The following is a 57,671-nucleotide window of genomic DNA, read 5'->3' as shown; positions in this document are numbered from 1 at the left end:
CAACAGATCATAGATTCGCTGATGATCCCTTACCATGGCGATTCTGGATGCGTCTTCCACACCTGTATTTTCGTCAAGGATAATCGGATTTCCGTCCATCAGTTTTGACACAGGACGTTTCCAATACAACGGAACGCCGTATTGGGAGGCCAGCGCCTGAAACAGTTTTTCCCGCATGATTAAACCGATCGGCCGGCCTTCACGAACAATCACGACACCACTTTCGTCTTCAAAGCGATTAAAGTAGGACACGATCTCCTGCGTCACGGTCCCCTCTTCAAACGTTTTGACAGGACGGACAATATCTTTCAAAGCGCCGGAATATCCCTGCGTTGTCGGCACATATTGATTTCGCTTGATCAGCTTGACAATTTCAGCAGAAACTTCCTCAAATCCCGCCTTCGGACGGCCCAGCAGGTATCCTTGACCGCAATGAACCCCGATTTTGAGAACCGTGTTCAGTTCCTGTGTGGTTTCAATACCTTCGGCAATAATTTTACAGTTCATTTTTGTCGCAAACGTTACCAGTGTCTCCAACAGAATCCGTTTGGCATGATGACTGTCAATCTGATGGATGATTGATCGGTCGATTTTGATATAGTCGGGACGTATTTCCGCAATCGCTTGTAAGGAGGAATAGCCCGCCCCCGCATCATCAATTGCGATCCGATACCCCTGTTTGCGGTAATAATTGATTGCTTTAACGAATGACGGAAAATCTTCGATTGATTGTCGCTCCGTGATTTCAAAAACGATCTGCTGTGGTGTCAAATTCACTCTGCGTAATAACTTTGCCGTTTCACCCGCAGTAAAAAACGGATCATTGATCACGTTTGCGTTTAGGTTGATAAACAGCTTACTGTTTGTTTCCCCACACCGAAATCCGGAAATCGCTTGTTCCCGGGCAACTTTTTCAAGATGATACAAGCTGTCCATCTGTTCCGCATATGAAAACATGTCGAGCGGAGCTTCAAAACCGCTTCCCTGCGGCCCTCTTGCCAAAGCTTCATATCCGTAGACCGCACCGGTTAACAGCGATATAATCGGCTGATAGACAGCTCGAATCAATTTTTGCTCAAGAATTCGGAAAAATTCCTTCCGTCGCTCAATCTGTTCCAGTTGAGCTTCATTTTTCGCATCCTGCATCGCCTGTTTCAAACCGCGGTACAGTTCGTTTGAGATGTTTTTCGAAGATACGGAATGAAAGATCGATGTTCCTACATATAATTCCAGTTCCTTTTCGGGAAGATTCAATTCCGCATTCAGTTGTTGTTCCACTTCGGTCCGCAATCGGTACGCAAAATCAGAAAACAGATCCACTTTTTGATCTGGCAAAAGAAAAAATAAAAACAGATCATCCCCTAACATTCGCCGGGAGAAACATCCTTCCCATTTTTCCTGTTCGAACCTCAAAATGATCTGGTTGAGCGTCTGCAATACACGATTGCAAAATAGCTGTCCACGGGTCTGGTACACATCACCAAATCGTTTGATGTCCAGATAAATGAATCCCACTTGACCTTTTTTCAATTGTCCATTCAATCGTTTTAAAAACCTTTCGTTTATAAAACTATCATCCAGCAACAAAATACTCTTCTGTCGATTCCCCATCGTTCTCTCCGCCCTCTTCGACAAAATTCCACATTTTGTCTTATCAGTATACCGATGGAGTTTATTTAAATGGTTAATTATTTGTAAATTTAAGTAAAAATCCTTATTGTACGGTCATAGAAGAACTTTGGCACAGTCATGCCAGCCAAAGCGGGACCGCTGTCCCCAATACAGCGCCGATCGCCACATCTGACGGATAGTGCAGTCCCAAATATACACGTGAACTGGCGGTTAAAGCCGCAAGTGCATACAAACCCGGAGACAAGACGGGAAACGCAATTGACAAAACAGTCGCCGAGCAAAAGGCGGCTGTTGAATGGCCAGATGGAAATGATGCATCTGTCAGAAGTTTTCGTCCCGTAAATACATTCTCCAGAACCTGATAGGGACGATGGCGCGGCAGCAGCTTTTTACAAGCGGCCACAATCAGATGGCTAAACAACAGGCTGATCGCCAAATGAACCCCTTCATAGCGCCAATACGGATCACTCTGCAGCAAAAAAACCAGCGACATGCCAATCGAGAAAACAGTTCCACCCAGATGTGTAACTACAGGCATCAACTGTTCAAAGAACGAACATTTGCAGGCGCCATTAATCCAGCGGAACGCCCGGATGTCTCTTCCGACCATCCATTCAGCCATACGCTGCATAATTTCACTCCTCAAAATTCTCTTCTATAAGGATAGCATTAAAGTATTAAGTTTTTATAAAAATCGTGTGAAAGGGTGATGAAAAACAAAAACAGCGAAAACACAAACTAAGAGGTTCCTTGGAATAAGGAACCTCTTAGTTTGTGGGGGGTAGGGGGATTCCAAAAGGGTCAATGAGGAAACCTTTTGGGGGATTGAGCAATTCACCCGGAACAATCAGCAGCCTGGCTATCATTGCTTTGGGGAAGCTTTAGACCCATGGCTTTGCGTCCCTGTCTTTCGACGAGGTTTGCCCTTGATGATTGACTCGCTCCTTGTCTTTAATTTTACATGTGTCGACAAAATAGTACATAGGTCTGCACGACTATTTTTATACAAATTCCTCATTAACCGAAAACCCTTTTAAAATAAGGGATAATTCTTTTGGTGTTTTTCCAGCTCCGAAGATCATATAGGGCAAAAGGACTATCCTGATCTGCTGATGACCACACAGATTCCAGCAATCCCCCGTCGTATTCCCGGTCAGTTCCGATCAATTCAATTCTTGAATAATTCTCCTGCAAACGACTGACAATTTCCCGGGTCGAATCCTCTGAGCCGGTATCCACCACAAGGATATGAAGATCATTTTTTAAGAAAAACGAACGCACCAACAAAAAACGCAGTAAACCTTCCACGTACGCTTCTCCGTTGCGAACCACCAATACTAACGTAAACCTGTGACCTTCACTGATCGAAGGGGATTCATAAAGTCGAACCACCTGATAGAGCGCGGCGACAATCCCGTAAGCAGCGAACGCCCAAATCAAAAGAGCGAGCATACCGAACACCTCCCTTGTGGTGTCACTATATGCGCGCCCTCTATTAGGCGTTCGTCATAACCTTACCCAACCGTTCCTGGCTGCTGCAATGACCGCCTGCGTGCGGTCGTCTACATTAAGTTTACCTAAAATAGAAGAGACATGATTTTTCACTGTTTTTTCAGATATGAATAACGCCTCACCAATCATTCGGTTGCTTTTTCCTTCCGCCATTAAACGAAGGATTTCCATCTCTCGAATCGTCAAAAGCTCCCGCCATGTCTCCTGTTCAACGGCTGCCGCCGCCTCCTCATGAGCGGATGCGTGATCAGTTGCGTTGTAGCTCAGACGTTTAAACTCGTTTAATAATTTGGTGGTAATCTGAGGGTGAATGAACGCTGTTCCATTTGCAACTTGCCGGACAGCTTCTACTAACACTTCCGATTCGACATCTTTTAAAAGATAACCGTTGGCACCGGCCCGAATGGATTCAAAAATATATGCCTCATCATCATGAATGGATAATATCAAAATTTTAACGGCAGGGTAGGCTTGCTTAATCAACTTGGTTGCTTCCACGCCGCTTTTTTGGGGCATATTGATGTCCATCAGGATAACATCCGGCTGCAGGTTGGCAGATAGCGTCACCGCCTGCTGTCCGTCTACCGCTTCTCCCAAAATGGTAAAATCGTCTTCCAATTCAAAAATTCTTCTTAGTCCCTGACGAAAGAGTGCATGGTCATCCGCCAGTACAATTTTGATCGGACTATGGGGAGTCAACTTGAACGCCTCCTTGATTCGTTATCGGAAGAGTAATAATCACTTTGGTTCCCTCTCCGATCCTGGTTCGGAACTCAACCTTACCCCCTAGCAGTTGAATTCTCTCTTGCATCCCCAACAACCCGTAATGACCCTGTTCTTTCTTGCCTCTCGATGTTTTCAAATCAAATCCCTTGCCGTTATCAAGGATGTGCACAAGAATCTCCGGATTTTCCAACTCCAGCTTAACGGAAGCGAGCGTTGCTTCGGAATGTTTCGCTATATTGTTAAGGGCTTCCTGAACAGAACGAAAAATGGCCACTTCAAACGCCCCTGACAGCCTTCGCTCTTTGCCGACCAGGGCAAAATCGGTCTGGATCCCGTATTTTTCCTGAAATTTCGTCAGATAACGGCGCAATGTGGGGGCAAGTCCCAAATCATCCAATTCCATGGGCCGCAAGTCAAAAATGGTTTGCCGAACTTCCGCCAGGCTGTCCCGCACCATCTGTTTCAGATCTTGCAGTTCTTCCCGGACGCGGTCAATGTCCCGATCCAGCACTTTCTCGCATAATTCCGCACGCAACACTACATTCGCCATCATTTGGGCAGGCCCATCGTGAATCTCCCGCGCCAACCGCCGGCGTTCTTCCTCTTGCGCCTGAATCATCCGGCTGCCCAAGTATTGTTTTTCCTCAACGGTCTGCAGCATCACGTCGATCTCTTTTTGTTCACCCGACAGGTAGTTAAAAGCAACACCAAGCTGGGTCACAAGTTCCTCCGCTTTCGAAACCAGATCCCCCAAGTTTTTGAGCCGGAGCGACAGTTCATCTCTCCTCCGCCGAAGACGTTTTTCTTTTTCCTGTGCAGCAAGAAGTTCATGTTGCACTTTTTCTGCTTCTATATAAACTTCTCGCACCTGCTCTTCCGAGTGTTGCGCGTGATTTTTACTGACAAGCGCCAATCGCTGCCGTGCTTTCCGCAGTGCGCTCTCCAGTCGGTCGACGTTTTTCACCGTCTCGTAAACCTGCAATTGAACAGCGGCCAAATCCCGTTCCAATGCTTGATACTCACTGCGCGATACATCCGCGATTTCATAAATTTGGTACTTCCCCTGTTCAATTGCACGCAGAGTCGCTGATATGGCGTTGTCGAGGATTCGTGTGTCAAGTTGTGGCGACACGTATCGAAACCTCCTCTACTTCTTTTGACCTATTTATTCAATACCAGAGACCTATTTTCCTGCAATCTGGTTCTGTTTTTTGTCAACCAATACCATACAATGTCGAAAAAAGTCTGAGGGCACGGCGTAAATGCCATGCCCTCAGTGCAATGGGGTAAGGGTGATATGCTATAGAAATTCGGTGGACAATTTTGTTTTTGGGGGTGACACCAAAAAAATTTTATCCGTTTATGATAGTCCCGCCTGTTGTCGGAGAGTCGCCGCCTTATCTGTACGCTCCCAAGGCAGATCCAAATCGGAACGGCCAAAATGACCGTAAGCGGCTGTCTGACGATAAATTGGACGCCGCAAATCAAGCTCCTTAATGATGCCTGCCGGACGCAAATCAAAGTTATTCTTTATCAGGCCAACGATCAGTTCATCATCCACTTTCCCCGTCCCAAACGTGTCAACCATGATCGATACAGGGCGCGCTACGCCGATTGCATACGCGAGCTGCACTTCGCATTTGTCAGCTAGGCCGGCAGCCACGATATTTTTAGCCACATAACGGGCTGCATAGGCAGCAGAGCGATCCACTTTTGTCGGATCTTTGCCCGAGAACGCGCCGCCGCCATGACGCGCGTATCCGCCATATGTGTCGACAATGATTTTCCGTCCGGTCAAACCGGCATCCCCCTGCGGACCGCCGATTACGAAACGGCCTGTAGGATTGATAAAATATTTGGTTTGATTATCCAACAAATCCGCCGGAACAACCGGTCGAATGACATGTTCGTGCAGATCTTTGTCGATCTGTTCCTGGCTGATCTCTTCCGAATGCTGGGTAGAGATTACAATGGTATCGATACGAACCGGTTTGTTGCCTTCATACTCGACCGATACTTGCGTCTTCCCGTCCGGACGCAGGTAATCCAGGGTTCCATTTTTACGTACCTCTGACAGACGGCGAGCCAGTTTATGCGCCAATGAAATCGGCAGCGGCATCAATTCTTCCGTCTCATTGACAGCAAATCCGAACATTAAGCCTTGGTCGCCTGCACCAATCGCTTCAATTTCTTCTTCTGTCATCTGCCCTTCCCGTGCTTCCAACGCTTTATTGACGCCCATGGCAATATCGGCGGACTGCTCGTCTATCGATGTAATGACCGCACAGGTATCTGCGTCAAATCCGTATTTGGCGCGCGTATATCCAATAGAACGAATCGTTTCGCGGACCACTTTTGGGATGTCCACATATGTACTTGTGGTGATTTCCCCAGCCACCAGCACCAACCCTGTAGTAACGGAGGTTTCACAGGCAACCCGAGCGTTAGGATCTTTCGACAATATGGCATCCAGCACGGAATCAGAAATTTGGTCGCATATTTTATCCGGATGTCCTTCCGTCACAGACTCGGATGTAAATAAGTAACGACGTATCGTCACAGGAATCCCCCCTGTTGTATACTGTCAAATTAGAATGGTTTAAGTCGATTTATCATGTTATCCTAAATTTTACCGGCTGTCAATCGTTCTTTGCATCGCAAATTTATCGTTCTTCATTGGCCAAAAAGATATTCGCAAAAGAAAAGGGAGCCACGATATCGGCAAGGCTCCCCCTCTTCGGTATGGTAGTTTGTTCCTTCACAGCCGCAATCGCTTTCGAATCACAATCCAGGCAAAATGCGGAAGCACCAGTTGCCGCCTCCAACGGCTCGGCTGCTTCAATAACCGATACAGCCATTCCAATTGCAATTTGCGCCATACAAGCGGGGCCCTGCGGACCGTTCCGGCATAAATATCAATGCACCCGCCAACACCGATCGATACCGGCACATGCAATTGTTTAAGATAACGAGCAATAAATTTCTCCTGCTTGCCTAACCCCAATCCGACAAGCAACAACCGGGGGGTAAAGCTCCGTATCTCTTCCAATATGGAGGGGATTTCCTGATCGCTGAAAAATCCATCCCTGCCCTTAAATAAAGCATTCGGATACAATCGGGAAAGGTTTTCAATGGCCCGGCGGTTCGATTCCGGAGAAGCGCCTAACAGATATACAGGCCATTTGGATTGATTGGCTGTCTCAAACAGGAAGGGCAAAATATCAATTCCGGTCACCCGGTCAACAGATGCCTTTTCCAAAATTTTGGCCGCGTATACAATCCCGATTCCGTCAGGCGTCACAAGATCTGCCTGCTGCAGAAGCTTCAAAAAATCGGGGTCACGTCTCGCCAACATCACAATTTCCGGATTGGCCGTTACAATTTGGCGAGGTTCGCTGCCCCCCATCCAGTCTCGAATCAAAGCGATTGTTTCATCAAAAGAAAGCGAGCTAAAAGGTACCCCTAAAATATTTACCGCCGATTTCAATCCAAATTCCCCCGCAACCATTGAGCCACCATTTTCCGGATACGCTCTTGTTCATCCTTCTCGACAAAAAAATACCATATTCCATCCTGCGGGGCTACCCGATTCACTCCTTTAATCGTTTCCACATGCGTCTGTTTTGCATCCATGGATAGCCCGCTTCGCAGCAACTGTGCGACTTCTCCAATCGACATGGAGGTTTGCAGATGTTTCCCAAGAAGTGATTGTATTTTGGGCAGTTTTGGCACAGTGTGGATCGACAGGCTTTTCTCACCCAGAGCGAAAAGCACTTGCCGCTGCCGACGCATTCTACCGGTATCGGCTTCCGCGTCGTGCCGATAACGGACAAAATCCAATGCCTGCTTGCCGTTCAATACTCGCTCACCCGCTTTGAGGTGAATGGATGTGCCGTCCGTCGGATCTTCATAGTCCATATTTTTGTCTATACGCACAGGTACGCCACCCAGCAAATCAATCAGCTGGCGAAATCCATCAAAATCAATCACAGCCGTATGATCGATGTCGGTCTGCAACCAGTTTTCAACCGTTTGCTTCAGCAAGGGGACTTGACCGTATGACATCGCATGATTGATTTTGGTATAACCGTGCCCTTTGACGGGTACATACGTATCACGCGGTATCTGAAGTATTCGCACTTCACCCCGAGCGGGGTTTACAACGGAGAATAACAGGCTGTCGGAACGTGCCGGTTCACCTGCACGGGAATCAATTCCAACAACCAACAGTGAAAACGGTTTGCCAAAATTGGGGAGCCACTGCAAAGGAAACACATTGTCAGCTTTTTGCGATGCGTCCAGCTGCTGCGGGACATCTGCAGCCTGTTGAGGGAACTTATCGGCAGGAAGTTGATTCGGAGGAATGGGAATGGGATCCGCCGAGTGAACTTCCGAATGTATGGCAGTGCGATATATCGAAGAGCGGCTTTCCAAATGCTGATTGGGGACGAAAAATGACAGCCCTGCGGCCATCAGGCAGATAGACCATATCCTGTTGCGCAGCCTCATTTTTTCCTCCCCCTGCCGTTTAAAAAATGGATCGGTTGCTTTATTTTTCCCTTCATTCCGCAGGAGTTACCATGTATGATTTACCTATTCCGTCAAATCGAACTTTCCAGATGAAAACGAAATTGATATACTTATCCTGTGTTTTTTCGTATTTTTTTGTCGAAAGAGGGTGGACAAGTTGCCAAGAATTCTCATCTCCGGTTATTACGGATTTGATAATTTGGGAGATGATACCGTATTGTTTGGCATCTTGTCGGCCATTCAGAAACTGCGGCCAGACGCGGAACCGGTTGTGCTTTCCAATCAACCGGAACGAACACAAGAGTTGTTTAAAATTCCCGCGTTTAACCGATGGAGCCCGATTGAAATTATCCGTCAGTTGTCCCGTTGCGATCTGCTGCTTATGGGAGGCGGGTCGCTGTTGCAGGACGTAAGCAGTCCCCGCAGTGTGATTTATTATTTGGGGATTGTTGAGCTTGCCAAACGGATGCGAAAACCGGTGGTGTTTTATGCACAGGGTGTGGGACCGGTCCATCGCCCATTTTCCAAGTATCTGATTCGCCGAATTGTAAACAAAGTGGACCTGATTACGGTGAGGGACGACAAATCGCATGACGATTTGCGCAAAATAGGGGTTTTGAAACCGCCGATTCATGTGACGGCTGATCCGGCATTAGCTATCGATACCTCCCTGTTTTCCAAACAGCACGGAGCTCAGATTTTGCAGGAATTCGGCGTTATGCCAAACGACACGGGCACTCGCAAAAAATTGGCCGGGATTGCCGTGCGGGCATGGAATACGTCTCATCCTTACCGGCAAATTCTTGCCCAAACCTGCGATGCACTGTATGATCGCGGTTGGCAAATCCTTTTTTTACCGATGCAATATCCTGGTGATGTGGAGGTTTCCCAGCAGGTTGTGAACCTGATGAATCGGCCGGCTGTGATTCTTGATCGGAAGTTTTCATTCCGTGACATTTCAAGCCTGATTGCCAATTTTGACATGATTGTCGGCATGCGCCTTCATTCGCTTATTCTGGCCGCTCTGCATGAAGTCCCTTTTGTGCCTGTTTCCTACGACCCTAAAATCGACCGATTTGTCCATCGGTTAGGTTTGCCGCCGGCCGAACGCGTGACGGAAACCACGTTTGAACAGTTGAACGAACGAATTCGCGCGGTTGAAAACGACTTGCAGCCATTTAAACAACAGATTCGCGAACCGCTCTCCCTCCTGCGGAAAGAAGCGGAAAAGAGCGGCGAACTGGCTGTCCGATTTTTGCAAAAAAGATGTAAAGGAAACTAGGCTTCGCCAAGCCTAAGCGCAGGCGAACCTTAGTTGGCCTTTCGATTGATTCGTTTTCATCAATCTTCGTCAAACAGATCTCCCAATTCGCCTAAAATGCTGCCCTCTTCTGACCGACGCCCGCCAGTCTGCGGTGCCGCCGCAAATACCCGGCTCGCCAAACGGCTAAACGGCAAGGATTGCACCCATACTTTGCCTGGTCCCCGCAATGTGGCGAAAAACAAACTGCATGTCATCGCCATGGATCTTATAATCAATTTCATGTGCGTTCATTGCTTGCCCTCCCATATGAATGGTTCATTGTCTTGTCCGTTCATCAACTTTTTATCAATCGGGGCCAGCGTTCCAACAACCGTGCCAGCCGCCCGCCAATTTTTGGAATATAGGAGATCTCCGTTTTGGAAACGCTGCCGATTAACAACGTTACAATGACGTAGAATATACCGCCAACCAGCAGTACAATCATCAGTTCCAGCGTAACCAGCAGGCGCGGCGAAGCAAACATATGACTCAGGAAACGGTGCAGCAATGCGTAGCTTCCCCATATAAAACCTCCGAACAGAACCGACGCGGTTAACGGACGTGTCAGCATCAAAGCCCATTCCAAACGGACGCCTGTTAACCGAAATACACTTCGCACATTCAGCCAGGATGAAACGGCATACGCGAGCGAGGCGGAAATGGCAGCCCCTGTAATGCCCAGAAAAGGGATGAACAGCAAGTTCAAAATCAGTTTGCATCCTGTTCCGATGAGCATATTGCGCACCGGCAGATACATTTGTCCGATCCCTTGCAGCATAAATGTGGTGATCAGTTCAAACGACATGAAAATTCCCATGAACGAGACGATCTGAATGACTCTTGCCCCATTTGTATGACCGAACAACATGAGGTCGATCGGAGCCGCCAATACTACCATCACTGCCGTCGACGGCAAAATCAACAGACTGATTAATCGGAACGAAATGGTTACGCGGTCATGCACCAAACTTTGATTTTTTAAAGCGATCGCTTCAGAAACAGCGGGCAGGAGCGAATAACCAATCGCGGTGGCAAACGAAACGGGAAGCTGAATCAGCCGGTATCCGTCGTTTGTTAAAATCCCGAACGCCTCGGTCGCCGCCTCCCGGGTTACCCCGCTCCACTTCAGCAAATTGACAACCGTATTCGTATCGACCTGCTGTGCAATGGGCAGCACCAAACCGGCAAGTGATATGGGAATCGCATAACTTACCAGTTTTTTTAAAATCGGCCAAACATCGATCCGGTTCTGACCGGTCATTTTATGTTGAAGTTGTTTTCTCATTTTGAAAGCAAAGTAAACCACGATCAAGAGACTGGCAATCGCGCCCACCGCGCCGCCAAACGTAGCAGCCGCCGCTCCATATGCGACGCCATACCCCGCCTTCAAAACGAGATAGGTCCCCGACAGAATCACGATCACCCGCACCAGCTGTTCAATCACCTGTGACGTGCCGGACCAACCCATATTTTGATGTCCCTGCAGATAACCGCGAAATGCAGCCAGCAGGGGCACCACCAGAATTGCGATAGAAAGCGCGCGGATAGCCAATGAGGCCTCCGAATTACCCGCCATGGCGGCAAATAATGGGGCTCCGAAAAACAGAATGAGAAATGCGGTAATTCCTGTAAACGTCATGAGACGAAGCGACAGCCCGAAAATTCGGTCCGCTCCATCATAATCCGCCACGGCTACCCGCTCTGCTACCGCTTTTGACAGCGCCAGAGGAAATCCGGCCGTAGCGATCGTCAACATGGTCAGGTACCACGGATAGGCGATTTGATAAAGCCCCATTCCGTAACTTCCGATCATATTATAAAGCGGCACCGCATAGATCACCCCGAGAAATTTCGAGATTAATCCGGCCAGTGCCATGAAAAAGGCGCCTTTTACAAACGTTTGGCTTTGCGTTGACATAAATCCTCCCAGATGTCTTTTGCTGCTATCACTATACTACAGTTTCAGGCCGTCCCTTCAAACTTATTCAAATCTACGCATAGGCAGTTTTGACATTGAGTTCCTGCTTCGCAGAGGCCGGTTTCACACGATCCGATTGGAACATGCCAGAGCCTTCCTCTCCACAGGCTGTCACCGTGGAACTCACGGCCAATTTCATCAGATTCCTTGCAGCATTCAAGTCCCGATCATGATGGGTTCCGCACTCAGAGCATGTCCACTCGCGTATCGACACCCTCGTCCCGTCCGATAAGGCGGCAAGACGATTGACACCTAAATCCGCACCGACGATAGCCTGGCTTTCGCACATTGGCGGCGCGTCTCTGGTGTCCACCGTGATACTGACAAACCACTTGTCGGCCTTACACGAAATGGCGGTTGAGTGCGGTTTCCGATGGCTTTCCACCCGCTTCATACCTTCAATGAGCTTCTGGTTCTTGCGTGAACGCGAACCCTTTCCAATTTATCAGATTATAACGAGGTTCCGCCGACTTCCATCTCGATCAGGCGGTCGCTTTGCCTGACTTGATCGGGTTGCAGAACGGCTTTTACAGCATCCAGAGAAATAAAAGTAATTCCATCTTTTGCGAGAAACGGTTGCGGCAAATCCATGACCTGTCCGTTGACAGTTAGCGTACCGTCCGACGCAGACAATTCTACATAACGGTTGTTATATTGGAAGGATTCGTCCCCTTCCGGTTTCCAGTTCACTTCTGAACCGAACGCCTCCACAAGAAAACGAAGCGGCAGAAAGACTTGACCGTCTGGTCGTTGTACAACTGTTTGTTGGGGAACTTCCCAATGGTTCACATACGTTTTCTGATTGTCCAGATCGAATTTTACACTTCTGATTTTTGACGGATGAAGCGTTTCTAAAGCAGTGACCAATTGCAGCGCCGGACTGGCAACCACCACATCCGGCTGCAGACCCAATTTGTTTGGAGACGAACCGTCAGCAAAGTAATACTGGGCAAAAGTGAGCTTCAAAACATCTCCGTTTGCGGTAGGAACCACCGTTTGCACCACACCTTTGCCAAACGTTTTTTGCCCAATCAATTTGGCACGTTTTTGCGTTTGTAGCGCTCCCGCCAACAATTCCGAAGCGCTGGCTGTATCCGCATCGACAAGAATGACCAAAGGCATCTTAAGACTTCCTGGTTGAGCCGTGATCTCTTCCTCTCCTATACGGGTTTTTATACGGGTAATCAATCCGCCATCCAAAAATCGGTCCGCGATCCGTATCGCCGAATCAATCAGGCCTCCCCCGTTGCCTCTGAGATCCAGTATCAGGGAATCGATCCCCTTCTTCTGCAGATCGGTTAGCGCACTGCCAAAATCCTTGTCTTCATTCCCACCAAATGTCAGAAGATGTATATAGCCTGTTTTTTGATCTAAAATCCGGGACGTCAGAGTCGGCAACGAAATCGGCTTTCGGGTAAGGGTTACCGTAAAGGACGGCTTATCATCGCGTTCCACCTGCAAGGTGATTGACGATCCTGCCGCCCCCCGCAAATTACCCGACACCTGGTCCACTGTCAATCCAAATGTCGATTTGCCGTTAACCGCCACAATCCGGTCTCCCACATGCAAACCGGCAGATTCTGCAGGAGAGGACGGAAACACAGCTTCCACGTGGAAACCGTTTGTCCCTTCCCCTACACGGATACCGATTCCGTCATAACTTTGGTTGACCTGACGCACAAAGTTTTGATACTCTTCCGCCGTCATATATTGGGTATACGGATCATCAAGCGTTTCCAGCATTCCCTTGATAGCCCCATTTAACAAATCTTTCTCATTTGGTTGCGGCCAGTGCTGATCGCGCAAAAGATCGTATATCTGCAACAAAGAGGCTTCGTTCGCTGATACTTGAAACTGCTGCTGTAGGCCATCTGGCTGTTTCGCTAATGCGGCATCTGGTTCCAATACCCCTGCGATTGGAACTGTAACGGCAATGATCACCGCAGCAGCCCAAGCTCTTCTCGATGAAAGCGATTGCCCCATGCTCTCTCCCCCTTTTTGTAGAACGGTGAACTGCAGACATAGATCAGACAAACGATCAGCCTGATTATTCTGTTGCTAATGAATTCGACGTGCCCCTACGAGTTCCTCCCCCGTATTGCACCGCATCTTTGATATAGTAGAGATAGCCGTGAATCCAAAGGGAAGGAAGAAAAACGAATGAGAAGGAAAGAGTATCAGGAACTGCTGCACGGGATTTTTATCGGTGGTGCTTTCGATACCGAATCGATGGTCGAAAACGAACAGGTTGATCTGATCGTAGATCTTCGCGTAGAAGCTCCTTTTTTGACTGTTTCAGATTCGGATGTTCAGCGGGTACATATACCACTGACAGACGGAGCCACAGACCAAACCGAGTCTTTGAAGCGAGCAATCGATACCATTGTGGACGCAAATCGATCCGGAAAAAAAATCGGCTTTCATTGAGCTGGCGGAAAAAACCGCGCTGGCAGCGTGGCGATCGGCGTATTATTAAAACTTGGCAAGGCCCGAACGATAGACGAGGCAGAAAAAATGATCCAGACAATTCGTCCACAAGTATCGGTCAGTGATCTTTTAAAGAGGGACCTGAAAAAGCTGTTTCCCGATGCGTAAAGAAAAAACCGATACCCATCCAATCACGGTGGGTATCGGCTATCTTTTTACTGTACCTGAGATGCAGTGGAACTGCTGCCTGCTGAAGTTTGTGTTGTGTTATCCGTTGTTGTATTCGGATCGGTTACGGTAATCAGCTTCGTTTCCGGATCATATACCACTTTTTGTTTTAAAATCTCGGATAAGAAGCGCAGCGGCACCACCGTCCGGCCTTCCGTAATTTCAGCCGCCGTATCAATTGTCTGCTTTTGTCCGTTGACTGTCACTGTCGGTTCGCCAATCGGAAGTTCAATTTTGACATTTCCCTTGTTGATCGTGACCGTCCTGCTGTCCGGGTCCCAGTTCACATTTGCCCCCAACGATTTTACGATCACGGCAACCGGCACAAGAGTTCTTCCTTCTTTAATAATCGGTTTTACATCCGTTTGCAGCGGTTGACCCTGTACATATACTTTTGCGTTCTGAGTATCGCCTTGCTGTTTCAATACCTTGCTTAACAATTTATAAAGCTTATCGGATTGCGCATTGTGGCGAAGGGCTTTTTCCAAATCATGCCTTGCTTCCGACAACTTATTATCCTGCATTTTGGCAGTTACAAGAACCTCAACAGTCTGCTCATCCGCTGTGCCATTGTCCACTTGTTGGCCTAGCGTAGCTTCCACTTGCTGCTGTGCCTCTTCTTTCGTGTTTGCTTCGCCATCTTCCACCAGGCGAGCTTTCAGTTTCTCGATAACAGCATCCAAAGCATCGTCGCTTGCTGCACCCTTCCCATCCTGACGAGCTTTCAGCAAACTTTCAATGGCGTGCTCAATTCCATGATTCGATTTTGCGTGTTTGCGATACACTGACTGAGCAACGGTTTGATCAGACTGTTGCTGCCCCTGATCTTCATCACTAAAATCTTTATGATCATTATTTTCATGATCAGACTCTTCATTATCTGAGTGCTCCGTTGCCAAAGAAGGAAACTCGGTTTGTTGAGAATGTTGCTTCAGCGAAGAATCAATCACCGTTTGATCAGATCGTTCCCTGAACCCGCCCCATTTTTCTTTTGCAAAAGCTGCATTGTTGACTACAGGGATGGAGGCTGCAAGGACCAATCCTGTGGCCCAAGCCAGAAGTTTTTTCATATGTGTCCACCTTCCTAATTACTTTTTTGGTAATCGCCAAATCTAAAAAGAACAGGCTTGTACCTTTACAATATACCGCAACCCGCTGTTCCGATCATGGGTCCCGAGTAGTGAATTTATTTTTCTTAAAGTGTCAAAAGTCACACCCCCAAAAATAAAGTTCGTTTCGAAGTCCGTCTATCGGAACCGGATGTGGTATCTTAAAAATGGGAAGGGAAAACAGGATTTTTAGTAATGTTCATCGAATATGTTGAAGTTGAATTTATAGTGAAGGGTGTTTGGTTATGATTCGAAAAGCTGTAATACCGGCAGCAGGATTGGGAACCCGTTTTCTTCCCGCCACGAAAGCACAACCGAAAGAAATGCTGCCGATTGTCGATAAACCGACGATTCAATACATTATTGAAGAAGCGGCGGCAGCCGGTATTGAAGACATTTTAATTATTACGGGCCGCAACAAACGGGCCATTGAGGACCATTTTGACCGTTCCATCGAATTGGAACTTCTGTTGGAAGACAAGGATCAACAATCCCTCCTGGAAGAGATTCGGCAAATTTCCGACATGGCAAATATCCATTATATCCGGCAAAAGGAAGCGCTTGGGTTAGGCCATGCCATTCTTTGCGCGAAAAACTTTATCGGACAAGAAACGTTTGCCGTTCTGCTGGGTGATGACATCGTAAGACATCAAAAACCGGCTATCGGACAATTGATCGACACGTACAATCAAACCGGCGGCAGTGTACTCGGCGTTCAGCAGGTAAAGCCGGAAGAAACAAGGCGATATGGAATCATTCAGCCAGAGCAAATCACAGACAGAACCTATCGTGTTCAACATGTAGTGGAAAAACCGATCTCCAACCCCCCGTCAAACCTGGCCATTATTGGCCGATATATACTGGATTGGAAAATTTTCTCTTATCTAGAAACAATGCAACCGGGTGTAGGAGGGGAAATTCAATTAACGGATGCGATTGATGCACTGGTTCACTCTCAACAGGTGTATGCATACGCAATTGAAGGAAACCGCTACGATATTGGGGATAAGTTTGGGTACCTGCAGGCTAACATTGAATTCGCTTTAGACCGTGAAGAACTGACAGATCAAGTGCAAAGCTATTTGTTGTCATTACAGGAACGTCTAACCGGTAAGTAATCTCAAAAAATTTCTATGTATCATCACACAAAAGAGCATGGTTTCTACTCAGTGAGTTAGATCCCTAAGAACAACGATAAAAGGGCTATGCTGAGCAAAATTTGCTAACAATGTTCAACATTATGTAAAAATTGGGGTAAAGTATGTCCGTTTGGATATGTTTTACTCCTCTTTTTTTGAAGGAAAACCATTTGGTGGAATGTTTGGTGAAAGTCCAACACAGGCTATATATTTTCATAATATTCAGCTGTATTTTCGTGTAAATAGCGCTAGAGTTAGTTTTTGCTTTATTTGTCAATGATTGCAGGCATCCAAAGTTTTAATGTCGAATTATGCTGAGAGATATCGGAGCGGAGGGAACTCACTTGATACCTTTTAATCTGCCTGCTGTAACCGGACGGGAAACAGATTATCTTTCCGAAGCAGTAAAGAACCAAAAATTATCGGGTGATGGGGAGTTTACCCAAAAGTGCAGCAAGTGGTTTGAGGAAAGGTTTCAATGTCCCAAAGTCCTGCTTACTACTTCCTGTACGCATGCGCTGGAGATGGCCGCTCTTTTGGCGGATATACGGGAAGGTGACGAAATCATAATGCCTTCCTATACTTTCGTATCTACTGCTAATGCTTTTGTCTTGCGAGGTGCTACAATTGTGTTTGTCGACATTCGCCCGGACACCATGAACATGGATGAAAAAGTCGTAGAAGACGCAATTACAAACAGGACAAAAGCGATAGTACCTGTACACTACGCCGGTGTGAGCTGTGAAATGGACACAATTCTCTCTCTTGCAAAGCGGTATGGTTTGCTTGTGATTGAGGATGCGGCCCAAGCGGTCATGAGTAGATATAAAGGGAAAGCTTTAGGGACAATTGGAGACATGGGGTGTTACAGTTTCCATGAAACGAAGAACTATAATTGCGGGGAGGGCGGCGCCATTGTTTTGCACGATAACGAATACATACAGAGGGCCGAAATACTTCGTGAAAAGGGTACAAACCGTACAGTGTTTTTCAGAGGGGAGATCGACAAGTACAGTTGGGTAGACATAGGCTCGTCCTATTTGCCCAGTGAGCTGAATGCCGCTTACTTGTATGCTCAATTGGAAATGGCTTCGGAAATCAATCGGAAGAGACTTGATTTGTGGAACCAATATTATACGGGGTTGCTCCCGTTGGCAGAACAAGGATATATAGATCTGCCTGTTGTTCCAGAAGGATGCGAACATAATGGACATATGTTCTATATCAAGGCAAAAAATCTGGAAGAAAGAACGGCGTTAATTGATTATCTCCTAAAGAACAATTGCAAGAGTGTATTCCATTATGTGCCTTTGCACAGTACCCATGCAGGAATTAAATTCGGCCGATTCCACGGGGAAGACCGGTATACGACAAGAGAGAGTGAGAGGCTCTTGCGCTTGCCTCTATTTTATAACTTAGAATCTGAGAAAGTTTCTTATATCATAAAAATCATCTATCAATTTTTTACAGGAGAATCATAATGTGCAAAAAGATTGTGATCGCTATTATATCGGATCTCAGAAATCAGGATGATTTTCAAGACATCTTGTCAAGATTTGAAGAAAAGAATTATACAATCCATTTGTTTAATGATGAGAAAAATGAATTGTCAATCCCGATCCTACCATCCCTTGTCCAGTATGTTCTGGAACAAGAAAAGGAGATTGCCACTCGTGTCGTTCTGTTATCAAATATATGGGAATGCGTGTTTGCGTGGTATCGTTGTTATAATGGGTTGGTAAATGATTTTGTTTATTTTATTGATCAAGAAGCGCCTCTTTCAAGCGTCAGAGAAATGGAGCATGGTCAGTTTTACAGACAGTTATACATGTTTAACAGTATTGAGAATGAGCAGCTAAGTGGGAAAATTTATCTTACCATGACCTCTGCAAATTACAGAGCGATGGCACCGTATTTGTTATGCAACAACCGTTATATCTATTTTCGTGATTTTGAGAATTTCGAGTATCATAGTTCTTCGTCAAAAGCGTTTGTGTGTAAAACGTACCAGTATCAATTTGAAGAGTTTACATTTGAAAGCTCTTTGCATCCCCAACCGGCTAATTATGAAACTGTCAGATTTTCAGCGCAGTTTCAAGAAAGTAAGCTTGAAATAAACGAACGATTTTTTCAATTGCTTGATGCAAATCATGAGTTTGCCGCTTACTTTTGTTTGTTCATTTACAGGATGGACGGAGTAGACATTAATACAAAAACAAAGGTAATCCATCAACTGTTTGATCATATTTGTACCATGAATGCAGAAGTGAAAGAGAAGGTCTACCGGCAAATTACCGAATGCTTGGAAACTAATTCGGATTTCGGCGAACGAGTATACTTTATGTCTCTGCTTGTGAAGTTACATCTTGATAGCAATTTGTTGGAGAAAATGATGAACGTATTATTGAAGGATGAAGAATATCTGCCTTACCATTATGCGTTCCTGATCAATCTGTTGTTTTACAAAAGTAAGGATCATATACGTACATATGACAACTTTATTGTAGATATGATTAAAGAATTGAACCGCTTAACCGAATATTACCGCGATCGTCTGATGCTACCCGGATCCGTTTCACGTAAGCCAAAACGGATTGCAATTCTAGTCGGACAACTGTTGGAACGTTTGCACTCTCCAACGTTATTGACTTTGAATTATGCAACACACTTGCGGCAGTACTGCCCTGAATATGAGATAAAAATATTTGTCGAGGATTTTTTTCTGTTCAGTAATGAAGAGTATATTTTTCCCCATATGTATTACTCTTTTCAATCCAAACTGTGTGAATCCGTGCACCAAGAGTTCTTAAACGGATTCGGAGTTGATATTTATTACTCAGATCCCGCGAAAGATCGGACAAACAGATTACGTGAAGATATAGAAGCGATTATTGACTTTGAACCTGAAGTCCTACTGGTGATCGGAAATGGGGTAACGCTGCCCGGGAACATCCTTTACAACTACTACCCGATCATTCATCTTTCACTTGGCGACATCACACAGTCCGAACATGCCGATCTGTATCTGGGCGGTGCTGATACGGAAAAAACCCAGACTGAATACAGGAGATACGGAATTAATAAGGAGCGCCTCTATTGCAGGCATAGTGTCGGCACCGTATTTCCCGTATCGTATGGGCATAAGGAACGAAAAGATTATGGTTTGGAAGAACAGGACTTTGTTATGGTAACGGTGGGAAACCGGTTGAATACCGAACTCGGACAAGATTTTATTGATATGTTGACGGGGTACCTGTATGAGCAAGCACAAGCAAAGTGGGTGATCTGCGGACAGACTGAGCTTCCATTAATACACGATGACCATCAGGAATTGCTTGACCAAAAGAAAATTATATTCATTGAATATGAAGACGATCTGCCTGCCTTGTATCGCATTTCCGACGTTTATGTGGATCCTCTCCGCCAAGGGGGAGGATACAGCGGAGCCATGGCGATGAATGAGGGAATCCCAGTGCTTACGATGCAAGGAAGTCATGTTGCGCTGTTTGTTGGCAAAGAGGACAGTTTCAGCGATTTGGAGGCATATAAGAACGAATTGCAGCGATTGCAGAAAGATAAAACTTATTATGCCAGCAGAGGGCAATTGATGAAGGAGCGTCTCCACAAAGAATTCAGTTTTGAGAAGACAGTGAAGGAACTTCGCGACTTTTTTGCAAAAGCGGAAGAACAATTTTTGAAACGAAAGGGAGAAGCGTAGGTTACAAGTACAAGCCTACGCTTTTTTGCGGCCTTATTTGACTAAAATAAATCGCAAGTATTTGAAGAGATGGTTGGCCAACGGAGAAATTTTATTTAGGTATTCCGCAATCGATTGTGCTGCCTCAAACGATTGTCCATGCATGACGGCTCCTTGTCCCAAAAACCATTGGAAACTCACTTCGCATTCTCTATAACCGGTTTTGAAACATTCATTTTCAAATTCATACGGATCTATACCTCCGAGGATCGATTTAATATATTCGGCTTTGTTAAATGTGTCTTTATCGATTCCAAACTCTTGCTCAACAACTGAATCCGTGTGAAGTACGGAGGAAATTTCCCTCTTTACGATATCGGACAGATTTTCCTCTTTGATTTGTATATTCGCTTCAAGTTCACTTATGGCTTGCCAAAACATTTTATTTGGTTCGAGATCTATATAAAAAACTCCGCCCGGCTTTAGAACGCGAAATGCTTCTTTTAAAATCACACGGTAATCCTCAACGTGGTGAATAAATGAATACGCAGTTACCACATCGAAGAAATTATCATCAAAAGGAAGTTTTTCCGCAGGAGTATTATGCAAGGTAATATAACCATTTGAGATATCCACTTGGTCCAACATAGCTTGGGTTACATCAACCCCATGAATCTCTGTAAACAAATCTTTTGCCAAGTCAATAATAAAACCGGTGCCGCATCCGATATCGAGAAGTTTTGATCCCCCTCTTTCTCTAATTTTTAACAACATGTCGCGCACTTTGGATTTGTTTTCGGGCCTGAAATGAGGCTCGTTATTATAGGACGAGGCCATAATGGTGTGAACCTCAATGTTTGCTTTTATAATTTCAGAACGCATTTTAATAACTCCCTTATTACGCAGTTTTGGTTGGAAAGGATTATTCTTGACCCGACTTATATAGCCTTTTATCATCTTCGGCAAAAAACTCTTCCATACTGGTTGGTAAACGGGTATCAAAACCGATGATGCGCCTTGCCTGATCGTTTAACTGATTCGATATCTCAGAAGGAATCATTCGAACCCAATCTAACCTTTGTTTCATATAGGGGCGGCAAGCATTCATTGTTAGTGAATGACGCCAATTTTCAGTCTTGTTCACTCCTGCCCGATGCCACACTCTCGCGTTGAAGACCAGTATAGAGCCTAGTTGACAGGTAATCTGCACACAGTTCTTTTCAAAGAGTTCCGGTGTTGGCACCACAGCACTGTGATGAGAGCCCGGTAACAGCTCCGTGCCTCCATTTTCGGCGGTAAATTCATCAAGAGCCCAGATAATCCCGATATTCGTAGGGTAAGTCGGTATAAATCTTGGACTGTCCACATGGATACGGCTTCCATAGTTTGTCCCGTGCGGAGGAAGTGAGGATGAGGTGAAAGCATACATGATCCAATAGTCACCAAGCAAAGGAGACAATATCCTCTGAATTCTGGGGTCTTCGAGAAGCTTTCCGAACATAAGATTCTGGCAAAGCAAGTCGTGCAAAAGATATTTGTCGAGAATACTTCTTTCCGGACCCAGGGGTTTATAATTGGCCAAGGCAATTTCCAACAATTCTTTTAGTTTTTCGCAGGTCTTGGCGTCGAGAAAATCGGGGAACAAACTGTAACCCCTTGTCTCCATGTTGTAGACATGTTCATCGATTTCGAGTTCCGAAATTTGACGAAATTGGGTAAAGTCAATTATAGTGGTTACCTCCCATCACTAGACTTGATACTTTTTTTATGAAATACTGAATTCGCTTTAATAAAAGAGTTTGACGGAACTAACGTGTGATCCGCTATAACCGCCCCGGCACCAATGAAAGAATGTTTACCAACAGTTACAAAACCACAAACGGTAGAGTTGGGCGAAAGAAACGTATTCTCTTGTATCACGCTGTCATGACTAACAACCACTCCGGGCCATAGGACCGCAAGTTCATGGATCTCTGAATTCATGTCCGCAATGGCCCCCATCATGACGATTGCACCCTTATGTATCTGGCTGGACCCACTTATAAGCGCGGTCGGATGAACAAGTTTTGGAACCTCAAAACCGTGAGCCACCACTTTTTCGTAAATCTTCCACCTTGCTTCCAAATTGTTGTATCCGATCGCAATCACAATGGAATATTCATCAGGAGAACAATGTTTTGCAATTTCATCAAATGTGCCTATTACATGGGTGCCAGGATAATAATCGTCGATAAACCCTGCAAAATCCAGGTGGCAGTCATGAACCAGATGCTTTACGACAAGAGCAAAATCTTTCGAGCCGTACACAAGAATTTTTTTCAAAAAAGCTCATCCTTTACCATGCTGGCCTGATTCTCTCCATCCCCAAATATAGTAGGGAGCATCCGGTCCGGTGTGAAAAAGCAAATCGAAAATCGAAACGTAATGATCGAACGGAGGAAAAAACTGTTCGTATTCGGGGTAACCGGAGTAATCTTTATATACTAACTGAATGTTTGACTGTGCAAATTTATCTTGGTCAATATAAGCGGCTGCATTTGGTCCGGAAATATAAATGTCTGCGTTTGTTTTCCCAAGCAAGTCAAGTAATCGGTCCAATTTTTTCCCTTCAGTCTGCAGTTCTCGCGAGTCTTTGAACACTACGGTAATCCCAAGAAAGTCGGTTGAAACAGTTTTAATAAGGTATTGGTTTAATTCGGACAAAGTGGTCCATTCGCTTTCCAGATAAACAAAACCGAGGAAGTCTTTGTATTTTCTGTAAAAAGGCGCTTTTGAATAGAACTGTTCAAGGGTTTTGTAATGGTCGGATGCCCACTTCTTATTCGGCAAATCCACCTCAAAAATAAGACGGTTAAGAGAAGCACCTACCGGAATCGTTAACCATTTTGTTCCTTTGGGAGTCTTAATTTTGTTTCGGTTCCGCCAGTCGTTTTTTGTAAATTGCACATCATCATAAAAGACAAATTCATCAACATCGTGGATAATATCAAAATAACCCTTCCAAGGAATGTAGTTAGATTGAAGAACGGCAACTGTTTTCATTGGTATGGCATCACTGCTTTCCCCGTTAATACATCCGCCTATATAAAATCTTCCACTGCCGCGAGACGATTCCTGCAGGAATAATCCACAAATTGGCATATATAATGATTTATAAGTATAATACAAGCCGGTGACACGGGACGGTGTTGCGAAACTCCTATTTTTGCTTTTTATCGTGATGGATTGGAGTCGATGAGATGCAGCAAGTATCTTGTACTGCGGATATTGTCTCGATCAAATAGAACTCTATCCCGGTGATGCACAGATGGAAGCGGTACGGGCTGAGTCCAAACTTTCAGACAAGAAGTAAAACCGCGAGGTTTTTGAAATAAAGGAAGTGACAAACAAACTTTGTTCCGCAAAGGGATTTTCCCCAGGTTTACATCGACGATGTCGGCGGACAGATACTGGCTATAAGATCGGCTTGTTATTGTCTTCGGTTTTACCGTCCCTTTCACCACAGCCTACATATACTTACACGATAATAAATCGTACAGACAACCGCCAATCGGCCGTTGGTTGTAACGATTACTAAACTTCGTCACAAATTCGTATTCCGGTGGCCAGCAACATATTCATCCACCCCCGATTCCAGAGCTGTTTGTTTGCATGTGGATAACGGTAAGCCCTGATTCATATACCACTGAATTGTTTTTACCAAACCTTCTTTGAATGGGACTGTGGGTTGCCACCCTAATTCTCTTTGAATTTTAGAAGAATCTATGGCATATCGTCGGTCATGACCTTTTCGATCCTCCACGAATTGGATTACCTTTTCGTCTATATGTCTGCTTGTTTCATTTGTTGGCAGCAGCTCACGAATTTTACTTATAAGCAGATTGATCAAGTCGATATTTTTCCATTCATTACCACCTCCGATATTATAGATTTCGCCAACTTGTCCTTTTTCCAAAATCATGTCAATCGCTGTGCAATGATCATCAACGTAGAGCCAATCCCTTACATTTTTTCCATCCCCATACAAGGGAAGAGGCTTTCCTGCAAGAAGGTTGTGAATCATCAAGGTAATGAACTTCTCGCGGTTCTGATAGGGTCCGTAATTATTTGAACAGCGACTGATTGTTATAGGCAAGTTATATGTTTCATAATAAGCATTACAGATCAAATCTGCCGAAGCTTTGGAAGCGGAGTACGGTGAACGGGGCTGGAGAGAAGACTCCTCAATAAAGTAGCCTGGTTCATCAAGAGAACCATAAACTTCATCAGTTGATATTTGGTGAAATCGTTCCACTTCATACTGTAAAGCGGCATCCAAAAGCACTTGTGTACCCAGAACGTTCGTGTACATAAATATGTGAGGATCCGCAATACTTCGGTCAACGTGAGATTCTGCTGCGAAATTAATGACAACGTTTGGTTTGTACAATGAAACACCCGATTTATTTCCTGTCTATAGCAAATATCCACTTTTTCAAAAACATAATTCCCGTGCTTGACTAATTCCGGATCTATTTCTCGCAAATTATTCAAATTTCCTGCATAAGTTAATTTATCTACGTTGATAATCTTGATCTGATCCCTATATTTCTTGAACATATAATGAATGAAATTGGCGCCAATAAATCCTGCTCCACCTGTTACTAAAATTCGCATCGCTTCTACTCCTTGATTTGATTTTTTGCCTTCAGCATAATTTGATTTCCATAAAAAAGGGATTCAAAGATTCCGGCATCCGTCCAATTTCCCTCGAGAATGTCATATTCCAATTCACCTAGTTCCACATAAATGTTGTTGACTGTGGTTATTTCCAATTCGCCTCTTTCTGAGGGTCTTATGTCTCTGATAATGTTGAAGACTTTCTCATCATACATATAATACCCGATAACAGCATAATCGGATTTTGGTTCCCTTGGTTTCTCTTCAATTTGAATCACTTTTTTTTCATCGATGGCCGCAACACCGTACCGTTCCGGATCCCCGACTTTTTTTAAGAGCACCCTGGCACCTTTTTGCTGCTTACGAAACTTTTCTACACTGCTTCTGATCGAAGTGTCACTTATGTTATCCCCAAGGATCATCGTACCACCTCTAAGGGAAATATCCTATTTAACTGATCGATTCTACAACACAAAACTACTTATCTTTATAATATTTTACCAGCGTTTCATGTAAATAGCGATATAGTTAGTTTTGCTTGATTTGTCAGTGGTTGCAGTCATTCAAAGTTTTAATTTCGAATTATTCTGAGAGATGTAGGAGCGGAGGGAACTTAATAAGTAATGGGAAACCCGTGATTTTATTAACTTTTTATTTAACTTGCATTTAATTTTTATATTTGGTATTTTATTACCAATTACTACTTTACTTAAAAATTCGGAACACTTATTCGCTTTGAGAAAGGAGGGTTACTTTTGAAGACTTTGATTGTTGACGAATCATCTGTATCGTATGCCAATCTATCCGCTTTACTAGAGAAATTGGGCGTTGAAGTTTTAGAAAAAGTTGCAACAGAAAATGAAATCACACGAACGATTGAACAGCATCACCCTGAACTGATACTCATGGATACCCGCTGCTCCTACCTCAACGGTATTCACACCATTCGAAAAATCAAAGAGCTGTACCCGGAAATCAATCTTGTTGTGATTACTGTATTCGAAGACTCCCAGTCGGTCAAAAATGCATTTGTTTCCGGCGTACAGGACATTATAACAAAACCGATCGAATCCCAACGTTTAGTTTCCTCGTTACAGAAGTTGGGGCTGCTGTCCGCGACGAATGGATCTGAGGCATCACCTGAACCTGAATCGAAAGGCGGCGAACCGCCAAATTTAATTGCAGTCGAAAAAGCAGTTTAGATTTCACCAATTCAAGATCCGCATTTTTAGACTACAGCCGGTTTCCGCTCTGGGAGACCGGCTGTGACTTGTCTATAAGAAATAAATATTTTTTGAATTTGTCAGGCGAAATAATATGGGAAGGATGCCCGAAGGAGCTACTATGGACATATTGCAGCAAATTGCTCAACTCATGGTGCTCAATAATAAGATTTTCTTCACCATTATGGCACATGAATTGGCTAAATGCGGGATCACGATCCCGCAGGCCGTTGTACTGGACACCATCAAGGCCTCCCCGGCCAAACTCAGGATATGGCTGATTCGTTTATAAGCTTGGGATTGGCTTTAATCTTGTCGATAGTTCTCGTTTATATGGCAATGGCGGGACAGTTTGAATCCCTATCGAGTCCGTTCATCATTATGTTTTCGATTCCTCCGACCTTCATCGGGGTTGTAGTAGGCCTGCTGATCATGGGTAAACCCTTGAGTATCATGGCTTTGATCGGTTACATCCTGCTGGTCGGGATCGTAGTGAACAACGCGATCGTTCTGATTGATGGCGATCGTCGGCGCAGGATGAAGCGGGGCTTTCCGGCAAATTAGCTGCGAACCAGGAGGTAAAGCTATCGCCCAAGATCGCAGGAAAAATTGCTGCAATACCTGTTTGCTTGGGTCAGGTGGAGCAAGCGAAAACAGCTCTCAAGAATGCTCAAGTGGCTTATGCCAATGCGCGGGTGAGTCTGGAGAATGCCGAGAAAAGAACTTCTGTAGATGTTTCCGAGGCTTCTGTCGACCAATCGTCAGTAGCCGTGCAAACGGCACGGGATCAATTGGCCAATGCAACGGTGATTTCCCCGTTTTCCGGGATTGTTGCCGCTGTAAACGGAGAAGTTGGAGAGATGGTTTCTCCCCAGGTGTCAGTCGTTACGGTAGTCGATGTTCAATCTTTAAAAGCGGAAAGTTAACCTGGCGGAAAATGAAATCATCGGGGTAAAAGCGGGCTGACCGCCGGAGACAAGGTGGTCGTAGCAGGCCAGACCCTCCTCGCCGATGGGACAAAGGTTAAAATTCAATAAACAACATCAGTAACTTCACTCATTTAGAAAGGACCGGTTCCCTGTGGCCGGTCCTTTGCTGTATAAAGTTGAAACACACTTTATTTTGCCGTGGCCGGCAGAACTCGTCGTATGAAAAACGCCAGAATGAACGCCACAACGATCAATATGGTAGCCACTACAAAAGCATCATTTATACCATTAATTGCCGATTGTTGTGAAACCAACCCGAACAATGTCTGTGCAGCGATACTTTGTCCAGCCTCTGGCGGAAGACCCGCTGACGCAGCCAGTTCTGTCCCGAATTGAGAAAGTTGTTGCGAAACAACCGGATTGTCAGCCGTAAGCATTTCCCCAAATGCCACTTGGTGTACAGTGGTCCGGTTCGTCATTACGGTGACCAAAAAAGCGGTCCCCAATGATCCGGCTACTTGGCGAATCGTATTTGACATGGCAGTCCCATGGCTGTTTAAACGAGGCGGCAGTTGGTTCATTCCGGCAGTCATAATCGGCATCATGAGGAGTGACATACCGAAACTGCGGACGATATAGATCGTCAGGATGGTAGAATAAGGCATATCCGTTGTCAACCGTGTAAACTGCCAGGTGGTGATTGCGGTGATAGCCAGTCCAACGACTGCCAGCCAGCGCGCTCCTATACGGTCGAAAATAGCGCCTGCCACCGGCCCCATAGCGGCCATAATTAATGCCCCCGGCAAGAGCAGCAGACCTGCCTGGAGAGGAGTAAAGCCTCTGATACTTTGCAAATAAATAGGCAAGAGCATCATACCGGCGAACAATGCCATTGTAATAACCGCATTAATTACAGTAGTTAAAGCATAAACATCAAATTTAAAAACACGAAATTCCAACATTGGCTTTTTCTCACTTAATTCCCGCCAAACGAACAGAATAAGTCCTGAAACCCCAACCACGAGACTGATGAGAACCTCCGCGCTATCCCACCCATTATTGCCCGCTTCACTAAAGCCGTACAAAATGCCGCCAAAACCGATTGTTGATAAAACTATCCCCAATAGATCAAATTTCGGGTACGTCAGTCTCAAAACATTTCTCATCCAGCGGGCAGCCAATAAAATGTCAAGTAAACCAATCGGCACCATTGCATAAAATAGAATTCTCCAAGAATGATTTTCGATAATCCAGCCTGCCACCGTAGGACCAACCGCCGGGGCAAACGCCATGGCAATTCCCATGATCCCCATAGCCGTACCCCTTTTTTCAGGGGGAAAGATTGTAAAAAACACGTTCATCATTAACGGCATTAAAATACCCGCACCCATAGCCTGAACAACCCGCCCTGCCATCATGATTGCAAAGTTGGGTGCCAATCCACATACAAGCGAACCTACAGTAAACAGACTCATTGCGCTAAGAAACAACGGACGGGTGCCAAACGTCTCCATCAAGAAAGCACTGACCGGAATTAACACGCCGTTTACCAACATAAATCCGGTAACCAGCCACTGCACTGTGGTAGCCGATACATTAAAATCGGTCATCATATGTGGAATTGCGATGTTAATCAGCGTTTGGTTAAGAATTGCCGTAAATGCGCCCAGCAGCAAGACGAAAACGATTTCGGTCGTATTAATATCCTGTTCCGTCGCTTCATTTGAGGTTACATTCGCCGTTCTTGTACGAGGTGTTTCAATTGGCGCACTGACAGGTCCCGCCACGTTCCCTGTCACCGTCGGTTCAATAAAAGCCGGATCTTCCAAAGGTTTGTGGATCGAATGGCCCGCCGTTCCCGCGCCCGTCCTTGCCGTACCGCGAAACATCACCTGATTTACGAGAGCAAAAACAACAATGGCCACCACCACATAAACGATTAGGTACCAGAACATTACGATCGCCCCCTTACATGTGGATTCTTACACTTGCACTCATACCAGGTACGATGTTAAGTCCTTTATATCCGTCAAGACGTACGGTAACCGGAATTACCTGGGTCACCTTCGTGTAGTTTGCAGTCGTGTTAGATGCAGGCAGCATGCTGAAGTTGCTTGCGGTTGACAGTCCGATTTTGTCTACCCGGCCGGTTAATGTAGTGCCAGGGAATGCATCCACATACACATCCACGGCTTGTCCTGTTTTTACATCATTAATGTTCGTCTCATTTACGTTGGCGGTGACCCATAAATGGTCCATGTCATAGGCACGTGCCAGAGGGGTGCCGGGGGCTACAAATGCATTTCTAACAGCTGTTTGTTGTACAATTGTGGCGTTTATCGGGAATATCAGATCTACCGCAGACAACACTCTTGCCACACCGCCAGCTGCTGCAGCGGGTGCACCAGCCGAAATGGTACCCACTCGATCCCCCGCATTGTAACGTTTCCCGATATCCCCGTTCCAATCGGTTAGCTGGCCGCCCGCAGTTGCATAAATCGTCACTTGTTGTCCATCAATTCTCGCATTATCCGTTGAAACATAATTGGCGCTTTGAATATAAAAGTAAAATGCTGCTACCCCGCCAGCAATTAACAGAACAAGTACAAGGATATTCACAACTAACACGCGTGCACTGTTCATCTGCCTATCAATCCTCCGTTTCAAAATGCAATTTCGTGGATAGTATGACCATTTTCATCATAAAATCTGTACCTTTTTGACGAATTTTCCATTGTTAAAAAAACAGCGATAACGGTCATACCGCTGCTCTTGCGGAAACCGGGAGGGGTAACAACTACTTTCAAACGGTCGGGGCTTAATCCCGACTTTTTTGTTTGCCATTTGGCCAAGAAGCGTCTAATATGATTACTAGGAAAAAATGTTTTTTGGGGGGGTTGCAGCTTGACGTTTCCTGCATCGGTAAACTTGCAGATTGTCACTACGATCGGCGCTGTCTGCATGGCTCTGTTAGTGATTTTTTTGCGGCTGCGCGCTTCTGCTAAGCCCGTTACGACGAAAAAAATCCTGATCCCGCCGTTGGGAATGACGACAGGGTATTTGATGTTTGTGGTTCCCCAGACACATATTCCGCTTCTATATGCACTTGCAGCAATATGTGCTGGCATAGTATTGTCCTATCCGCTGATCCGGACGTCAAAATTTGAAGCAAGAGACGGGCATATTTATATGCGTCGCTCCAAATCGTTTGCTCTTATTTTGCTGGCTCTTTTGGCAGTCCGTTTGGCTTTGCACAGCTACGTGGAACAGTTCATAAGCTTGCCGCAAACGGGTGCTGTGTTCTTCATTCTGGCATATGGAATGATCGTTCCTTGGCGGATTTGGATGTTTCAAAAATACCGACTTCTGCAAAAATATTCTCGGGCGTAACTCCATAGAATCATTCCCGGAGAGGTTGGCATCTGCAGCAAACAGGTGTCAATTTTTTTGTCAAAAAATCACCCCTTAAAGCAGTCGGCACTTCCAAACGGTTGCTGTGCCTTTTCTCTTTAAGGGGTGTTATCCTCTTAGTATCTGTCCGAAATGCTCTCTTTATACAGATTGGTTTGTTTCCGCCACTGGCTGTTTTCTTCGGAAAATCGATTTGAATTTCCTCGACAGGTATTTCCCGAAATCGTCAAACAACGAGTATACGACAGGAACCAATACCAGCGTGACCATCGTAGAGAACGTCAGACCAAACGCTACCACCGTAGCCATTGGCGCCTGAGTCTCTGCACCTTCCCCAAATCCGATTACGAGCGGCAGCATCGCCAGGACTGTGGTGGCAGTTGTCATGAGAATCGGCCGCAGACGTACCGGCCCCGCTTGCAGAATCGCCTCGTTGCGATCCAGACCTTTCTTTCGAAGCTGGTTCGTATAGTCGACCAACACAATCGCGTTGTTGACCACGATACCGAGCAGCATAATCATCCCTGTTAATGCATTGATGCTAAGCGATCTGCCTGTAAGCAACAGCCCCAATGCCGCCCCAACAAATGTCGGCGGCAACGAGAACATGATGATGAAAGGGCTGAACAGCGATTCAAACTGGCTGGCCATCACAATATAAATCAACACAATCGCCAGCGGCATCGCCAAGCCAAGACTTTTGAACGAATCATTCAGATCGTTTGTTTGACCGCCAAGCGATACGGTGTAACCGTCCGGAACCGGCAATTCATCCAACTTTTGTTGAATTTCCTGCTGAACCTTACCTTGGTTCGCATTGAAAAGATCCGATTCAATGGTAACTGTTCGCAACTGGTTCGTACGGTTGATCACCGCTGGTCCCACGCCAGGTGTTACGGTTACCACATCCAGGAGCGGCACCTGTGCGCCATTTGACGCTGCCACTGTCATTCGGGAAAGATTTTCATACTGTTTACCGAAATCCTGCGGATATTTCACAATCACATCAATCGCATTGTCAGCCGCACGGAACTGGGTAGCGGTTGTACCTTGGAAAGCGGTTCGTACTGCTGTGACAATTTGCCCGACTGTTAACCCGTATTGGGAGGCCCGGTCGCGGTTAATCGTCATTTGATACTGCGGAATTTGTCGATCGGCTGAATTCTGCACGTTACGGGTACCTTTAACGGAAGAAACCGCCTGTATGACCATATCACCGATTTTTGCCATGACGTTTGGATCATCGCCCGTGATCTGAACCTGTATCGGTGCGCCGCCGCGACCGAATCTACCGCTGCTGCTGACGGCTGATACGTTAATTTTCGCTCCGACAATATTGGCTGTTTTCTGGCGAACCTCTTCTACCACCTGGTCTGTCGAACGTGTTCGAGCTGACTTATTCACCAAGTTGACTGAGATATTCCCCCGATAAGTGGAAGCGGTCGCAAACGCTCCCCCACCGCCGCCGACCTGTGTAAATACGGTCGTCACTTCAGGTATCTTCTGAATAATCGATTCTACTTGCATAACAACTTTATTCGTAGTATCCAATTGCGTACCGGTCGCCATTTGAATATTCACACGGAATTGTCCTTGGTCTGTTGTTGGCGTCAATTCGAACCCGATCAGCGGGATCATCGCCAGACTTGCCACGAACATGGCGATCGTAGCACTGATGACTGTTTTCCGGTGACCGAGCGCCCACTTTAGCAGACGTCCATACCACCTGTTTAAACGATGAATGCCACGTTGAAATTTGGCCATCAGGTTATACCATTTAACCGGCTTCTGATCGTCTTCTTCCTCTTCATCCACTTGCGGCAAAAGACGGGAGGCCAGCATAGGCACCAATGTCAATGCTCCAAACAAAGCGGCAACGTGCGAGAAGCTGACGGTCAGAGCAAGTGGCCCAAACAACTGTGTAGCCAGTCCTTGCGTAAACGCAATAGGAGCAAATACGGCAATCTGTGACAAAGCGGATGCCATTACGGCTGTGCCCACTTCTGCCGTGCCCAGTTTGGCGGCATCCTTCGCATTATGCCCCTGATTTCGATAACGGAATATGCTCTCGATGACCACGACTGCAAAGTCTACCAAAGAACCGAGACCGAGCGCCAAACCACCCAAAGTTACGGTGTTGATCGTCTGATTACTGAAATACATCAAGGAGAACGTACTGATAATTGAGATCGGTATAACCACGCCAATTACCAGTGTGGTTCGGATTCTGCGCAAGAACAGGTATAGCACGATGATGGACAGCCCTGCACCCATCACTGTGTGTTCCAGCACGGTGTTAATCGAAGAATTGATAAAGGTAGATTGATCGGAAACAACGGTAATCTTAACCGTTTTTGGCAGCATCGACTGTAACTGGGGAATCAAATTGCGTACGTTCTGCGCCACTTGTACTGTGTTTCCGTCTGATACCTTGGTAATGTCAAGCGAGACGCTCGTTTGTCCATTCATTCTGGCTAACTGCGTAACCTCGGCAAACGTATCCTGAATGGTCGCGATATCTTTCAGGAAAATCTGATTGCCGCTACTTAACCGGATCGGTACATTTCCGATATCGTTTACATTTAGAAAATCCCCATTCATGTGGAGACTGAATTCACGATCCCCCTGTTTGACGCTGCCCGCATCGGCAGATGTGTTGTCACTCTGCAGAGCCTGTGTCACCTGATTGATCGTCAACCCATATGCCTGCATCTTGCCGGGATCCAGGCTGATATCAATTTCCCGTTTTTTACCACCCGTAATATTGACGGCAGCCACTCCATCCAAACGCGACAAACGCGGCTGCAACACATCATTGGCGAGACGATTCAATTCTACCGGATCCATATTGCCTGACAGCGACAATGTGATAATCGGTGCGCTGTTCGGGTCAATCCGGGTCACTGTAGGGGTATCGACATCAGTCGGCAACTGTCTGCGAACACGGTCCAGTTTATCCCGCATATCGTTTGTCGCCTGCTGCAGGTCAACCCCATAGTTAAATCGTACAACAACGCGGGAGGAGCCCTGCTGGGAAGTGGAATCCACTTCCTTTACATTGGGTACAGTAGCCATCGCGGATTCTATCCGTTTAGAAATCTGCTGCTCCACTTCATCCGGCGAAGCGCCCGGCCAACTCGTACTGACTACCGCAACCGGAATTTGCAGGTTAGGGTATAAGTCAACCCGCAAAAGAGGAATCGATATGAACCCCAGGATCAGCAGGACGACCATGATCATCGAAATTGTAACGGGTCTTTCTATTGAAAAATTTGCTATTTTCATTGTTTGCCACCCGATCCGTTTCCGTTTCCAGTGCTGCCATGATTGCTGTTTCCGTTGTTAGATCCGTTCCTTTTGGCATTTCCTTGGCCTTTGTCTGCTTCGCCATTTTGTCCGTTAGCGGAAGACTGTCCTTGGTTTGCAGCTTTATTTGGATCGGCACCCGGACCATTTTGAACCTGAACAGGGGTACCTTCCCCTAACAATTCCTGCCCCCCGACAACTAAAACATCCCCTGGTTTTAAACCATCCAGCACTTCTACTTTAGTAGACCCAATCACACCTAGCTTTAGCAACACTTGATGCGCCACATTGTTTTGGACCACGAATACTTTCGCGCCGTCCGCCGTTTGCACCAACGAACCGGATGGAATTTGGATTCCCTGATGGGTCTGCATTCCCTCAATGGTAACTTGGGCTACCATGCCGCTCTTCAGTTTCCCTTCCGGATTCGGAATTACCACCTCTGCGGGATAGGCTTTCACGTTCTGATCCACCACCGAACTGACCCGTGACAAAGTGGCTTTAATGGTTTCATTCCCCAACGACTGCACGGAAATCGTAACAGGCAAGCCAGGCGTTACGTTTGCAATAATCGTTTCCGGTATATTAAGATTCACTTTAACCGGATCCACTTGAGCCACAGTTACAACAGACGTCTGTGTACCTACAAAAGTCCCCATGTCCGCATCTTTCGATACAACTGTGCCTGTTACCGGTGAAGTAATGGTCGCTTCATTATACTGATTTTGAACCACTGCCAAGTTCGCACGTGCCTGCTCCAATTGAGCCGCTGCCACCTTTACCGAACCCTGCTGCAGAGGATCCCCATTCACTTGCGAGGCCTGGTATTGCTGCTGGGCAGCATCCAGTTTCGCTTTTGCCGTCTCCAGGTTCAGTTCAGCCGTATCTAACTGCTGCTTGGATACGGCACCCGAGTCGTACAGATTTTTCGTGCGCTCATAGTTTGTCTGTGCGTCATTCAAACTGACCTGCGCTTGCGTCAGTGCTGAACTAGCCTGACTGCTCGAATTGACCGCATCCGTTTTGGCTTTCTCATACTGTGCTTGCGCCACCTGCACGGCTGCCTGCTGCTGGTTCAGTTGAACTTCCAGATCGCTCGTATCCAACTGCGCCAACGTTTGCCCCGCTGTAACCTTATCGCCAATATTCACAAACACTTTGGCGATTTTCCCGCTTTGTTTAGAAACCACTTTAGTTTGTACATTGGACGCTACCTGTCCTGTTAACGTAACACTGCCACCGATAGATCCGGTTTGTACCAACATCGTATTGACAGGCACAGCTTTGGTCTGTCGACCTGCAGTCGGTTTGCTGCTGGAACAACCCGCTGTCAACGTTGCAACCGCGAAAACTGCTGCAATAGCAAGTCTTACACATCTCTTTTTCATATGCTCCTCCGTCCAGTTCACAATTCCCTTCAATAAATGTTTACACTAAGTTCTTTAATTTTTCTTTAATATTCTATCAAAAAGCGCGAAAAAAGAAGAGCAAGAAATCTCTTGCTCTTCTTACTTTCAATTTGCAGCGGTTGAAGAATTTTGCGGTGAAGCGGGTACAGGTGGTGTCTTCGGCTTTTTCTGCCTCATGAGAAAGACGAGAGGAATTGTACAAAACAAGGGAAGCGACGCGGCCAGAAACGTTTCTGCGATCGCCCGGGAGGCGGCTTCTTTTTGGGCTAATCCGATCAAAATTGACAAAGCGCCACCAGAAGCCGTTTTCGCGTCTACCCCAAAGGATGTAATATAACTGGCCAATCCGGTTTGAACCTGCGCCATCATTGCGTTTATCGAAGAAATATTAGAGCCAAATTCTACGATATGCAAGGCCTGCCGATTCTGCATAATCGTGGTCATCACCGCAATCCCAAACGAACCGGCCACCTGCCGCACCACATTCCCCATACCGGAAGCTTTCCCGATCAACCGGGGTGAAATAGCAGCAATGGCGTTCATACCTGCCGTGGTGAGCGGCATCATGCACAATCCAAGTCCAATTCCGCGTATCATCATGACTGTCCTCAACCAACTATTCGGAGTATCGATCGTCAATCGATGAAGTTCAAATGTCATCATACTGAGAATCGTCAACCCGACTACTCCCAGCGGAACAACTCCCACCTTGTCAAACAATTTACCTGCAACAGGCATCATGGCTGCCATGGCCAAAGCTTGCGGCATCAACAACAAGCCGGTATCAATCGGTGTAAGTCCCTGAATGTTCTGCAGATATACAGGGGTAAGAAAAATCCCGCCGTACAAACCGATCATGACCAGACTGGAACCGATCGTACTCATCGCAAACACCGGATTTTTCCACAACTTTACTTCGAGTAATGGATCTTCTTTTCCTGATTCCACCCAGATCAGCAGTGCCAAACTGAATGCGGCAACAAAAAACAGGCTGATGATATAAAGCGAACTCCAACCTTCCGATTGCCCTTGACTCAGTGCCAACAGTAAACTGCCTGCAGTCAGGGTCGATAACACAACACCTGACTTATCCAACTTCAAACTGCTGTTCGTCTCCGTTTCTTTCAGCGCAAAGAAGACGAACAAAATAGCGACCAGACCGATCGGTACATTCATCAGGAACAGCAGCCGCCAGCTCACATATTCAATTAAGTAGCCGCTAAGGGTGGGCCCTACAGCCGGGGCCACCATGGAGGCGACTCCCCAAAGTCCCAACGCCATGCCGACCTGTTCGCGCGGCACTACTTTGTAGATGATTGACATACTGAGCGGCATGATGACACCGCCGCCAATACCCTGTAAAATCCGGAATGCAATCAGTGTGTTATCACTCCACGCGGCAGCGCAGGCGAAAGAAAACGCAACGAAAATTGACAGCGCGATCAGATATGATTTCTTGTATCCATATCTCTCTCCGACAAAACCGCTGACAGGGATGATAATACCTGATGCCAACATGTAACCGGTGAGAACCCATTGAATATGATCCTGAGACGAACCGAATACGGACATCAGTTTCGGCAACGCAACGTTAATCAAACTGTTATTCAAAATCGCAACGAACGCACCCAAAATGACGGCAATTAACGCAATCCAATAATTGTTCTCGTTGTCCGGTTTCGATTGAACGCCGACAGCCTCTGAGTCTGTCACTTGAATCCCCCCTAATTAACCCGAACCTTTACTCCATCCTGCAGGTTGCTCGGTCGGATTACCAGTTTATCGGATTCACTGACGCCGGAATCTACCGTATACCAGTTGGCATCTTTTTGCTTGCCTTTGAATTCCACCATTTGCGCCTTATCTCCATTGACTTTGAACACGTACAATTTGCCGTCTTTCGGCAGCACTGTGGTTACCGGAATCTCGAGTTGAACCGGCCCGGAAGGCACAAACTGGACTTCGGCTACCAACCCGCTTTTCAGTGTTCCATCCGGATTCGGCAATTTAACTTTTACGGGGAACAAACTGCTGTTTGTGTCAGCGATTGGACTGACAAACGATACAGTGCCCGTAAATTGCTTGTCTCCCAAACTGGAGATGTGTACAATTGCTGAATCCCCGGCTTTAATTTTAGATACTGACGTATCCGGGACACTCACTTGCACTTCCGCCTCATCCAAATTGACTAAAGTTAACAGCGGAACGGACGGTGACGCCATTTCACCTGCATCGATATTCTTTTTGGTCACGACTCCAGAAATGGGAGCGACAATTTTCGAATCACTCAATACATTTTGCGCGGCCTGAAGCGCAGCTCTCGCTTGATTCACCTGAGCTTGCAGCGCATTCAACTGATTGGCGGTGGCACCCTCTTGTGCCAAACTGAGCTTTTGCTGCGCCTGTTCATATGTCGCTTTTGCACTTTGTAATTTCAGATCCGCATCATCATAACTTGATTTCGGAACCGCACCACTGGCATAAAGATTCTTGGTGCGTTCAAAATTGGTCTGCGCATTTTCGTAGGCTACCTTCGCACTATCGACAGCACTTTGCAACTGTGCAATTTCTTGCGGCCGCGCCCCATCTCTCGTATTTTGATAGTTTGCCTCGGCGGCCTGAACAGCAGATTGCGCCTGCTGGACCTGACTCAGATAGTCTTTCGAGTCCAGCTCCACCAGTACCTGGCCTTTTTCTACGTGCATACCTTCCTGTACGTTAACGGCGGCTACCCGACCGGCCAACTTCGATGCAACCTGGATTTCATCGTTGGCAACCACTTTACCGCTTGCCATTACGCCTTTTGTCACTGTGTATGTCTTCACATCAATTGCCTGATTCGAAGCAGTCGACGCGGGCGTTGAGCTGCCGCACCCAACAATCCCTCCCCATCCAAGCAACGAAACAGTAAGCAACGAAACGATCTTGGTTTTTCGGCTTTTTTGCAATACTTCTGGTTTCATTCTCGTTCCACCCTCAGTTCGATTTCAGATGAATTTTGATAACAGCACTCATACCGGGTGACAAATTGACATTTTGCTGGTCGTCAATTGAAATCTTGATCGGCACACGCTGCGTTACTTTGGTGAAGTTTCCACTTGTATTAACAGGCGGCAGCAATGAAAAAGTCGAATTGGTCGCTTCCCCGATTTCCTTCACCTTTCCAGTGAAGTGCTTGCCGGGAAACGTATCAACCGTAAACTCGACAAATTGACCCACGCTTAATTTATTAATGTAGGTTTCTTCGATATTGGCCTGCACATACAGTTTTTGCTTATCCACCACCATGGCGATCGCTTGGCCTGGCGCCACCACTTCTCCCGGTTCAGCCATTTTTTGAATGACCATGCCTGAAATCGGCGAGCGCAGCGTTGCTTGATCCAGCATTGTATTTGGCAACCCCACCGTATCCTGCTGGCCGACAATCTGGTTCTGCGCTACATAGTCACCTACATCAATATTCAACGTGTTCAACTTACCTGCCACTTTCGGCATCACGCGATAAATATCCCCGCTGATACGCGCATCATCTGTACTGACATAATGAGTCGACTGGTACCAGAAATAACCTCCGATGCCGCCACCGACGATCACCATCAGTGCAAGAATGAGGATCAAAACCTGCTTTCGATTTAACTTCATTGCTGCTTCCCATCCTTCTCCTCTAAATGATTGGATAATAGTTGAAGTGTTCGGACGACGGTGTCCAGTTCGGTTTGCGACAACCCTTCCAATAATGTAGAAAAATAATCGTCCCGCAGCACCGGAATCTGATTTTTGATTTCTTCAAACTTCTCTGTTTTGAAAATCCATACTGCACGTCGATCATCAAGATCCCGCCGACGTTCAACCAATCCTTGTTTCTCCAGGCGATCCACGATGCCAGATACCGTACTGTTTGACAGATTCACTGCTTCACTGATCTGCCCGATCATTTTCGGGCCCCCAAGTACCTCCTTCAACACCAAGATTTGCGGTACAGTAATGCAAAACCTGGCCAATTCCCTGTTTGCAATATGCGTGATTTGCCTATTGATTTTTCTAAGCAACTGACGGATCTCGGTTGCACTCATGTTCCCCCCTCCTCCTGGTATGCAGGAATCACAACCTGAAATGTTTGTATGCGAAATTTAATCATAAGAAGCATATTACAGCAAATTAAAAAAAATAACCAGTCTTGAAAATTAAGCATTTTACCAATTGTTCTATGGAAATACCGATTCTAACGGTGTTATTCGAATCCCGTTGAAGAATTCTCCCGTTTTCTTCCCCAACAATCCAACACCGGAAGCTCCATTTGAAGTGTAACCTGCTGACGGTTCCTTTATCTTAAATCCTTTATCGGCAGAATCAGCGACTCGTATCTGATTTCGGGGGCTATGTTCTTAGTGGGAATCTTGTGTACATTTGCGTTGAAGAAGATAATGGTAGGGGGGCCGACGTTTATTAGAGGAAAAATTGGATGTCGCCGTTCTTATATCCATAATTCAATTTCCGCTTTGATACATTAATAGGCCAAACTTTTGGTTCAAACGTTTTTGTTATCATTTTCAATTTGTCCTTTCTATTAACCTTGAACTTGTTCTTACTTTCATTTTCACCCGAATTTTCTTCACGTTTATCGTTTTCTGTTCTTTTATCCGTTTCATTCACTATTGGTTTATCATTGTTCTTCTCATGGTTAAACAAACTCGACATAGGCTACATGGTCGCCTCACTTTCAACATTATCATATGTTATTTTCTACCGTAAAATATTCCGTTCAAACATAGTGACTGACGCGATATTGCATGAAAAATGTTAGCTGCGTCATTGATATTAGCCTAGGGAGCTACCGGAGAAGATGGGTGCTGCACCTTCCAAACCCCGACATTTCCCGGGAATTATCGACATCAGAAACTAAGATTCACCTGTAATTACAACTCTTCCCCAACAAAAAACAGATCAGACCTTTAACACAAAAGGTCTGATCTGTAAAATTCGGTTTTTGCTTGATGCAGTCAATCCCGCTTGACGAACCCTGTCGATGCATGCAGCCAATTGCCACATTAATTGGGTGCCTCTGAATACCCTTCCGGCCGATTCACATGCCACTGCCAGGCAGACTCGATCATGTCCCGCAATCCGTACTTTGGACGCCAGTTCAACCGGGTCATGATCAATGATGCGTCCGCGACCAGCACTGCAGGATCCCCGGCCCGCCTTTCCGCCTCTATCGACCGGATCTCCCGTCCGGTTACCGTCCGTGCCATTTCAATCACTTCCCGAACTGTGTAGCCGTTACCCGTACCGACGTTCCACGCACCGCTCGCCATCCCCCTCTGCAGGGCTGCCAGCGCCAGCACATGCGCTTCCGCCAGATCAAGCACATGGATATAATCACGAATACAGGTGCCGTCAGGCGTATCATAATCTGTTCCAAAAATATGGATCGATTCTCTTTGACCTAACGCTGTTTTTAGTACAAGCGGGATCAGATGCGTCTCCGGATCATGATCCTCCCCAATTTCGCCGTTTAAACTGGCCCCGGCTGCATTGAAATAGCGAAGCGCTACCCACTTGACGCCATACGCTTCTTCCATCCAGCGAAGCGATTGTTCAATCATCAGCTTGGATTCTCCGTACGGATTCACGGGTTGCTTGCGAATCGTTTCCGAAATCGGAATTTGTTCAGGAATCCCATATACGGCGGCCGTAGATGAAAAAATAATATGGCGCACACCGCACTCCTGCAGTGTCGAGAATAGCTGGACACTTTTTCCTGTGTTCTCCAAAAAATACAAATCCGGCCGCTGCATCGACTCGCCCACCAGACTCTTGGCGGCAAAATGGATCACCGCATTCACATCATGCCGGACGACGATTTCTTTCACAAGCGCACGATCTGCAATATCACCGTGATAAAAAGATAGTTGTTCGGATGATGTACCTTTCAACGATTGCGACAGCACGTCAATCGCTTCCCGATGTCCGGTTGTCAGGTTATCGAGGACAACAACCGAATACCCTTTTTGAAGCAGCACCTGAACAGTATGGCTGCCGATATAGCCGGCTCCTCCCGTGACGAGAACGGTCTTCATTTTATTTCTCTCCATTTCTCACTTTACAATCAAAATTGCGCATAGTAAAAACTTGCTTAAGTACTCTTTAACTTACAAATCCATTAGAATGGTAAGTAGAAATCCAGTTCGTTATATTTGTCAAAAAACATTATTTGATTGTCTATTAAGAGTGTTACATCATAAATCTCTGGTCTCTCTAAATTTTTCAAACTGATTTCCAATGTATTTTTAATTTTATATTCTGTATTCTCCCATATAAAATTCGTTTGCGTATACATTTCTGTAATTTTAACTTTTATAGCAACAACGTCAAAGGTCTCCATGGGTACATTGAACTTGAACGTTATGCTGTCTTTATTCATATTGACTTCCTCAACAAAAATCCAATCACGAAAAAAAAGATTCCCCTTTTTCCCACCTCCTATTTTACTTTTCCACTTTTCCCGAGTCTTGGGACTTAGTAAATTAAGTAATGTTTTATATTCAGCTTCACTTCTACACCAAATATGTTTGAGATTCTCCAGATCCAGTTCATCTTTCACCACTACCTCTGCTTGGCGGTGATGTATGATTGAAGCCCTCTCATGAGGTTCAAACCAAGAATCATGATAGACTAATTGAAAAGGGATTTCTTTAAAATCGACTGCTTTCGAATAAATATTTGTAGAGGCTGCTGCCAAACTCCCTTTGCTAAAATATGCATCTTCCCTTGAAAGCAACTGCTTAGCGTCAAACATAAAATAGATAGGTACTGGACAATGTGATTGTAATTTACGTTGTGCTAGCGGCCTATATCCTTCATTCCTATTTTGTGTAGGTGTGCGGGGGCGAAAATACAATCTAACAAAATCTTTCCATCTTCCATCTGTTTGTTGAATAACCTCCGTACTGGCATTATCTGTTACCATGCCACCTGTTTTTTTAAGTTTATTTCTCGAAAAAAGTTTACCCTTTTCAAGTATCTCAACCGCATTGTTAATATTTGTAAAATGAAAAATAAATCTCGGCCACCAGGACCGAGAATCATCCAAAAAATCCGCCTTTTGTAATTGATCTATAAAGATGCGGATTTCATTTGCGTCTGATTTCGTATTCATTGTACATTTACCTCATATGCAGTTAGATGATTATCTGAAACAAAAGGAATGTATTGTAGACCAATTGGATTTTCCTTTATTTCTTGATAATTTGATGAAATCAAAACTGGATGTAAATAGGGTAGTTTATCAAGTAACGCAATTAAATAAGGAGAGTATCTTTCTAATCCATTAGGCATACTGCCAGTCATTACATAACCCAGACTCCGAATATGTTGCCAGAGATCTACCAACTGGTTAAAATACACACGATAAACGTTTCCAAGTGCTTTTATTTCAAGATTAATTTCGGGTTCTCTAATTACCGAAACTGTAAATCCAATCTTGTGATCCAAGGTGAAAAATGAATCTTCCTTAGCCAATATTTCATATAAATCTTCCCAAACCTCCGTAAACGGCATAGCTTCCGGCTCGCTTCTTAACCATTGTTTTGTTGCACGAATGTTCCGTTGTTCACTCGTAAATTGCCCTTGACGATACAAATGAATATAGACATCAATCGGAAGATTCTTTAAGTATTTTTCCATTAAAGGGCGCACTTCTGTATCCCAATTTAAGCCCCCGTTTCCACAACCAAGCATAGGAAAAGCAATTGATGTAATGCCTACATCAGCATATGTGTTAACAAACTTTTGTAAACCTGCTTCGATATATTCGATTTTCGAGGGATGTTTCCAATCCTTTTTGGTAGGAAAATTCAATATCCATTTGTGTTTTGTCCTATAAAGCCATAATTGACCAATGTTAAATTGCTTGTTTTCACAAAAAAGCTGGTATTGTTTAAACATTTCGGGGTAAATGGTCTTAAAATCTTTGGCTATTCCCTTCCCCATAACACCAACTGTATTAACCGTATTTACTAATACCCGCGCAGGACTCTTTAACAAGTCACCAACAACATAAGTGATCAAAACCATCACCTCATTTAAACCTTATTGCAATCATCATACAAGAACGTATGTTCGTTTTCAATAAAATCTTATATCCAAATATTCTACAGACAATTGTACAAGCCCTGTTTATTACTATCCCCAAAATTTAACGATACCGATTCATCGTATTCAAATGATTCCTAGTTGTTCCCGATTGGGTAATTTTGAAAACTGCCCAAATCATGCTGGTCATCATGAAAATCGGAACCGCCTGTCACGAGCAACTCATATTTTTCTGCCATCTGCTTGTAGCGCTTCACGTCTTGTTTATCGTGCTTGCGGTGCCACACCTCAAGTCCGTCAAACGAACAACCGGCAAGCAATTCGCGAACCAGATTGTCGTTATCGATCAAGACCGGATGCGCCATAACCGCATAGCCGCCCGCCTCGTGGATCAGATCAATCCCTTCCTGCGGGGAGAGGATTTTTTTGTCGACGGCAGCCGGACCTCCGTCCGCCAGGTATTTATCAAACACCGTCTGCACATCGGACACGTACCCTTTTTTGACGATCGCTTTCGCAATATGAGGACGGGCAATAACACCCTCCCCGCTGAATTCTTTTACATCTTCCAACGTAATCGGCATGTGCAATTCGGCAAACCGTTGAATGATCTGCAGCGCCCTGGCTTCCCGATCATCGCGAAATGCGGCCAACTTATCATGCAAATTTCGCCAGTCAGACATGTTATAACCGAGAATATCGACGTTTTTGCCTTTATATTTGGTACTGATCTCGACACCCGGAAGGACCTGCAGCCCCAGTTCCATCCCCGCTTGCTGCGCTTCCTCCACACCGGCCAGCGTGTCATGATCCGTAATGGCAATCGTCTTTAACCCTGTCTCTTTCGCTTTGCGAACCAAATCTTTTGGCGCATACACCCCATCGGAAGCGGTCGTGTGCATGTGCAAATCAAATGTGCCCAGTTCCAAATCGTTTATTATTCGCACCAGATATATCCCCCAGTTCTTGATGACCTTTACCGGCCTGTTACGTCACAGACGATTCAATATATCATGTTGACCGCATCGATATAAATAGATGGCATCCTCCGTCATCTCAAACACAATACGAAGATCCATGGACGCGGAAGCCTCCCATAGCGCTTCTGTTCCTTGAATACGTTTGACCCGTAACGATGGATGTCGAAAATCACGACCCATCAGTTCCAGCGCGCAGATAATTCGTTTTTGTTCCTCTTTGGAACCGAGTTTTTTAAAAACTTTTACAAATCTGTCGGAGCGGACAACAATCATGTTTCCGACTCCTTCTCAAGTTCTTCCAACAGTTCATCCATGGAGGCGTGAGTTTTAAATCTTCCTTCCTGGAAGTCCTCGCGCGCTTCTTTCATCCCTTCTTGCCATTCTTTTGTCCAAAACCACGCTTGATCAGCCGGTATCGTCTTCATCGGAGTCAGAACGACCCGTCCGTTCTCTTCGATTTCAACCTGAAACAAGTCCCCTTCTTCTATAGGAAGATGTTTTTTGAGCAGCCCGAGGTTTACAAGATTTTTCTTCTGCAGTTGGATGTTGCCTATGATCTTCGACACAGAAATTCCACCTTTCCGAAATTCCGAAATTCCGAAATTCCGAAATTCCGAATTTCCTTCAACCCGATCATAACACCTTCCTGAATGAAATGCAATTGGACACCAAAGTCATCGCTCGGCCCGTTCCTTTTGTTTCAAAGGTGGCGGACTCATCTTTGCCATGAACACACTCAGCCGAAGTCCCCCTTTATTTCACAAAAGCTTAACAGATGACAGAACAAGAATGACAATCAGAACGATCCGCAAAATCAGGTCCGGAATTTTGACACTCATTCTGCTGCCAACAAGCACCCCTATAATTGATCCGGCCGTTAAATTCAATACCATTCGAAGATCAATAGTACCAATGCCCCAATGAATCAATGCGGCAAGCGCCGTGATCAAAACACCATGAACAATATCTGTACCTACCAGCTTGGACACGGATAACGGATAAAAATATAATAAAAGCGCCATAAACAAAGTCCCGCTTCCCACCGAAGTCACCGCCACCAGGAAACCAACCAGAAACCCGATGACTGCAACAAGATAGCGATTCATATGAGAAGTCGCGAACGGTTCTCGCTGCACGGCATGTATGGAACTTCCTCGAAAGGATTTGATAACCTGCAGAATCATAATCAGTGCGATAAATAGAAAAACAATCGCCAATGTTTTGCTCATCCAGATTTCCGATTGGCCACCCGCCGACTGTTTCAACAGGCGAACGCAAAATCCGCCCAGCAGCGTTCCCGGCACGCTTCCCATCGCCACATATCTCAACAGGGCGAAATCTACCGTTTTTTGCCGCCAATGCTGCCAGGCTCCGAATAGCTTGGTCGTCGCAGCAAACACCAGATCGGTTCCGACCGCGATGGAAGGAGCGACTCCAAAGCCCAAAATTAATAGGGGGGTCATTAACAATCCGCCCCCCATGCCCGTCATACCTATCATGGCTCCCACAAAAAATCCGCCGACTATCATCCAGAGATTCATTCCGATGTCCCCGCTCTGAAACGTTCAAATTGTAATTGTTTATTCTGCTCTTCCTCTTTCACAGCCTCAATACGCATTCTTATTAACAAACCCATTAACCACCGTTTTCCACACAATCTTCAAATCCATTGCAAAGGTCCAGTTCTCAATATAATGTATATCATACTTGATACGTTCTTCAATCGACGTGTCGCCGCGCCAGCCGTTGATCTGCGCCCAGCCGGTGATCCCCGGGCGAACACGGTGCTTGATCATGTATTTCGGAATATCCTCTTTAAACTGTTCGACAAAATAAGGCCGTTCCGGACGCGGACCGATAATGCTCATATCTCCCTTCAGCACATTAAAGAACTGGGGGAGCTCATCCAAACTGGTTTTTCGCAAGAAAGAACCAAACTTCGTTCGACGGGGGTCATTTTCCACCGTCCACTGCGTATCCGACGATTCATCCGTGCTGACCCGCATTGAGCGAAACTTGTACATTTTAAAAATCCGGCGGTTTTTCCCTACCCGTTCCTGCGCGAACAGAACAGGGCCGGGCGATGTAAGTTTGACACCGACCGCAATGATGAGAAGCAGCGGGGAAAGTACCAATAAAGCCGCCAACGAAAACCCGATGTCAAAAATCCGCTTGATGCCCGCATTCATCGCCTCGTCCAAAGGCACATGCCGCACATCGATCATCGGAATGCCGCCGACTTCTTCAAATTTCGGTTTGGCAGGCAGGTAGTTGAAATAGTCCGGGATGATGAGCGCCTGAATGCCCATTTTTTCACACAGGCTGATAATCTGTCCAATCTTATGATGTGCCTCGATGGGCAGCGCCAATACCACCTGATCGATCAAATGGCTGTTTAAAACGGTTTCCAGTTCGTCTATCGTTCCCAAAATTGGCACATCATCCACCGTTTCGGCAACCGGATACAGTCGGTCGTCCAGAAATCCCAGCACTTCAAATCCGAACTGTCTGTTATCCGTGATCAGTTTCAGTACATTCCGGCCCAACGGACCAGCCCCAATAATCAGCATAAACTTTTTGTTGTATCCCATCGATCGCATTCGCCGTAAAACCATCCGCAAACCGATCCGTTCCATTGAAAGGAAAACAACAGACAGGCCCATAAACATCCCCAGTACCGCACGGGAAACGTGAATTTCTTTAATAAAGAACAGGATACTCATCAGAATCAGAACGCCCGTCACTGAACTTTTGACAATCTGCGTCAATTCACTCCGAAGCCTCCGGGTTCGATGGGGCGTGTACAGCCCATATATCGAATTGGTAATCAAATAGACGAGAATCATGGCTATGGCGATTCCTACGTAACCCAATTCGCCAATTGAATCGGTCGAATCCATCAATCCGGAGCGGAATTTCAGAAACCATGCCAAATAGAACGCAAGGGCAACTACGCTCGCATCAAGCAGTATAAGTATGCGATTGAGAAGGGTTTGATAAGAGCGGATCATGCTGCTTCCCTCGCTTTTTGAACAGGTTTAACGTTGCAACCATCACGTAACGCGACAAGATTCCTAAATAGACCAGCCAGTTTACCAGAAATATAGAATTTCCGGCATGATGTTTCCGGTAATAAAGGATCATAGCCCTGTGGAACTCCCAAATCATGCGGTACTTCTTTTTCGCACTGCTGGCCCCTTTATAATGAATGATACTTGTTTTCGGATAATACCAAATCTGCCAACCGGCCTGTTTGATCCGATAGCACCAATCAATATCTTCGCCATACATAAAAAACTGGTCGTCAAGCATCCCGACCTGGTCAATCGTTTCCCGCCGCACCATCATAAACGCACCAACCAGACAATCTACCTGATACATTTCGTTTTCATCGAGATATGTCAGATTGTAGGAGGCAAAGCGCGGGCTTTGCGGAAACAATTTGTCCAGTTTTAACGCCTGGTACAAGGAATTCATCGGTGTCGGAAAACTGCGGCGACAAGCCAAATCAAGCGTTCCGTCCGGTTTAACGACTTTGCATCCAGCCGCACCGATCTTTGAATGACCATCCATATATGTAATCATCGTATGAAACGTTGATTCCTGCACAATGGTGTCGGAATTTAACAGCAGTATATAGCGACCCGTTGCCTGTTCAATCGCCTGGTTGTTAGCTGCTGCGAATCCCTCGTTCTTTTGATTACGGATAATCTTCACCTGTGGATACAGATCCGTTACTGCCTCTGGACTTCCATCGGATGAAGCGTTATCTACCACAAATACTTCCAAGTAAAGCCCTGAAGTGTGACGAAACACTGAATCGAGCGTTTGGATCAGGAGGTCTTTGGTGTTGTAACTGACGATGACAATTGACAGATCCATAAGAACCTCCTAGCAAGCATTTCTCTCATTATATCATTTTTATGTCAACTGATTTCCGCATTTTTTAATGAAGGATGAATTTGATCTTTCTGGGATAAAACGGGGTTATCAGTCGGCCACGGAATTCCAATCTCCGGGTCATTCCACAGAATCCCGCGATCATGTTCGGGTGAATAAAACTCGTCCACTTTATAGAATACCATCGTATTCGGTTCAATTGTACAGAATCCGTGGGCAAATCCTTTCGGAATCAGCAACTGCTTCTTATTCGCAACGCTTAACTCGACTGCCACCCACTGACCAAACGTTGGAGAATTTTTTCGGATATCAACCGCTACATCATAGATGGCACCAGACAAGACACGGACCAATTTGGTTTGCGCTTTCGGCTCCAATTGGTAATGCAATCCACGCAGCGTACCCACTTCCACGGATAACGACTGGTTGTCCTGCACAAAATTAAAGTCCAGGCCTAATCCTCGGAACTTCTCCTGATTGTAACTTTCCATAAAAAAACCGCGATGATCTTCAAACACATCCGGTTCGATGATGAATACTCCCGATAATTTCGTTTCTGTGATCTTCATGATAACCACCCTTTAAAAGAAACGATAGACCTCATGATACGGTACTGTTCGTTTCTGTTTAATCCATTTGCGCCATTTGATCAAATGGGGCAAATTTCTAAACAAGATTTTCCAAGCAGACAATACGTTTGGCTCCCTTACCATCATGTACAGAAATGCCGCCAGTTCATAAGGCAATATAAACGGTAGATGGAGCAGAAAGAAAAATAAACTCTCGTTTTTTAGCATCATCTGATAACGATTAATATAAGAGTGTTGGCGAATCCGCACCGACTGTTTAGATCGCTTCCCCGTTTTCCAACCACGTTCATGGTACGCAACGGCGTCCGGCACATAAACAGCTTTCCACCCTAACAACTGACCGCGCCACGCCACATCGACATCTTCTTTGTAGGCAAAGAAAGATTCATCAAAAAATTGGCAGTTTAAGCTAATGTCCTCAATCATTTCTCGTCGGTACAAAGCGGCAGCACCCGATACGCCAAATACTTCTTGAACTGAGTTCCATCGATCTGCAGGTTGGTTGACTCCCCGATCAAACGCCCTGCGGGATTTAGTGATTAAGATACCTGTGCTGTCAATTTGATCGACTGCAGAGGCAAGCAACAATTTGCCGGTGGCCGCCCCAATTTCAGGGTCTTGTTTCGCATGATCTAGCAATCTCTCAACATAACCAGGATTAAGAACCACATCCGGATTTAAGATTAAACAATAATCGCTGTTCGATATCCGAATCGCTTGATTATGGGCGGCTGCAAACCCCAAATTTGTGTTATTCTGCACAAACTTAATTTTATTGTTATACGCTTGTAGTATTTCCGAAGTACCATCATGGGAATCATTGTCGATCACTATGATTTGGTCAATCGGGCAGGTCTGCTTGAATACGGACGCTAAACAGGTTTCGATATCACGAGCAGAGTTATATGTGACAATATGAACACTCACTTTTGACATCGGAATCATCCCGGTCAGAAATTTTGGTTTTTGAATTCCTGCATGAAATCTTTCAACGCTTCCCGCCAGTGCCGTAGATCGGAGAGACCGTTTGTCCGAATGGCCATGTGATCGAGTACAGAGTAGTTCGGTCTGGCTGCAGGACGGGGAAATTCTTCTGTGGTACAAGGATTCACATTTACCGTGATGCCACTTTCTTCGAAGATTGCATTCGCAAACTCAAACCAGGAACAAACCCCTGCATTGGTTGCGTGATAAATTCCATAAAAATCGGTTGTTATCAATTGCTCAAGAAAATGAGCCAAATCGACCGTATACGTGGGCGAACCGATCTGGTCATTTACCACTTGAAGTGACTCCCGTTCCTTGCCCAGCTTCAACATGGTTTTGACAAAATTATTACCGTGCAGGCCATACACCCAAGATGTTCTCACAATGAAATGCTTGGTTGTCATCGTTTGTACAAACTGTTCACCAGCATGTTTTGATTTTCCATACACGTTGATAGGGTTGGTATGGTCATATTCCCTGTACGGGCTTTCAGCCATTCCGTCAAATACGTAATCGGTACTGATATAACAAATCTTGCCTTCGACTTCTCGGGAAGCAAGGGCAATATTTCTCGTTCCCAACGCATTTAAACGATATGCCTGATCTTCTTCCGATTCGGCGAGATCAACAGCCGTATAAGCAGCCGCATGTATGATTATATCTGGTCTGATTGAACGAACCACTTCACGGCACTGTGTCAGATCTGTGATATCCAATCTATCACGGCCAAACCCGTGTACTTCGTGACGTTCACTTAAAATTTTCACAACATCTTTCCCGAGTTGTCCATTTGCACCTGTCACCAGTACTCTCATTTATTAGCACCCAACCGCTCTCCATATTGTTTCTCGTAATATTCCTGATAAGCTCCCGACTGAATCCGTTTCCACCAATCCTGATGGTCAAGATACCATCGGATTGTTTCCTTGATACCAGTTTCAAACGTATATTTTGGTTGCCACCCCAATTCCGTTTTAATCTTTTTCGCGTCAATCCCGTAACGGCGGTCATGCCCGAGACGATCTGACACAAATCGAATAAGGGATTCCGGTTTACCCAATTCGTGCAGAATCGTTTTTACAATATCAATATTAGTTCTCTCATTATTGCCACCAATGTTGTATACTTCCCCGTTTTTCCCTTTGTGAATCACGAGATCGATGGCCGAACAGTGATCGTAAACATGCAGCCAGTCTCGGATATTCAAACCGTCACCATACACGGGCAGAGGCTTGTCCGATAGAGCATTGGCAATCATCAACGGTATCAGTTTTTCTGGAAACTGATACGGTCCGTAATTGTTGGAACAACGGGTAATGTTAACCGGCAGACCAAACGTTTCATGATACACCCGGACAAGCAAGTCGGCCCCCGCTTTACTCGCCGAATAAGGACTGTTTGGAGCGAGCGATGTTTGTTCTGTAAACAGTCCCGTTTCCCCTAATGTACCATATACCTCATCAGTTGATACCTGAACATATTTTTTAACTCCATATTTTTTTGCCACATCGAGCAACACCTGTGTTCCCATCACATTCGTTTTAACAAATATATCTGGGTCCGTGATACTCCGGTCAACATGAGATTCCGCAGCAAAGTTAACTACCACGTCAACTCCACGTTTAAAAAGCTCATCAACCAATTGGCGGTCTATGATATCCCCTTTTACAAAGGAGTAATTAGAATGTCTTTCAATATTGTGCAGATTCTCAAGGTTTCCAGCGTACGTTAAAGCATCCAGATTGATAATTTGATAATTCGGGTACTTATTAATCATGTAGTGGACGAAGTTACTGCCTATAAATCCTGCTCCACCGGTAATAAGAAGTCTCATTTCATTCCACTCCGCTTTATTATAGTTTCAACTTACCGAAATCGTCCCCAAAGTAAAGATCCTTTGCCAGCTCATTGGCGCGTGTTAAGGATCCATGAGTACCTGCATCTGTCCACCATCCCTGCAGAACATCATAGGTCAGCTCATTACTCTGAATATAGGCATTATTAACATCTGTGATTTCCAATTCCCCCCGGCCGGATGGAACTAGGGTTTTGATGATATCGAATACACGACTGTCATACATATAGATACCCGTTACTGCAAAAGAGCTCTTGGGAACTGAAGGTTTTTCCTCAATCGAAACAATCTTGTCACCCTGCAGTTCCGGAACTCCGTACCGTTTAGGATCGTGTACTTCTTTAATCAAGATTTTGGCGCCTTTTTGCTGTTGCTTAAAGTTTTTAACATAATCTATTATGCTATCAGAGAACACATTGTCTCCAAGAATCACAACCATTTGCTCGTTTCCGACAAACGCTTCCGCCAATCCCAGAGCTTGGGCAATTCCACCTGCTTGGTCTTGAACCTTGTAAGTAAATTCTACACCTAATTCACGGCCACTTCCCAAAAGGTTGACCACATCCCCCATGTGATCCTTTCCGGTCACAATAAGGATTTCCTGAATATCTGCTTCACGCAGTTTATAAATAGCGTGAAAAATCATCGGGTATTTACCTACAGGCAGTAAGTGCTTATTTGTTACTTTTGTAAGTGGATAAAGACGGGATCCAGTTCCACCCGCCAGGATAATGCCTTTCATTCTATTTCCTCCCGGTTGTGTGTGATCGGACTAACATAACACTTAACATCATACTTTTTTAAAGCTAAATTGAGAAGAATCTTTAGCAGTGTAATATTTCCCTTTAGTGGACTAATTTTTGTAGGGGTTTTACCGGTTTTCGGGTACTTTCGGATAACGGGAATTTCTTTTACTTTATATCCCATTCTAGGGGCTTTGACAGAAAGATAGGCTAAGAGTTCATATGTGTCAAATAGGTCCCTGAAAGGTTGAACTCTCGGATCCAGCAAAAGTCTACGGGAATGTCCACGAAACCCATTCGTAGTATCCGAATATTTAAATCCAGATAACATAGAAATGACCGGAACATGAATTAACTTAATGGCAAGTCTTCGAATCAACGGTGTATTGATTGCCTGACCGCCTGGTACATGTCGGGAACCTTGTACAAAATCCGCACTGGATTCCAGTTCTTTGATAAAGTCAGGGATCGACTCCATACTATCCTTGTTGTTACCATCAACTGTAACAATTCCTTCGTATCCCTCCCGAATCGCATACGCGAATCCCATACGCAATTGTGCGCTGAGCTTTCCTTTATCCGTTTTCACAAGCAACGCCTTGACTCCCATGGATTTGAGAAAATCCAATTCCAATGAACCATCGGTACTTCCGCCATCCGCAATGATGATATCTATCCCCTTGGCGACCTCGGCCATCCTCTGCAATTGATTACGAATTCTTTCCCCTTCATTGATAACAGGAATACAAACACAATACTTTGATGCGCGTTCCTTAAGTTCGATTAAATTATGTTTTGGTATTTGCCAACTATCATCATTCATTTTCATTCCATATACCTCATTTTACGTTAATTTCCATATGTCTTCACCACAAATTCTATAGCCGATCTTACCGACGAGAAATTAGAGTCCGACAATCCACTTTTCATTTCAATCGAAACCCAATTCCTGTATCCCAGCGACTTCAAAGCTTCAGCTATTTTCAAATGTTCGTCTTGTCGCTCCCCTACCAGTTGAAGATAAGGCTCACTGATATGAAAATGATTTAGAAACGGCAAACACTTTTCCAGGGTTGAATAATAATCTTCACCATTTAATATCATGGCCGCACTGTCGAGGTGCAAACCAAATCCAGGGCTGTTCACTTCTTTTACCAGTTCAAGTCCTTGAAGCGAAGTGTTTATAAAATCACAACCATATTCCGCTGGATTCGGTTCTATACAAAATTTCACATTACACTTCTCTGCAATTTTGCCCAGATCGGAGAAAAATTCTGTTGCTATGGTCCATACCTTTCTCTTATCCAAGTTTCGGACTGACCGGTTTTTGGGGGATCCAAACACTAACACATGAATTCCAAGCTTTGAAGACAAAACAATAATCTTTGACAGATACTCTTTCGTTTTTAACCTGACATCTTCATCGTCAAAAATCGTTAACTCTGGACGGCCGAAGAGCAAAGATTGCATGGCAACAATCTCAATATTTTTGCCTTCCCAGAATTGTCTGTAACCCCTGATTGAAACACCATCCTGCTCGAGAGGAGTTTCCCATATTTTTGTAGGGGCGATTTCAACTCCCCGAATCGAAAGTGATTGCATCAATGCGGAAATCTCTTCTTCTTCAGGATTGTCCCAAGCAATGTTAGAAATAGAAATTTTCATTATTCAACCCTCTTTTGCTCGGCAACAAATTGTTTTATCTGTTCGAGCACATGCTGTTTCGAACACATATAGTTTAAGTCTTCTCCAAAGAGGTTTGAAAACTTGGAACGCATGTCGTAGTATACTGATGGTTTCTCAGTAACATTTGAAAAGTCAACTCCAAAGCAGTTTAAAGCAACTTCCTTTGCAGTGACCGGTTCGGTTGCGAAATTCACGATTTCAAGATTGTTCTCAAGTGCTATTTGAATGTCCTTCCATAAATTCTTCAAATTATAGAACTGGAAGGCACTTTCATAATGGGTCAGATGCAGGCAGTTATTGTTAAGTAGATCATAAATAAAATTTTTCTTGAGGCCTGTACCGAAAAGTCCGGGCAACCTAATGGTCAAAGTATCCTTACAATGCTCTCTTGCAAACTGTTCCAGATAAAATCTATGTCTGCCATAAGGATCGATTTCACCCGGCTCGATTACCGTATCTTCATCTACCAGAATAGGATTTTTGTAAACATCCACTGTGGAAATAAGAATAAACTTTTTTGTCTCCACTTCTTTCAGATTTTCAATCAAAGAATTGATATTCCGTAAATCCTCTTCAGGATTTTGATTCGCTTTCCATTTAACGGCAGAGGCACCTGCACAAACGATCAAATCAAAATTTTTACCCTTTATATCTGATATGTTCTTTGAATTGAACAAGCTGTCAAAAGTGGTCTGCTTAAGCAGCGTTTGGCCAACGAATCCTGTGTAGCCTATTAAACATCGACTCATACAGATTCTCCTTCCAAAGTTTTCAAGAACTCATTCCTTGCAGCAGTGGCTGCCGCTTCCAGTTCTGCAAAATTTGGCATTAGGTAATGTTCTTTATCTTTGTAGACCTCTACTGATTTCAAACTGTAAAAAGGCCTGTCCTGCACTTCAATAAGAACCCGGGCAAGATATTCCCCCAGCATCCCCAAGATAAAAAACAATCCTGCAAATCCGGTTGCCACTAGGATCATAATAGTGGTCCAGCCTTCGACCACTTTTTCGTTAAACAAATAGTTGTAAAATGCATATCCGATCATCAAAACCGAAAACAGAAAGAACCCTAGAGACAGATAATGAGCAACTTTTAAACCGTAGTTAGAAAAGGATACTATAACATCAAACGCCAAAGTAACGTTTTCTCTATTAAGTTTTTTAGGAGGTTTTTTGACTTCGGGAAGCGGTTCATATTCCAACTTGGTTTGCCCGTAACCTGTGAATGCATAAAGAGCCTTTCTGTATCTTACTTTTTCTTTATGATTAAGCATCGCGTTCAAAGCCCTACGTGATACTATTTTTAGACTTTCGGTCGATAAACTCAGATCCAGAAAAGATAACTTGTTAATTAATGCGTAAAAGAGTCTCGAATTGATTCCAGGTTTCTTTGAGGAAGCCGCCGAAACAATATCGTATCCGCTTGTCGCGGTTTTGAACAATTGGTTCAGGATATTGACTGGATAATCCATGATCGTCGATTCGATCTCGAACACGAATTCTCCAACAGACCTGTTCAATCCGGCCAACATCGCCAACTCTATTCCATGTTTCCTAGAAGTCCGGTGAAAAATGCCGGTTTACGGTGTGGAATGGCCTTATGCACGAAAAAATAGCTGAACATAACCTGGAAATGGCAGAGGTTAGAGTTTCTTCCCTGATCACGGATTCCGGATTTTGGCATGCCAAAATACCGGTTTGAGGTCGTTTTTTCTTAAACCGGCATAACCTTTTCAAATTTTGGACGATGGCGGTCAGTAATGTCTGCTCTTGCATACTCTCCAGCCCCCTACTCCGTGCACGATCCAGCCCGTGCACCGTTTTTGCTTCTGCAAAGGCATGTTCGCAACGAGTACGCCTTTTTTGGATCTGTCGATACTTGCCTTCCAGTTGGATTCGTTTGGCTTTGTTTTTGATCAGAACTTCTTGTACTTTGACCTCTCTTTTTCCCTGTTTTTCTGGATCATGGGTTTGTCTGTTCCAGGTTGGGATCGGTTAAAGTTCCAGATTCCGAAGCGAAACAAGCGGAATCATCCCTTGTGCAAATAATGCGCCAAGATATTCCGGGGTTCCATATGCTTTGTCGGCGGATACGGTGCGAATCCGAATCGTCGGATGTTGAAAACGAAGGGCTGCCAGTTGTCGAAGGCTGATCTCCCGTTCCGCCGTGCCCGCCGCAAGACTTGCCTGCGTTGACAAAATGACGCCTGAAGTCACATCGACGACGTTATGGACCAAATAGCGCAAATAGGCCTCCTGCCCTTTGCTCTTCTTGTATAACCGGGCGTCCGGATCGGTTACGCTTCGGTGTGTCGCATTGGAAAACTTCTTGCCGTGAAAGTCTTCATGGACAGCCTCTTCTTGTAAGCGTGTCGTCTCTGAAGCGGACCTTACGGAGGACGACGGAGGGGGATCGGAATCCTCCTTTTTCGGGTCCACAGGCATTTCGTCTTGATCCTGACGAGCTAATTCTGACAAGTACTCCTCAATGGAATGCACCGGGGCCAATGTGATTTCCTGCAGGCTGTGAACGGATGCGTTGGCTCGTACCTGCGATCCGTCCACCCCTGCGTGGACGTCCGGTTTTACCAAGCCAGCCGCAATGCACTGATCGACAACATGGATCATCATTTGCTCGAAAATCCCATGCTTTCGCCACAATTTGCGGGTCTTAACCAAGGTCGTTCGATCCGGAAGGGAGGGACGGTTCGGACTCGGTCGCTGAACGGATTCGAAATCCAGCCCGCAAAACCACAAATAGCCCGCATGCATAGATAGCAATTGATACAATTCCCGTTCGGAGTGGTTGAACAGGTAGGAAAGCAGCATCAATCGAACCATCCGCTCCGGGTCAGCCGCCGGGCGGCCGGTACGTTCCGTGTACAGCGGCGCCACCCAGTCATGGACAACGGAAAAATCAAGCGCTTCGTTCAGTTGGCGCAGGATATGCTTTTTGGGCACCAGTTCGTCCATGTCCACAAATTGGAACATCTGAGGCTGGATGGCCGATGACTTACGAGCTTCCATGTTCAATCACTCTTTCGATGGTTTGTTATAGTATCAATTCGGCAAACCCGTGGTAAAAGCCTGCTAAGGCGGGCTTTTTCACCGAACTTCTAGAATGATTGTACTATCAAGCCACGCGGCCAGTGTTGAATGAGATACTGCTTATTTTCATCAAAAGGAAGATTCCAAACCGGAAAAAGGTAGCCGAAAAGTTCCGGATTCTTGCCCTCTATAATCCAGTTTTTCGAGAAGGCCTAATCGAGTACGATAACACCTTGAAAGTCATGATCGATTTGAAAGGAAGCACTGCGTGTCCCCACTTTAACATTAGGCCTATCCCACCATTATTCGGGAGCAGTCCTGCAATAAAATATCCAATGCATCAAAGTCCTGAATATTCCCTGCTGTCATTGAGAGCACGAACAGCTGGGAACAGTACTAAATAATTTTTTCTCTCTGCATTTCTTCTTGCTATCTTAACTGTGGAAAAGGGCATCACTGGAAGCCATCCCCCCCCCCCCGTAATGAACCATGTTGATTTATGAAATGTCACACCGGACACGCCGATTAAAATTGCGTACGGACAGCTATATCAGAACGGCAATAGAGAGTT

At 45.4% G+C, this 57,671-nt stretch carries 52 protein-coding genes, 4 pseudogenes and 1 riboswitch (1 of these 57 only partly in view); of the genes and pseudogenes, 10 read left to right on the top strand and 46 right to left on the bottom strand.

The annotated features are described in order from the left end of the window. From skT53_RS14490 to skT53_RS14455, 8 genes are all read right to left on the bottom strand, one after another. Positions 1–1,611: the 5' portion of a GGDEF domain-containing protein gene (locus skT53_RS14490; protein WP_200758276.1), read on the bottom strand. 570 nt of this gene lie to the left of the window's left edge; the window shows 1,611 of its 2,181 coding nt (coding positions 1–1,611); it begins with the start codon at positions 1,609–1,611; its stop codon lies beyond the left edge, outside the window. Positions 1,612–1,747: 136 nt separating this feature from the next. Continuing rightward, complete coding sequence (locus tag skT53_RS14485) at positions 1,748–2,263, bottom strand: phosphatase PAP2 family protein (protein ID WP_200758274.1); 516 nt, start codon at positions 2,261–2,263, stop codon at positions 1,748–1,750. 215 nt (positions 2,264–2,478) lie between these two features. Beyond that, positions 2,479–2,567: riboswitch (cyclic di-GMP riboswitch) on the bottom strand. An 82-nt stretch (positions 2,568–2,649) separates the two neighbouring features. Continuing rightward, on the bottom strand, positions 2,650–3,084 hold the full coding sequence (locus skT53_RS14480) for a glycosyltransferase (RefSeq protein WP_200758268.1): 435 nt from the start codon (positions 3,082–3,084) through the stop codon (positions 2,650–2,652). 54 nt (positions 3,085–3,138) lie between these two features. Then, positions 3,139–3,843, bottom strand: a complete 705-nt coding sequence (locus tag skT53_RS14475; protein ID WP_200758267.1) for a response regulator — start codon at positions 3,841–3,843, stop codon at positions 3,139–3,141. Beyond that, positions 3,830–5,002 carry a sensor histidine kinase gene (locus skT53_RS14470; RefSeq protein WP_200758266.1) on the bottom strand — a complete coding sequence of 391 codons (1,173 nt, stop codon included), beginning with the start codon at positions 5,000–5,002 and terminating at the stop codon, positions 3,830–3,832. The genes skT53_RS14475 and skT53_RS14470 overlap by 14 nt, the downstream gene beginning before the upstream one ends. A 228-nt stretch (positions 5,003–5,230) precedes the next feature. Then, positions 5,231–6,430 carry a methionine adenosyltransferase gene (gene metK / locus skT53_RS14465; protein ID WP_200758265.1) on the bottom strand — a complete coding sequence of 400 codons (1,200 nt, stop codon included), beginning with the start codon at positions 6,428–6,430 and terminating at the stop codon, positions 5,231–5,233. A 198-nt stretch (positions 6,431–6,628) separates the two neighbouring features. Further along, positions 6,629–7,357, bottom strand: coding sequence for a WecB/TagA/CpsF family glycosyltransferase (locus skT53_RS14460; protein ID WP_200758263.1), 729 nt, complete (start codon positions 7,355–7,357; stop codon positions 6,629–6,631). Continuing rightward, positions 7,354–8,379, bottom strand: coding sequence for an LCP family protein (locus tag skT53_RS14455; protein ID WP_200758261.1), 1,026 nt, complete (start codon positions 8,377–8,379; stop codon positions 7,354–7,356). Before skT53_RS14455 ends, skT53_RS14460 begins: the two co-directional genes overlap by 4 nt. A 178-nt stretch (positions 8,380–8,557) precedes the next feature. Between skT53_RS14455 and csaB the strand changes: the two genes are divergently transcribed. Then, the gene (gene csaB, locus skT53_RS14450) at positions 8,558–9,682 is read left to right on the top strand and encodes a polysaccharide pyruvyl transferase CsaB (RefSeq protein ID WP_200758259.1); all 1,125 of its coding nucleotides are present in this window, start codon (positions 8,558–8,560) and stop codon (positions 9,680–9,682) included. A gap of 59 nt (positions 9,683–9,741) precedes the next feature. Here the strand turns inward: csaB and skT53_RS14445 are convergent. From skT53_RS14445 to skT53_RS14430, 4 genes and pseudogenes are all read right to left on the bottom strand, one after another. Further along, a pseudogene (locus tag skT53_RS14445) lies at positions 9,742–9,906 on the bottom strand (TIGR00266 family protein); the annotation flags it as partial. A gap of 92 nt (positions 9,907–9,998) precedes the next feature. Next, complete coding sequence (locus skT53_RS14440) at positions 9,999–11,621, bottom strand: putative polysaccharide biosynthesis protein (RefSeq protein WP_200758257.1); 1,623 nt, start codon at positions 11,619–11,621, stop codon at positions 9,999–10,001. Between the two features lie 73 nt (positions 11,622–11,694). Further along, positions 11,695–12,066: a zinc ribbon domain-containing protein gene (locus tag skT53_RS14435; RefSeq protein ID WP_200758255.1), complete on the bottom strand. Its 372-nt coding sequence runs from the start codon at positions 12,064–12,066 to the stop codon at positions 11,695–11,697. A 65-nt stretch (positions 12,067–12,131) separates the two neighbouring features. After that, positions 12,132–13,664 carry a S41 family peptidase gene (locus tag skT53_RS14430; protein ID WP_200758253.1) on the bottom strand — a complete coding sequence of 511 codons (1,533 nt, stop codon included), beginning with the start codon at positions 13,662–13,664 and terminating at the stop codon, positions 12,132–12,134. A 177-nt stretch (positions 13,665–13,841) separates the two neighbouring features. On the opposite strand from skT53_RS14430, the gene skT53_RS18595 reads away from it, so the two are divergent. Then, positions 13,842–14,108 carry a hypothetical protein gene (locus skT53_RS18595; RefSeq protein ID WP_226375231.1) on the top strand — a complete coding sequence of 89 codons (267 nt, stop codon included), beginning with the start codon at positions 13,842–13,844 and terminating at the stop codon, positions 14,106–14,108. Positions 14,109–14,323: 215 nt separating this feature from the next. On the opposite strand, the gene skT53_RS14420 is transcribed toward skT53_RS18595, so the two are convergent. Next, the gene (locus skT53_RS14420; RefSeq protein ID WP_200758249.1) at positions 14,324–15,406 is read right to left on the bottom strand and encodes a copper amine oxidase N-terminal domain-containing protein; all 1,083 of its coding nucleotides are present in this window, start codon (positions 15,404–15,406) and stop codon (positions 14,324–14,326) included. A gap of 284 nt (positions 15,407–15,690) precedes the next feature. On the opposite strand from skT53_RS14420, the gene galU reads away from it, so the two are divergent. The 3 genes from galU to skT53_RS14405 all read left to right on the top strand — a co-directional run bounded on the left by galU (position 15,691) and on the right by skT53_RS14405 (position 20,302). After that, positions 15,691–16,563 carry a UTP--glucose-1-phosphate uridylyltransferase GalU gene (galU, locus tag skT53_RS14415; protein ID WP_318978563.1) on the top strand — a complete coding sequence of 291 codons (873 nt, stop codon included), beginning with the start codon at positions 15,691–15,693 and terminating at the stop codon, positions 16,561–16,563. Positions 16,564–16,928: 365 nt separating this feature from the next. Beyond that, the gene (gene rffA / locus skT53_RS14410) at positions 16,929–18,065 is read left to right on the top strand and encodes a dTDP-4-amino-4,6-dideoxygalactose transaminase (protein WP_200758245.1); all 1,137 of its coding nucleotides are present in this window, start codon (positions 16,929–16,931) and stop codon (positions 18,063–18,065) included. Then, positions 18,065–20,302 carry a glycosyltransferase gene (locus skT53_RS14405; protein WP_200758243.1) on the top strand — a complete coding sequence of 746 codons (2,238 nt, stop codon included), beginning with the start codon at positions 18,065–18,067 and terminating at the stop codon, positions 20,300–20,302. Before rffA ends, skT53_RS14405 begins: the two co-directional genes overlap by 1 nt. Positions 20,303–20,335: 33 nt before the next feature. On the opposite strand, the gene skT53_RS14400 is transcribed toward skT53_RS14405, so the two are convergent. The 6 genes and pseudogenes from skT53_RS14400 to skT53_RS14375 all read right to left on the bottom strand — a co-directional run bounded on the left by skT53_RS14400 (position 20,336) and on the right by skT53_RS14375 (position 25,362). Then, positions 20,336–21,163 (bottom strand): class I SAM-dependent methyltransferase, encoded by an 828-nt coding sequence (locus tag skT53_RS14400; protein ID WP_200758241.1) that lies wholly within the window; start codon positions 21,161–21,163, stop codon positions 20,336–20,338. A 40-nt stretch (positions 21,164–21,203) separates the two neighbouring features. Then, entirely contained in the window at positions 21,204–21,947 is a 744-nt protein-coding gene (locus skT53_RS14395) for a phytanoyl-CoA dioxygenase family protein (RefSeq protein WP_226375230.1), read from the bottom strand. A gap of 68 nt (positions 21,948–22,015) precedes the next feature. Then, entirely contained in the window at positions 22,016–22,603 is a 588-nt protein-coding gene (locus tag skT53_RS14390; RefSeq protein ID WP_200758238.1) for a PglD-related sugar-binding protein, read from the bottom strand. A gap of 6 nt (positions 22,604–22,609) precedes the next feature. Further along, positions 22,610–23,323 (bottom strand): WbqC family protein, encoded by a 714-nt coding sequence (locus skT53_RS14385; RefSeq protein WP_200758236.1) that lies wholly within the window; start codon positions 23,321–23,323, stop codon positions 22,610–22,612. Positions 23,324–23,864: 541 nt separating this feature from the next. Further along, positions 23,865–24,880: pseudogene (gene rfbB / locus skT53_RS14380) on the bottom strand (dTDP-glucose 4,6-dehydratase). Between the two features lie 62 nt (positions 24,881–24,942). Beyond that, positions 24,943–25,362, bottom strand: a complete 420-nt coding sequence (locus skT53_RS14375) for a sugar phosphate nucleotidyltransferase (RefSeq protein ID WP_200758234.1) — start codon at positions 25,360–25,362, stop codon at positions 24,943–24,945. Positions 25,363–25,695: 333 nt separating this feature from the next. Between skT53_RS14375 and skT53_RS14370 the strand changes: the two genes are divergently transcribed. From skT53_RS14370 to skT53_RS14360, 4 genes and pseudogenes are all read left to right on the top strand, one after another. Further along, on the top strand, positions 25,696–26,142 hold the full coding sequence (locus skT53_RS14370) for a response regulator (protein ID WP_200758232.1): 447 nt from the start codon (positions 25,696–25,698) through the stop codon (positions 26,140–26,142). A gap of 142 nt (positions 26,143–26,284) precedes the next feature. Continuing rightward, positions 26,285–26,455: a hypothetical protein gene (locus skT53_RS18590; protein ID WP_226375229.1), complete on the top strand. Its 171-nt coding sequence runs from the start codon at positions 26,285–26,287 to the stop codon at positions 26,453–26,455. Continuing rightward, positions 26,422–26,682 (top strand): annotated as a pseudogene (locus skT53_RS14365) (efflux RND transporter permease subunit); the annotation flags it as partial. The gene skT53_RS18590 and the pseudogene skT53_RS14365, both read left to right, overlap by 34 nt. Before the next feature lie 155 nt (positions 26,683–26,837). Then, positions 26,838–27,089, top strand: a complete 252-nt coding sequence (locus skT53_RS14360) for a hypothetical protein (protein ID WP_200758228.1) — start codon at positions 26,838–26,840, stop codon at positions 27,087–27,089. A 191-nt stretch (positions 27,090–27,280) separates the two neighbouring features. On the opposite strand, the gene skT53_RS14355 is transcribed toward skT53_RS14360, so the two are convergent. Together skT53_RS14355 and skT53_RS14350 are read right to left on the bottom strand one after the other, a co-directional pair. Further along, complete coding sequence (locus skT53_RS14355; RefSeq protein WP_200758226.1) at positions 27,281–29,047, bottom strand: DHA2 family efflux MFS transporter permease subunit; 1,767 nt, start codon at positions 29,045–29,047, stop codon at positions 27,281–27,283. A 13-nt stretch (positions 29,048–29,060) separates the two neighbouring features. Next, positions 29,061–29,735 (bottom strand): HlyD family secretion protein, encoded by a 675-nt coding sequence (locus tag skT53_RS14350; protein ID WP_200758224.1) that lies wholly within the window; start codon positions 29,733–29,735, stop codon positions 29,061–29,063. 261 nt (positions 29,736–29,996) lie between these two features. Here skT53_RS14350 and skT53_RS14345 point away from each other — a divergent pair, with 261 nt between their 5' ends. Next, positions 29,997–30,482, top strand: a complete 486-nt coding sequence (locus tag skT53_RS14345; protein ID WP_226375227.1) for a CcdC family protein — start codon at positions 29,997–29,999, stop codon at positions 30,480–30,482. A gap of 162 nt (positions 30,483–30,644) precedes the next feature. Here skT53_RS14345 and skT53_RS14340 read toward each other — a convergent pair whose 3' ends face one another. The 25 genes and pseudogenes from skT53_RS14340 to skT53_RS14220 form a co-directional block, all read right to left on the bottom strand. After that, on the bottom strand, positions 30,645–33,788 hold the full coding sequence (locus skT53_RS14340) for an efflux RND transporter permease subunit (protein WP_200758223.1): 3,144 nt from the start codon (positions 33,786–33,788) through the stop codon (positions 30,645–30,647). Then, on the bottom strand, positions 33,785–35,197 hold the full coding sequence (locus skT53_RS14335; RefSeq protein WP_200758221.1) for an efflux RND transporter periplasmic adaptor subunit: 1,413 nt from the start codon (positions 35,195–35,197) through the stop codon (positions 33,785–33,787). Before skT53_RS14335 ends, skT53_RS14340 begins: the two co-directional genes overlap by 4 nt. Positions 35,198–35,323: 126 nt before the next feature. Then, positions 35,324–36,931 carry a DHA2 family efflux MFS transporter permease subunit gene (locus skT53_RS14330; protein WP_200758219.1) on the bottom strand — a complete coding sequence of 536 codons (1,608 nt, stop codon included), beginning with the start codon at positions 36,929–36,931 and terminating at the stop codon, positions 35,324–35,326. 11 nt (positions 36,932–36,942) lie between these two features. Next, positions 36,943–38,181, bottom strand: a complete 1,239-nt coding sequence (locus skT53_RS14325; RefSeq protein WP_200758217.1) for an efflux RND transporter periplasmic adaptor subunit — start codon at positions 38,179–38,181, stop codon at positions 36,943–36,945. Positions 38,182–38,194: 13 nt separating this feature from the next. Next, the gene (locus skT53_RS14320; RefSeq protein ID WP_200758215.1) at positions 38,195–38,860 is read right to left on the bottom strand and encodes an HlyD family secretion protein; all 666 of its coding nucleotides are present in this window, start codon (positions 38,858–38,860) and stop codon (positions 38,195–38,197) included. Beyond that, a complete protein-coding gene (locus skT53_RS14315; protein ID WP_200758213.1) occupies positions 38,857–39,291 on the bottom strand; it encodes a MarR family winged helix-turn-helix transcriptional regulator in 435 nt (144 codons plus the stop codon). Before skT53_RS14315 ends, skT53_RS14320 begins: the two co-directional genes overlap by 4 nt. A 975-nt stretch (positions 39,292–40,266) precedes the next feature. Further along, positions 40,267–41,298, bottom strand: coding sequence for a UDP-glucose 4-epimerase GalE (galE, locus tag skT53_RS14310; RefSeq protein ID WP_200758211.1), 1,032 nt, complete (start codon positions 41,296–41,298; stop codon positions 40,267–40,269). 83 nt (positions 41,299–41,381) lie between these two features. Then, positions 41,382–42,377, bottom strand: a complete 996-nt coding sequence (locus skT53_RS14305) for a DUF4433 domain-containing protein (protein ID WP_200758209.1) — start codon at positions 42,375–42,377, stop codon at positions 41,382–41,384. Then, positions 42,374–43,288: a macro domain-containing protein gene (locus skT53_RS14300; protein ID WP_200758207.1), complete on the bottom strand. Its 915-nt coding sequence runs from the start codon at positions 43,286–43,288 to the stop codon at positions 42,374–42,376. Before skT53_RS14300 ends, skT53_RS14305 begins: the two co-directional genes overlap by 4 nt. A 161-nt stretch (positions 43,289–43,449) precedes the next feature. Next, positions 43,450–44,259 (bottom strand): PHP domain-containing protein, encoded by an 810-nt coding sequence (locus skT53_RS14295; protein ID WP_226375226.1) that lies wholly within the window; start codon positions 44,257–44,259, stop codon positions 43,450–43,452. A 45-nt stretch (positions 44,260–44,304) separates the two neighbouring features. After that, the gene (locus skT53_RS14290; RefSeq protein WP_200758199.1) at positions 44,305–44,565 is read right to left on the bottom strand and encodes a cytotoxin; all 261 of its coding nucleotides are present in this window, start codon (positions 44,563–44,565) and stop codon (positions 44,305–44,307) included. Further along, positions 44,562–44,858: a hypothetical protein gene (locus tag skT53_RS14285; RefSeq protein ID WP_200758197.1), complete on the bottom strand. Its 297-nt coding sequence runs from the start codon at positions 44,856–44,858 to the stop codon at positions 44,562–44,564. Before skT53_RS14285 ends, skT53_RS14290 begins: the two co-directional genes overlap by 4 nt. 192 nt (positions 44,859–45,050) lie before the next feature. Further along, a complete protein-coding gene (locus tag skT53_RS14280) occupies positions 45,051–45,833 on the bottom strand; it encodes a sulfite exporter TauE/SafE family protein (RefSeq protein WP_200758195.1) in 783 nt (260 codons plus the stop codon). Positions 45,834–45,899: 66 nt separating this feature from the next. Further along, a complete protein-coding gene (locus skT53_RS14275) occupies positions 45,900–47,303 on the bottom strand; it encodes an undecaprenyl-phosphate glucose phosphotransferase (protein WP_200758193.1) in 1,404 nt (467 codons plus the stop codon). Continuing rightward, positions 47,254–48,174: a glycosyltransferase family 2 protein gene (locus skT53_RS14270; protein ID WP_200758185.1), complete on the bottom strand. Its 921-nt coding sequence runs from the start codon at positions 48,172–48,174 to the stop codon at positions 47,254–47,256. Before skT53_RS14270 ends, skT53_RS14275 begins: the two co-directional genes overlap by 50 nt. Positions 48,175–48,218: 44 nt before the next feature. Next, positions 48,219–48,761, bottom strand: a complete 543-nt coding sequence (rfbC, locus tag skT53_RS14265) for a dTDP-4-dehydrorhamnose 3,5-epimerase (RefSeq protein ID WP_200758183.1) — start codon at positions 48,759–48,761, stop codon at positions 48,219–48,221. 12 nt (positions 48,762–48,773) lie between these two features. Then, the gene (locus tag skT53_RS14260; protein WP_200758181.1) at positions 48,774–49,718 is read right to left on the bottom strand and encodes a glycosyltransferase family 2 protein; all 945 of its coding nucleotides are present in this window, start codon (positions 49,716–49,718) and stop codon (positions 48,774–48,776) included. 14 nt (positions 49,719–49,732) lie between these two features. Then, a complete protein-coding gene (gene rfbD, locus skT53_RS14255) occupies positions 49,733–50,584 on the bottom strand; it encodes a dTDP-4-dehydrorhamnose reductase (RefSeq protein ID WP_200758179.1) in 852 nt (283 codons plus the stop codon). Continuing rightward, on the bottom strand, positions 50,581–51,603 hold the full coding sequence (gene rfbB / locus skT53_RS14250; protein ID WP_200758177.1) for a dTDP-glucose 4,6-dehydratase: 1,023 nt from the start codon (positions 51,601–51,603) through the stop codon (positions 50,581–50,583). Before rfbB (skT53_RS14250) ends, rfbD begins: the two co-directional genes overlap by 4 nt. A 19-nt stretch (positions 51,604–51,622) precedes the next feature. Then, on the bottom strand, positions 51,623–52,366 hold the full coding sequence (locus skT53_RS14245; protein WP_200758175.1) for a sugar phosphate nucleotidyltransferase: 744 nt from the start codon (positions 52,364–52,366) through the stop codon (positions 51,623–51,625). Then, positions 52,363–53,196: a glycosyltransferase family 2 protein gene (locus skT53_RS14240; RefSeq protein WP_226375225.1), complete on the bottom strand. Its 834-nt coding sequence runs from the start codon at positions 53,194–53,196 to the stop codon at positions 52,363–52,365. The genes skT53_RS14245 and skT53_RS14240 overlap by 4 nt, the downstream gene beginning before the upstream one ends. 20 nt (positions 53,197–53,216) lie before the next feature. Then, positions 53,217–54,032, bottom strand: coding sequence for a sugar phosphate isomerase/epimerase family protein (locus tag skT53_RS14235; protein WP_200758173.1), 816 nt, complete (start codon positions 54,030–54,032; stop codon positions 53,217–53,219). Then, positions 54,032–54,802, bottom strand: coding sequence for an NAD-dependent epimerase/dehydratase family protein (locus skT53_RS14230; protein WP_200758172.1), 771 nt, complete (start codon positions 54,800–54,802; stop codon positions 54,032–54,034). The genes skT53_RS14235 and skT53_RS14230 overlap by 1 nt, the downstream gene beginning before the upstream one ends. Further along, positions 54,799–55,590 (bottom strand): hypothetical protein, encoded by a 792-nt coding sequence (locus skT53_RS14225; RefSeq protein WP_200758170.1) that lies wholly within the window; start codon positions 55,588–55,590, stop codon positions 54,799–54,801. Before skT53_RS14225 ends, skT53_RS14230 begins: the two co-directional genes overlap by 4 nt. 16 nt (positions 55,591–55,606) lie before the next feature. After that, positions 55,607–57,079, bottom strand: a pseudogene (locus tag skT53_RS14220) (transposase). Between the last annotated feature and the right edge of the window lie 592 nt (positions 57,080–57,671).

The sequence above is a fragment of the Effusibacillus dendaii genome (assembly GCF_015097055.1).
GTDB classification, from domain to species: Bacteria; Bacillota; Bacilli; order Tumebacillales; family Effusibacillaceae; genus Effusibacillus; species Effusibacillus dendaii.
This window is presented reverse-complemented; position numbering and strand designations above follow the sequence as displayed.

Bases quoted from the DNA above. Each gene is read 5' to 3' on its own strand.
- skT53_RS14485 (WP_200758274.1), bottom strand. From the start codon at position 2,263: ATGCAGCGTATGGCTGAATGGATGGTCGGAAGAGACATCCGGGCGTTC.
- skT53_RS14480 (WP_200758268.1), bottom strand. From the start codon at position 3,084: ATGCTCGCTCTTTTGATTTGGGCGTTCGCTGCTTACGGGATTGTCGCC.
- skT53_RS14455 (WP_200758261.1), bottom strand. From the start codon at position 8,379: ATGAGGCTGCGCAACAGGATATGGTCTATCTGCCTGATGGCCGCAGGG.
- skT53_RS14440 (WP_200758257.1), bottom strand. From the start codon at position 11,621: ATGTCAACGCAAAGCCAAACGTTTGTAAAAGGCGCCTTTTTCATGGCA.
- skT53_RS14430 (WP_200758253.1), bottom strand. From the start codon at position 13,664: ATGGGGCAATCGCTTTCATCGAGAAGAGCTTGGGCTGCTGCGGTGATC.
- skT53_RS18595 (WP_226375231.1), top strand. From the start codon at position 13,842: ATGAGAAGGAAAGAGTATCAGGAACTGCTGCACGGGATTTTTATCGGT.
- skT53_RS14420 (WP_200758249.1), bottom strand. From the start codon at position 15,406: ATGAAAAAACTTCTGGCTTGGGCCACAGGATTGGTCCTTGCAGCCTCC.
- galU (WP_318978563.1), top strand. From the start codon at position 15,691: ATGATTCGAAAAGCTGTAATACCGGCAGCAGGATTGGGAACCCGTTTT.
- skT53_RS14405 (WP_200758243.1), top strand. From the start codon at position 18,065: ATGTGCAAAAAGATTGTGATCGCTATTATATCGGATCTCAGAAATCAG.
- skT53_RS14400 (WP_200758241.1), bottom strand. From the start codon at position 21,163: ATGCGTTCTGAAATTATAAAAGCAAACATTGAGGTTCACACCATTATG.
- skT53_RS14395 (WP_226375230.1), bottom strand. From the start codon at position 21,947: ATGGAGACAAGGGGTTACAGTTTGTTCCCCGATTTTCTCGACGCCAAG.
- skT53_RS14385 (WP_200758236.1), bottom strand. From the start codon at position 23,323: ATGAAAACAGTTGCCGTTCTTCAATCTAACTACATTCCTTGGAAGGGT.
- skT53_RS14375 (WP_200758234.1), bottom strand. From the start codon at position 25,362: ATGATCCTTGGGGATAACATAAGTGACACTTCGATCAGAAGCAGTGTA.
- skT53_RS18590 (WP_226375229.1), top strand. From the start codon at position 26,285: ATGGACATATTGCAGCAAATTGCTCAACTCATGGTGCTCAATAATAAG.
- skT53_RS14355 (WP_200758226.1), bottom strand. From the start codon at position 29,047: ATGTTCTGGTACCTAATCGTTTATGTGGTGGTGGCCATTGTTGTTTTT.
- skT53_RS14350 (WP_200758224.1), bottom strand. From the start codon at position 29,735: ATGAACAGTGCACGCGTGTTAGTTGTGAATATCCTTGTACTTGTTCTG.
- skT53_RS14340 (WP_200758223.1), bottom strand. From the start codon at position 33,788: ATGAAAATAGCAAATTTTTCAATAGAAAGACCCGTTACAATTTCGATG.
- skT53_RS14335 (WP_200758221.1), bottom strand. From the start codon at position 35,197: ATGAAAAAGAGATGTGTAAGACTTGCTATTGCAGCAGTTTTCGCGGTT.
- skT53_RS14325 (WP_200758217.1), bottom strand. From the start codon at position 38,181: ATGAAACCAGAAGTATTGCAAAAAAGCCGAAAAACCAAGATCGTTTCG.
- skT53_RS14320 (WP_200758215.1), bottom strand. From the start codon at position 38,860: ATGAAGTTAAATCGAAAGCAGGTTTTGATCCTCATTCTTGCACTGATG.
- skT53_RS14315 (WP_200758213.1), bottom strand. From the start codon at position 39,291: ATGAGTGCAACCGAGATCCGTCAGTTGCTTAGAAAAATCAATAGGCAA.
- galE (WP_200758211.1), bottom strand. From the start codon at position 41,298: ATGAAGACCGTTCTCGTCACGGGAGGAGCCGGCTATATCGGCAGCCAT.
- skT53_RS14305 (WP_200758209.1), bottom strand. From the start codon at position 42,377: ATGAATACGAAATCAGACGCAAATGAAATCCGCATCTTTATAGATCAA.
- skT53_RS14290 (WP_200758199.1), bottom strand. From the start codon at position 44,565: ATGATTGTTGTCCGCTCCGACAGATTTGTAAAAGTTTTTAAAAAACTC.
- skT53_RS14280 (WP_200758195.1), bottom strand. From the start codon at position 45,833: ATGAATCTCTGGATGATAGTCGGCGGATTTTTTGTGGGAGCCATGATA.
- skT53_RS14275 (WP_200758193.1), bottom strand. From the start codon at position 47,303: ATGATCCGCTCTTATCAAACCCTTCTCAATCGCATACTTATACTGCTT.
- skT53_RS14270 (WP_200758185.1), bottom strand. From the start codon at position 48,174: ATGGATCTGTCAATTGTCATCGTCAGTTACAACACCAAAGACCTCCTG.
- rfbC (WP_200758183.1), bottom strand. From the start codon at position 48,761: ATGAAGATCACAGAAACGAAATTATCGGGAGTATTCATCATCGAACCG.
- skT53_RS14260 (WP_200758181.1), bottom strand. From the start codon at position 49,718: ATGTCAAAAGTGAGTGTTCATATTGTCACATATAACTCTGCTCGTGAT.
- rfbD (WP_200758179.1), bottom strand. From the start codon at position 50,584: ATGAGAGTACTGGTGACAGGTGCAAATGGACAACTCGGGAAAGATGTT.
- rfbB (WP_200758177.1), bottom strand. From the start codon at position 51,603: ATGAGACTTCTTATTACCGGTGGAGCAGGATTTATAGGCAGTAACTTC.
- skT53_RS14245 (WP_200758175.1), bottom strand. From the start codon at position 52,366: ATGAAAGGCATTATCCTGGCGGGTGGAACTGGATCCCGTCTTTATCCA.
- skT53_RS14240 (WP_226375225.1), bottom strand. From the start codon at position 53,196: ATGAAAATGAATGATGATAGTTGGCAAATACCAAAACATAATTTAATC.
- skT53_RS14235 (WP_200758173.1), bottom strand. From the start codon at position 54,032: ATGAAAATTTCTATTTCTAACATTGCTTGGGACAATCCTGAAGAAGAA.
- skT53_RS14230 (WP_200758172.1), bottom strand. From the start codon at position 54,802: ATGAGTCGATGTTTAATAGGCTACACAGGATTCGTTGGCCAAACGCTG.